The organism is Streptomyces sp. NBC_01635, assembly GCF_045209715.1.
Taxonomy (GTDB): domain Bacteria; phylum Actinomycetota; class Actinomycetes; order Streptomycetales; family Streptomycetaceae; genus Streptomyces; species Streptomyces hirsutus.
The window spans coordinates 3,304,233-3,359,306 of sequence record NZ_CP109277.1; the positions used below are offsets into that span (position 1 = coordinate 3,304,233).

The following is a 55,074-nucleotide window of genomic DNA, read 5'->3' on the forward strand; positions in this document are numbered from 1 at the left end:
GCCTCCAGCAGCTCACCGGCAGACACGGTCACGTCCAGGGTGACGTCGATACCGTCCTCGTACGGCTTGGCCAGCCGCACGGCGCGGACGGCCAGCACCTCGAAGGAGGGCGGCCGGCCGAACACGGCCAGTGCGGTGCCCGACGCCTGGAGGCGCACCGCGGCCCCACGGTCGTAGTGGAGCAGCCGGGAGAGGAAGGCCGCGAGGTCCGCGGCCTCCCTCTCGTCGGCGAGGTGGAGCACCGTCATGCCGCGACGGCCTCGTCCTCGTCGGCGTCGGCGGCGGCTTCACTCCTGCTGTCGCCGTCGTCCGTGTACTCCTGGAGGAACTCCCGCTCCTCCTGGGTGATCCGGCGCGGACGCTGTGCCTCGAAGTCGAACGGCACGATCACCGTGGAGGCCCGGACGTAGACCTGGTCGCCGTCCTTCACCTCGTAGGCGAGGGTGAAGGACGCGGCACGGATCTGTGTGACCCACAGCTCGATGTCCACGGGCGCGTGCCGGTGGACGAGCTGCCGCTTGTAGTCGATCTCATGGCGGGCCACCACGGACCCCTGCTGGAAGTCCTTGTCCGGGCGGAACAGGAAGTCGATACGGGCCTCCTCCAGGTACCGGAGGAAGACCACGTTGTTGACGTGGCCGTACGCGTCCATGTCCGCCCAGCGCAGCGGGCAGCGGTAGATGTGCCGCAAGAGATCAGCCCCGGGTCAGCTTCTTGTAGGTGGCGCGGTGCGGCCGCGTGGCGTCCGCACCGAGCCGCTCGATCTTGTTCTTCTCGTACGAATCGAAGTTGCCCTCGAACCAGAACCACTTGGACTCGCCCTCGTAGGCGAGGATGTGCGTGGCGACGCGGTCCAGGAACCACCGGTCGTGGGAGATGACCACGGCGCACCCGGGGAACTCCAGCAGCGCGTTCTCCAGGCTGCTGAGGGTCTCGACGTCGAGGTCGTTGGTCGGTTCGTCGAGGAGCAGCAGGTTGCCGCCCTGCTTGAGGGTGAGCGCGAGGTTCAGCCGGTTGCGCTCACCGCCGGAGAGGACACCGGCAGGCTTCTGCTGGTCCGGGCCCTTGAACCCGAAGGCGGAGACGTACGCCCGCGAGGGCATCTCGACCTGGCCCACGTTGATGTAGTCGAGCTCGTCCGACACGACCGCCCACAGCGTCTTCTTGGGGTCGATGTTGGCGCGGTTCTGGTCCACGTAGGAGATCTTGACGGTGTCGCCGACCTTGATCGACCCGGAGTCGGGCTCCTCGAGGCCCTGGATCATCTTGAACAGCGTGGTCTTGCCCGCGCCGTTCGGACCGATGATCCCGACGATGCCGTTGCGCGGCAGCGTGAAGCTGAGGTCGTCGATCAGCAGCTTCTCGTCGAAGCCCTTGCTGAGGTTGTTCACCTCGACGACGATGCTGCCCAGCCGCGGACCCGGGGGGATCTGGATCTCCTCGAAGTCCAGCTTCCGCATCTTGTCGGCCTCGGCGGCCATCTCCTCGTACCGGGCGAGACGGGCCTTGGACTTGGCCTGGCGTCCCTTGGCGTTGGAGCGGACCCACTCGAGCTCGTCCCTGAGGCGCTTCTGCCGCTTGACGTCCTTGGCGCCCTCGACCTTGAGGCGGGTGGCCTTGGTCTCGAGGTACTTGGAGTAGTTGCCCTCGTAGCCGTGCAGCCGGCCGCGGTCGACCTCGCAGATCCACCCGGCGACGTTGTCCAGGAAGTACCGGTCGTGGGTGACGGCGACGACGGTGCCCTCGTACTTGGCGAGGTGCTGCTCGAGCCAGTTCACCGACTCGGCGTCGAGGTGGTTGGTGGGCTCGTCGAGGAGCAGCAGGTCGGGCGCCTCAAGCAGCAGCTTGCAGAGCGCGACGCGGCGCTTCTCACCACCGGAGAGGTTGGCGACGGGCCAGTCGCCGGGCGGGCAGCCCAGGGCGTCCATGGCCTGCTCGAGCTGGGCGTCGAGGTCCCAGGCGTTGGAGTGGTCGAGCTGCTCCTGCAGCTTGCCCATCTCGTCCATGAGCTCGTCGGTGTACTCGGTCGCCATCTGTTCGGCGATCTCGTTGAACCGGTCGAGCTTGCCCTTGATCTCGGCGACACCCTCCTGGACGTTCTCCAGGACGGTTTTCTCCTCGTTCAGCGGGGGCTCCTGGAGCAGGATGCCCACCGTGTAACCGGGGGTGAGGAAGGCGTCGCCGTTGGACGGCTGTTCCAGCCCCGCCATGATCTTCAGAACGGTCGACTTACCGGCACCGTTCGGGCCGACGACACCGATCTTCGCCCCCGGAAGGAAGCTCAGGGTGACATCGTCGAGGATCACCTTGTCGCCGTGCGCTTTGCGCGCCTTGCGCATGGTGTAAATGAACTCAGCCAAGAGAAACCGTCCGGCAGCTTGAAACTGGCAGTGGGCAGATACACCCCATCTTGCCCGACCGCCACCCCCAGGGGGAAACCCATCCGATCGGGGGGCGCTGACCTGGGGTTTCATTGCTGGTGGCCGTGGCTCGACTGTCACTGTCGGTCGCCGTTGGTCGGCCTCGGGCAGCCTCGCACGGCCCACAGACGGCCCAGGGCAGAGAGTGTCACTCCCCCGCCACACCGGGCTATCGTGCCGCCGCGACAAGCACAGCGGAGCGCCCCACAACCGTTCATTGGCCTCTGACCAAGCGGCTGCGCGCTGGCTCTTCCAGTTGCCGTTGGGGTGTGCTCAGCGCTTTCTGGAGGAGTGGGTGGGGCCCGTTCTTCCAGGAGGAGCGCACCATGGCGCAACCGGTAAGCCGGCCAACGATCAGCGCTGAGCAGTTCCGCCGAGTGTGTGACGAGATTAGGAGCACGGCGGCGCCCGAGATGGACGCTCAGTCCATCCGGGACTGTGCTCTGCGCATCGTGCAGACCCTGGGCCTGGCGCTATCCACGGATGATCTAAGCGGGCTCCTCGCCGGACTCATGATCCCTAGTGCGGCCCCACCACCTGAGAGCCCTCGGTACACCCGAGAGCCCATCCTGGACATGCCTGACGAACGGCCAGGAGAAGATGAAGGTCCGGTTAGGTAGGCCGGGCCTTCACGACCACGAAGCACGACCCACGCGACGATGCCACTGTCCTGTGGCTGGACTGGCCCGGGCCGTGAGCACCTCGGCCGGCACTTCGGCGAACGTCGGCCGACGATCTCGAAAACCGTCGTGGCAGCGATGTCACCGTGGGTTCAAATCCCACCGCCTCCGCTCTGAGAGCAGTGTGAACGGCCCCTGACCTGGGAAGTTGGTCGGGGGTCGTTCGCATGCCCGGACTCCGTGGCTGCCCGGTGTTCCCCGTGGTTTCCTGCTCGATCGGGCACGGAAGGGGCACGGAGGGGGCACGCGCGGACGACGGCATGGGGGCATGGGCAACGGGCGCCGGAGTCGGCCGATTACCGGGTTACCGGCTATCGACTGATCGGGATCTCGTAGACGATCTCGCAGAGGGCGGCGGGCACCACGATGTCCGCGGTCTCCACGGGCTGCCCCTGGTCGCTGTAGTAGGTCCGCCGGATGTGCGTGACGAGTGAGCCCTTCTGGATGCCCAGAAGTGAAGCCTCCTCGGCGGTCGCGTGCCGGGGCTCGGGCTGCTCCACGGCGTGGCTGACGGTGATGCCGATCTCGGCCATGCGGTTCACGACGCCTGTCCCGGCGTGCGGCCCGCCTTCGGGGAGGACGACGAGGGTGCCGGCGGTGAGGTCGTACGGTTCCCAGCTCGTCGACAGCTGCACCGGCCTGCCGTCGGCCAGGAACTCGTACGCGGTGCGGACGCACAGCTCCCCCTCGGCGATGCCGAGACGCGCCGTGATCTCCGCCGGTGCCGGGACCTTGGCGTCGGTCCGGCTCTCCCAATCTCCTTGCCTGCCCACGGCCTTCATGTCCGCGCGGAACGGGGAGCCGTCGGGCTGCTCGCGCGCTGAGGAACGGACCACTCGGACGCGCTTCCGGGGCTCGGCGACGTAGGTGCCGGAACCGGCGCGACCTTCCAGCACGCCTTGGGAGATCAGCAGCTCCTGTGCGCGGCGGACCACGTTGTCACCCACGCCGCACTCCTGGGCGATCTGGGCGCGGGAGGGGAGCCGGTCCCCTGGCGTCCACTCGTGCTCCGCGATCCGCCGCCGTAGTTCGTCGGCGATGCGGAGATAGGGCGGCTGCTCAGACATATGGAAAATCTAGTCCACTAGCTCTAATCTAGTTAACTAACTTCACTCAAAGTGATCGCCGGTGACCGGAGGATGCCCTGTGCCTGCTTCAGAGGTGAGCGCGGAGGCCATCGCCGCCCGGTTATCGGCCGTCGGGCTCGCCACCCGTGTGGAGGAGCGCGACGACTGCACGGCCATCGAGGCGGAGGTGCCGGAACCCCTCTCCGCCGCGTCATGGCGGGAGGTCCTGGAAGCGGTGGCGCAGGCCGACCGCTTCGGCCTCCTCGCCACCAGCTCGAACGACCGCACTCTCTGGGCGGTCGTACGCAAAACGGTCCCCGCGACGGGCGATGTCGGGGGACCGGACCATCAGCGATAGGAGCTGAACAGCGTGTTCAATCGTATCCGCCGTACCGCCTCGCGCATCAGCGCGCGGCACCCCCACAAGGGCCGACACCGCCGCCCCGCACAGCCCGCCCGGCCATTGGCCGCATCGCCCGTGATCGTCCATGGCGCACCGCTGCTCCTGAGCCACGGCCGACACCACACCGGCGTGCTCATCGGCGAGGAGACCGCACTCGTCCGCCCGTACGTGCTGGCCAGTGAGGCACGTGCACGGCACCGCTCGACCGCCGTACCCTGCCCGCCCTTCGCCGGTCCCTGGTTCGTCCCGGCCGGTGACCACTGATGCCGCCTCGCCAACAGCCCCACACCACACGGGCGGAAGCCGACTCCTACCGGTCGAGCTCCTGCCGGATCGGCACGCACCACGCCTGCGCGGAGTCCTCCCCAGCCACCGCACCGGTCGACGTACCGGTGATCTACGAGTCCTGCGACTGCTCGTGCCACACGATCGCCAACCGTGAAGTACCGACGGAGGCGGCGCGGTGAGGGGAGGAACACCCAGCGGCGCGGTGCTCTCCCCCGTCGAGATCACCACGGCCAGCGTGCAGCGCGGCGACGTCATCCAGGTTGGAGGCCGGCAGTGCCGGGTGACCGACATCTTCCAACTGCCCGGTGGAGCCAAACGACTTGTGTTCGACTCGGGCGAGTTGCTGACCATGCACACGAGGACCCGGCTCATCGCCCTGCGGCTCCTGAGAGTGCGAGGCGGTGATCCCTCCCATGCCCTCGCGTCGCGACGCCATCGCCGATGACCTCCGAGACCGGATCGCCACAGGCCGGCTCAAGCCCGGCGAACGCCTCCCTTCCGAGTCCCACCTCGCCGCGCAATACAGGGTCAGCACACCAACGCTCCGAAACGCTCTCGCCGTACTCCAAGGGGAAGGCCTCGTCGAAAAGGCCCACGGCAAGGGGAACTTCGTTCGTCGCCCCCTCCGCAGAATCACATACGTCGGAGGAGGACAAACCCCCGACGGACAGACCGCCGCTGACACCGCTCTCAGCGTCACCGTCCACACCACCCGGATCCGGGCCCGCGGACATCTGGCGACCCTGCTGAAGGTGCCGGCCAGTAGCCCGCTGACCGAGTTCCTCTGCCTCAGCCACGAGGGCGAGAGACCACACAGCCTGGCCCGCATCTACGTCCCCTGCGACCTGGCGCCGGCCGCCGCGCTCCGCGAGCCGCTCCTGTACGAGGGGGTGACGACGTGGCTGACACAGCTACACCCGCCGCCGGCTGAAGTGCGGGAGAGGGTCAGCGTCCGACTCCCGACACCGGAGGAGGCATCCACCCTTCGGATCAGCTCTGCCCTGGCGGTCCTCACCATCACACGCCAGACGGCCGACACCGCCGGACGCGTGGTCGAGGCCGCGCTCCTGGTGCTGCCGGGGGACCGCGCCGACGCGATGTTCACCACTCACCACATGATCGACGAGAAGGAGACGGAAGAGTGACGACGTCACACGAGCTGCGGCTCCTCCCATGGACGGGGCCCGACGGCAAGCCCTGCTTCCTCAGCACCGATGACAGCGACAGCTACCTGTCCCGCCTGGCCGACAACCTCGAATCGGTACAACTCGGCATGGCGACCACGCTGCTGGACCAGGCGCTGGACATGCTCGCCGACACCGATACGGAGCCGGACGACCTGCGCCTCCTGGCGAAGGACCTGACCGGAGCCCTGAGAGACACCCTCCGCGTAGCAACCAGCCGCGGCCACCGCCTGACAACGCATGAATAGCCGGTCCACTGATCACCGGTCCCGCTGACCAGCGAGACCGAAGAAGCCCACGGCTCTGACCACTTCGGACGCCGTGGGCTTCTGTTGTTGTCGGTCGGCGTCGGCTGACCTTGAATGGCCCAGAGACGGCCCCGGAACTACAAGCCGGGGCATCGCTTGAGGGACGCTGACCACCTCGATGCGAACTACGGGCACGAAGTTCGCTGAGGTCTCCCGAGCTGGTCACGGGGGCGGGATCGGTTCAGGACGGTCGGCTGCGGTTGCCACAGTTGCTGTACTTCTCTGCTGTACCGCAGCCGGCGCCCCTGAACGAGAGGTCAGCTCGGGTGTGAGCGAGTCAACGCCCGCTGGAGGTCCAGCTTCGGCTTCATGGCCTCCGCCAACATCTGCTGGAGGTCCAGCTTCGACCCGATTGAGCCAACGAGGATCCGCTGATCGTCTGCCGCCGGCGCAGTCATCTGCGCCAATACAACGCTGTACGGGACGCTTTCGGAGCGGGTGAGCTTCCGAGCCTTCTTCTGAGCTGTGCTCTGCTTCTTGGGCACGGCACTTTCCTTCCCACGGGCCCCATGCATCCGTCAGACTTTTTGCCGTGTCCGAACAGGATCGAAGAGCACGGGCCCCGAGAGGCCTTGGCCGTCGTAGCCATCCGCGGCATGGGCGCGTGGCAGCGGCTCGGGCGGTGCGTGTCCAGCCCTGCAACGATGAACGCATGACGCACCATTAGTTGTCAAGCCCCACAGAGACTCTGAACTTCCTCAACTCTGCTTCACTGATCGGCACCTGCGCCGGTACCCGAAGCACCGTCTCTGAGCAGGGGAAGAGCCGTCATCGACTGTCGTCATCTGTCGTCGTCGGCCGTCCTCGGACGGCCCAGAGACGGCCCAGCGCGGTCTGTGGCCTGAGCCCGTTGATTGTCACGGTGCCCCTGGTGTCAACGGTCCATAGCTAGCTAACTGACCGTATGTCACCCAAGCGCCCTCGGTCACACCTAAAAGCGGACATGTCCATCGTGAAAATGCAGGAAGCATTTACCTTACAGGGGTGGACCGTCGAGGTGCTCGGTAAGGATTACGGCGAAGACCTGTTAGTTCGTATCTTCGAGGATGGAGAGGCAACTCCTTACACATTTTACGTGCAAGCGAAATCCGTAGAAACGTTGTCTCGGTTCGTCAAGAAGAAGGGTGGGCACCTCAGATACCCAGTAAATTTTGATCACCTTCAGCATTGGCGTGAATTCTGGGATCCTGTTTTTCTTATCGTCTGGGACAGGGAAACAGGCGCTGTCGCTTGGGACATGGTCCAGGAGCCTTCTCTACCCATAGATACCTCGGGAAAGAAGGCAAAGATCCTGATTCCGCGAGCGAACACGTTCGACCTTCGAGGGCTGGAGCGGATACGCGCAAAAACCCTCGCTCGTCATAGGCGCTTCAGTAGGGAGCGGGAGGGCTCAGAGGTCCTGCTCGGCGTGCTCTCTAGCTCGATGAACGTCGAGGTGAGCTACAACCCACAGTCGGGAATCTTGGTTCTGGAGCACGAAGACGGCAGCATTGAGGTTTCCCTCTTCGGGCGTCTCGGGAGGGTAGCTGAATTGATTCGTGAGAGCCGCAAGACAACGCTTGAAAACGCCTTGGAGGTAGCCCTTCAAACGCTTAGCGATATCATCGACTCTATCGAGAGTGGGAAGCCGCACGAGGTAGAGATGCCGGATGGAACGACGCTCACATGTCGTACGGTGGATGAATTGAACCAGTACCTTGACAGTTTGGGAGAGATTGAGGAGTCAGGCGAGCCTTGCGCATAACCTAGGTCGGCGGAGTCTCAATGGCCCAGTCAAGCAAGTGGGCGCCGTCCATCAGTAGGTCAGCGCCCGTACCGGGGGCCGGCTTTGAGATCTGGCCTCATCCTTATCAGGTCGATCACGTCGGATGGGCGTACTGCGTCAAGCGCCCTCTGGTTTGGATAGCTGGTCCGCTGAGGTTCAGTCCTGACCGCCGCCGTTCGCCCCTGTTGGTGTCAGCTACTGGTGTCGGGCGCCAGTAGCCGAAGGTCACCGGCCAGTGCGGCAGGAGTCCACGGCCCCTCATGGCGGGTTGCGGTCGCGGTGCCGAGGGATCGCGGTGATCCTGTCAGGGAAGCGTGGCTGGCGTCGCATGGGCGTTGTGCGTCGGTGAGCGCGCTGTACAGGAAGGTGACGGCTATGGCAGCGATGCCGAACGAGACACGAAGAGGGCACGGGGGGCCGGACAGCAGCGAAAGGCTCAGCGGCGCGTCCCTGTTCGCCGGGGCCGTGATGATGCTCAGCGGGCCCCTCAGCATTCTCATGGGGGCGTCCGGCATCGCAGGGGACAACTTGTTCGCCGCTTCCCAGTACGCCTATCGGTTCGACCTAACCGCTTGGGGCTGGATTCACATCGTGGTCGGACTGGCACTCGTCATTGCCGGCATGGGGGTCGTGACAAACAAGAGCTGGGGTCGCGGGGCTGGTGCAGTGGCGGCAGGGATCAGCCTGATCACCCAGTTCATGTTCGTTCCGTACTACCCGCTGTGGGCCATCCCCATGATGGCACTTGACCTTCTGATCATCTTTGCGCTGACGAGGTTCCACGTCGGAACCAACGGCGGTTGGTGACACACCTCAGCCCACCACTCTCCCCAGCTCCCATCCCGTCCGCCGTCGACCCACACACCGTGGAGCGGGCGTGGTTCCTGGCGTCCAGGTGGAGCGCGCCACTGTACGAACGACTGTGAGGATGATCGTGGCACCGCTCGGCGGCCTGACCCACCGAACGATTGACGCTTGGGGCTGTCCTTTCCAGGAATCGTCGGCCGGCTGGGCGGTGCCGCTCTGCACGCGGCCGGTCGGGCGCCTGTGACCTCATAGGAGCCCGGCCAAAGGTCCCATCACAGTCTTGTCCTGGCGTCCGACCGGCCGCGTGCGATCCCTCGCGCCTCGCACGGAAGGACAGCAGTACCCGGCATGGCAGATCAGATCGTGGTGGTCGGCGGCGTGGACACCCACACCGACTTCCACCAGGCGGCGGTGATTGACACCATCGGCCGGCACCTGGCCACCGCTCCGTTCCCCACCACCCCCGACGGCTACCGCCGCCTGCTGGAGTGGATGCGCTCGCACGGTGACGTGCTCACCGTCGGGGTCGAGGGGACCGGCGCCTACGGTTCCGAACTGGCCCGGTTCCTCCGATCGGCTGCGGCACTCCTTCGGGATGTACGGCGTCACCTCCCGTGAGCTGCGCTCCGGCGTCGTCGAGGTGCGGATGACCGGCTACGACGTGCTCCAGCGGGTGCAGATGCCGACGCAGGTCGACGACACCCGGCCGATGCGGGTTCCGGTTGCCCTGCGCGAGGACGGCTCCGTGCACTTTCGCGACTACCGGGCCGTGCCCCACGCCCTGACGCTCGGGGCGACGGAGTCCGGCAAGTCGGTCTATCAGCGCAACCTGGTGGCCGGGCTCGCCCCGCTGGATGTCGCGTTGGTGGGCATCGACTGCAAGCAGGGGGTGGAGCTGTTCCCGCTGGCCCGCCGGTTCTCCGCGCTGGCCGACACCCCGGATACCTCCGCCGAGGTCCTCGATGCCCTGGTGGCGCACATGGAGGACGTCTACCGGCTCATCCGCGCCCACCAGTCCATCAGCCTGAGCGTGCCGGATGCCGAGATCGCCGCCGACATTTGGGACCTGCCCGCCGACCTGCGGCCCGTCCCGATCGTCGTCCTGGTCGACGAGGTCGCCGAACTCGCGCTGTTCGCCAGCAAGGAGCAGGAGAAGCGGCGGGACCGGATCATCACCGCCCTGGTCCGGCTGGCCCAGCTCGGCCGCGCCGCCGGGATCTATCTGGAGATCTGCGGGCAGCGCTTCGGCTCCGAACTCGGCAAGGGCATCACCATGCTCCGCGCCCAGCTCACCGGCCGGACCGCGCACCGCGTCAACGACGAGACCAGCGCCAACATGGCCTTCGGCGACATCTCCCCGGATGCCGTGCTGGCCGCGATCACGATTCCCGCCGAAGCGCGCGGGGTCGCCATCGCCGGGGACTCCACCGGCGGCTGGCACCGCATCCGCGCCCCGCGCACCTCGCTGCGGCAGGCCGTGAACCTCTGCAACAAGCACGCCGACCGCACCCCGGACCTGCCCGGCCTGGAAGCCTTCCGCCCTGCCCCGGGCCCCGTGAAGCCGGTCACCGCCCCGGCTGTCGAGTCCGCCCCGGCCGCCGCCTGAGCCGGAAGGAGAAGCCTCATGCCCCGCTCCGCCCTGCGTGTGGATGCCGTCCTCGTTCAGGCCGTCATTGCCGGTGCCCTGTCCTTCGCCCACCTGCACGACCTGGCCGCCGCCGCCGGACAGGACGGCTGGAAGGCCTGGGCCTACCCGGTCTCCGTCGACCTGCTGCTGGTCGCCGCCTGGCGTCGGCTGCGCACCGACGGGCCGTCCCGGCTGGCCTGGTGCTGGTTCCTGATCGCCCTGGTCGCCTCGCTCGGCGCCAACGTGGCCACCGCCGGACTCCTCAACCTCGGCGACGTCCCGGCCTGGCTGCGCATCCTCGTCGCCGCCTGGCCCGCGCTGGCCTTCATGGGCGGCACCCTGCTTGCCCACTCACCCGCCGGGCACACCCCGGATCGGCCGGCACCCTCCGCCCCCGATTCGGACTCGGTGCCCGAGGTGGAGCGCGAACCGGTCGCCGCCGCTGAGCCGGACCCGGCGCCCGAACCCGTGACCGTCCCGGCGCCCGAGGAGCCTCCGGCCCTGCCCACGGCCGAACCGGCTCCGACCCCGCCTCCGGCGGTGCCGGTCCCGGCCGCGCTGGTCGACCACGCCCGCAAGGTCGCCGACGACCACCACACCCGCACCGGCACCCGCATCGACACCGACGCCCTCCGCGCCCGCCTCGGCGTCCCCGCCCCCATGGCCGACGCCATCGCCGCCCAACTCCCCTGATCCGAAAGGAGACGACTCTCCATGCCCGCCCGCGACTTCTTTCACTCCGTGATGCGGATCGGCCCGGTGCAGATCGGCACCCACCGCGACCGCCACGGCACCACCAAGCACGCCGCCGTCTGCAGCTCCGACGGCTGCGGCTGGTCCGCCGACTACTCCAGCCGGTCCGCCGCCCAGCTCGCCGCCCGCACCCACCGCTGCCACGTCCGCTAGGAGGCCACCGTCATGGACGTCCCGCTCTGGTTCGCCCTGCTCTGCGTCGGAGTCCTCGGCGTCAAGCTCATCCGCCCGCCGCTGTGGCTGGTCCTGGTGCTGCTGCTCGGCGGCTACCTCCTCGCCGACAGCCTCCTGTCCCCGGTCATCGACACCGCCGTCAAGTAACCCCGCGAAAGGAGAAACACCGTGTTCCGGCCCAAGCTCCCGACCATGCCCCAGCCCACCGGCCTGGTCACCCCTCCCGCCGTCGTCGAGCCGACCACTATCACCCCGACCGCCCCGACCCCGCCGACGGTTCCGGTCGCCCCGGCCGCGGCCCGGCCCGCGGTCCAGCTCACCCCCGGTACCGCGCTCGCCCTCGTCGGCGGCGGCACCGCCGTGGTCCTGGTCGTCGGCGCCGTCCTGGTCTCCATGCTCCTGGCGGTCGCCCTCACCGGCGCCTCGCTCGCCGTCTGCGCCCTGGTGATCCGCTCCCTGATCACCACCGACAACCGGCGCCGCTGACGGCCCCCGGGGCGGCTCTCTCGCCAAAGAACCGCCGCCCCGGGCGCCTACCCACCTTCCAGACCCAAACGACCCGAAAGGCAAGGCCCATCATGGCCCAGCACACCCCGACCGCGCGGATCTGCCGCGACTGCAACGGCTTCGCCACCGTCGCCATCACCACCGGCACCCGCCACACCGACGGCACCCGCGCCACCCTCCGCGTCACCTGCCCGACCTGCCAGGGCACCGGCCACACCACCCCCGCCACCGGCCTCGTCCGGGCCGGGAGGTGACCGCGGTGCAGACCATCACCACCTCGGCGCACCTGGAGCCGGACACCACCAGCCGCGTCAGCGTGTTCGACACCACGTCCGGCGGTGAAGGCTTCGTCAGCCTCCGCATCGGCGGCGACTCCATCGAAATCGCGCTCCTCGCCCGCCCCGGCACCGCCGACGCCCTGCGCGCCCTGGCCCGTGCCGCCACCGAAGCCGCCTCCGCGCTCGACCGGCTCACCGGACCCACCTCGGACGGTGCCGCGTGACCGACACCGCCACCCCGCCGGGCCTGGACCCGGTCACCCTCGGCGATCTGCTGCGGGTGGCCGGGGCCCCCGGCTTCGACCGCTGGCAAGACCAGATCCGCCGCACCGGCGGCTGCGCCGACCCCATCCACCTGACCGGCTGGACCCTGACCAAGGACAAGACCACCGGCCAGAACCTGCACCACTACACCACCGAGCACGAGCCGGGCGGACGGCTCCGCGTCGCCTGCGGCAACCGCCGCGCCTCCCGCTGCCCGGCCTGCGCCTGGACCTACGCGGGCGACACCTACCACCTCATCCGCGCCGGCCTGGCCGGGGACGACCGCCGCGACATCCCCGCCACCGTCCGCGACCACCCGCGGGTGTTCGCCACCCTCACCGCGCCCTCGTTCGGCCGCGTGCACAACCGGCCCGACCACGGCATCTGCCGCTGCGGGGCTCGCCACGCCCCGGACGCCCCGGAGCTGGGTACCGCCCTCGACCCGGCCACGTACGACTATGCGGGCGCCGTGCTGTTCAACAACTACGCCGGGCAGCTGTGGCAGCGCTTCACCAATCGGCTCCGCCGCGAGGTCGCCGCCCGGGCCGGCCTCACCCAACGCGAGCTGAAGGAGTCGGCCCGGCTGTCGTACGGCAAGGTCGCCGAGTTCCAGAAACGCGGCGCCGTGCATTTCCATGCCGTGATCCGCCTCGACGGACCCGACGGGCCGGACACCACGCCCCCGTCCTGGGCCACGGTCGGCCTGCTCGCCGACGCGATCCGGGCCGCCGCCGCGCATTCGTACACCTCGGTCTCCGTCCCGGCCGCCGACGACCAGCCCGCCCGCACCTTTCGGTGGGGCACCCAGCTCGACGTCCGGCCGGTCAAGGCGTTCGGCGACGGCTCCGACCTCACCGAGCAGGCGGTCGCCTCCTACGTGGCCAAGTACGCCACCAAGGCCGCCGAGAACACCGGCACCCTGGACCGGCGCATCGGTGAGCTGTCCGAACTCGACCGCCACGGCGTGCCCGACCACACCCGCCGCCTGATCACCGCCTGCCGCGATCTCGACCCGCTCTATCCCGACCGGCGGCTGTGGGCCTGGGCGCACATGCTCGGCTTCCGCGGCCACTTCTCCTCCAAGTCCCGCCGCTACTCCACCACCCTGGGCGCCCTCCGCCAGACCCGCGCCGACTACCGCACCGCCCAGGAACACGCTGCCCTCGGCCTGGGCGATGCCGAGCCGGACAGCGTCCTGGTCCTGGCCGACTGGCAGTACGCCGGACACGGCCACACCCCCGGTGAATCCGTCCTCGCCGCCACCATCGCCCGCGATCTCCAGCTCAACCGCGAAACCGCCCGCGAAGCCCTACGCGACCAACTCGCCGACGAAAGGGAGTGCTGACCATGGCCTCAGAGCTGCCGAACCGGTTCCTGACCCCTGAGGACCTGGTCGAGATGTTCGAGCTGCCCAGTGTCGAGACGGTCTACCAGTGGCGCCGCAAGCGCACCGGTCCCCGCGGCTTCCGCGTCGGCCGGCACCTCCGCTTCGACCCGAACGACGTGCGGGCCTGGGTCGACTCCCAGATCGGGGAGGCTGCCTGATGGCCGGGCATGTCCAAGACCGCTGGTACCGGACCGAGGTCGGCCCGGACGGCAAGACCCGCAAGGTCAAGACCGACCGGCACGGCCTCGGCATGCGTTACCGCGCCCGCTACATCGGCCCGGACGGCACGGAGAAGTCGAAGAGCTTCCCCGACAAGCAAAAGCGCTTGGCCGACACCTGGTTGACCAACATCGAAGCGGACATGGCACGCGGGCAGTACATCGACCCAAGAGCAGCACGGGTCACCTTCCGCGAGTACACAGATCGCTGGCTCGCCGCCCTCACCACCGATCTCACCAGCCGGGCCGCCGTGGAAGGCAGGCTGCGCCTTCACGCTCTGCCGTACCTCGGCACGCGCCCCATCGGCTCGTTCCAGCCCGAGCACATCCGCGACTGGAACCGCCAGCTCGAAGAGCCGTGGCGTCCGCCCAGTACCGGCGACTCATCTTCGACGCGGTCTCCTCCGTGCTCAACGCGGCCGTGGATGACCGTCTCCTGGCCTCGAACCCCTGCCGGGCTCGATCGGTCAAGGCACCTCGCCCTGCGCCGTCACGCGTGCATCCGTGGACCGCTGAGCAGGTCTTCGGCGTGCGCGCTGGGCTCCCCGAGCGATATCGGGCCATGGTCGACCTGGGCGCCGGATGCGGACTGCGACAGGGCGAGGTCTTCGGCCTGGCCGTCGACAACATCGGTGACCTCGGCTGGCTCTACGTCCGCCAGCAAGTCAAGAAGGTGCGCGGAACACTGGTCTTCGCTCCGCCCAAGCGCGGCAAGCTCCGTGACGTCCCCCTCGACCCTGAGGTATCGGCGGCACTCCGCGAGCACATGGCGGCCTTCCCGCCCGTCGACGTGACGTTGCCCTGGCTGACCCCGACCGGCCCCAAGGTCACTCACCGACTCCTCTTCACGAGCAGCATCGGCTCGGCCATCTGGAGTCAGGGCTTCAACGACCAGGCGTGGAAGCCCGCCCTCGCATCCGCCGGCATCATCCCGGCCCCCGAGAAGGGCAACCGCTACGCCGCCGCCCGCGAACACGGCATGCACGCCCTGAGGCACTTCTACGCCTCGGTCCTCCTGGACGCCGGGGAGAGCATCAAGGCCCTGAGCCTCTACCTCGGCCACAGCGACCCGGGCTTCACCCTCCGCGTCTACACGCACCTCATGCCGTCCAGCGAGACCCGGACCCGGAAAGCCATCTCCGCGATGTACCGGGCCGCCGGTCACGCTCACGACGGCCCAGAGACGGCCCAAGCCGCCTGACACGGCCCCTCATCGGCAGGAAAACCGCTGGTGAGGGGCCTTTTCATGCCCTCTCGCGGCAAGTAACACCCCATCTTGCCGCACCGCCACCCTTTGGAGGAAACGCGTTCCGTCCGAGGCCTTTGAACTGGGGCTTCGTCGGTCGTGACCGGGGCTTCGCCGGTCGATGTCGTGGCTCGTCCGTCACTGTCGGTCGCCACCGGTCGGCGTCGGGGGGCCTCGGTCGGCCCGGAGACGGCCCGACCGGGCAGGCAGGCAGGCCGAGCGACCTTCCTTGTCAGTGCACGCGGCTAAGGTGCGCCCATCATCAGGTGCAACGCCTTGGGGAGGGGTTTTGGGAGCCAGGACGGGGCTGCTGGTGTACGCCGACGGCGACGTGCCGGAGTTGCTGCGGCGAGTGGGGGCTGCGGACCTTGATCGGACGGTCGCCATGATGCGGCGGCTCCACCCGGGCCGGGAGATCGAGCGGTGCGGGGGCTCGAACCTCTGGGACGGCGTGTACCCGCCGGAGGGGACGGTGTGCGCAGCGAGCCGGCCGGGCGTGGAGGTCATCGGTGATCAGGAAGTGATGCTCGACGCTCCTTCCCAGCTCCCGGAGCACCTCGTGGCGGCGAGTACCGGCCGACGGCTGGTCCTGCACGCCATGCACAGTGTCGTCGACTGGCTGGCGTTCGCCGTCTGGGAGGACGGACGCCTCGTCCGCTCCCTGAGCCTGTCGCCGGACAGCGGGATCATCGAGAACATCGGCGAACCGCTCCCTTTCGAACTGCCCTACTGGGCCGGGGACCGCCCGGCGGACATCCTCCCCTGGCCCGGCGAGGAGGAAGAGCCGTACGCCCTGCCCTTCCACCCCCTGGACCTGGGCGAGGACGCGCTGCGGACGCTCTGCGGATTCATCCAGGAGGGCCTCCCCCGGCCCGACGACGTCGACGCGGACGCCATCGAGCTGTACGGATTCCACGTGCGGGACCCGCACGGGCCGGCTCCCGCAGAGCAGGAAGCGGAGCTGCGCAGAGCCGTGGAAGCCATGGCCCCGCCGCGCTTCTCCACACTGAGCCCCGACGGCTCACTGATCGAGCGCGACGGCCCCTGACGCACGGCCTCTTCGTCCCGAAGCGGCTCGGCGGGCGCTCGGCCTCGGGGCGGTGTGCCTCTCACCCGCTGCGATGATCCGCAGGTGTGCGCGTTGGTGCACGGCTGTACGCCGGCACCGTCACTCAGTCGCACACTCGGCAGCGCTCAGCGCCCCTCCCCGCCCGACGTCCGCGGCACCTCACCGGTTGCAAGCGGCAACGACGCCCAGGACCACGAGAGCCAGGAAGAACGCGGCAAAGCAGCCGCCCACCGCACTCTCGACTTCCCCGACGGTCCCTTCGGGCTTCGGACGTGACTTCTCGTAGTCCTGCATTCCCCGCGCTACGGCACGCCTGATCTCGTCTTCGTTCACTTGCACCACTCCCGTAGCCCAGAGGCTCGCCCCGAATCGGTCGACCGAAGCCGTGGAGCCCGACCGCCCCAGCTGCAGACATTCGGCTTTGTACCTGTCAGGTGAGGCTTTCCAGGCCGAGCTTGGCCAGTCGCGAGCGAACAGCGCTGGGCTTGCGGCCGAACTGCTTCCCGAGGGCGTCGAAGTCACGCTCTCCTTGCTGATAGAGCGCAAGGAGACGAGCGTCGTCCTCCGGTGACCAGGAATGGCCCATCTGCGGATAGCGCGCACGCAACTCTTCCGGCGACTCCCGCCTCCTGCCGGGATCGCCCTGAGGGCAGACGGACTCGACGATGTCCAGCGGGAACTCTCCGACGTGGACGCCTGCGAGCCAGAGGTTCAGGTGGCCGTCGTCGAACGTGATCCGGTCGGCCTGGACAGTGACCGCTCGTCGAAGGACGTCGCTGTCGTTCGGGTCTTGGTGGTAGTCGGTGAAGGTGAGACGGAACGCTGTGCGCACGGTGGATTCCCCCATGGGGTCATCCTGATGCGACCGTCGCGTATGCGGAAGATCGTTTCTCGCCCTTGCCCGCTGCACGCTCCCACGCCGTGCGTGGGGCCTGGATGAAGCAGGGAAGTCTTGTCCCGCCGAATTCAACTGCTTGCCGTCGTGGCTTCGTACGAGGGGACCGTGGCCGTCCAAGGCGTCCAGAACGCCTGATCGCGCAGACCTCGGACATGCGCTCGCCGACCTCGTCGGGCGTGAGTCAGGAGACGGCTGTCGACTCGTTCGCTGTGTGTTCGGTGCCGCCGGAGGGCTCGCAGCGGAAGACCAGGGCCACGACGCCTCGGGGCGTGCTCTTGTGGACGCCGGTGAGTTCGCCGACCTCGACGTGGGCGCCCGTCTCCTCGCCGCGGAACCTGAACCGGCGCTTCTCCCCGATCCGCGAGCGGCTGGGCCCGGAGGTCCGGTTCCACGACCTCCGGCACACCTGCGTGACGCTGCTGCCCAATCTCGGCATCCCGCCGCGTATCGTCCGCGACATCGTGGGGCACAGCGCGCCGGATGTGACGATGGCCATCTGCGCGCCACGCCGGCAGGACGGAGAAGCGGACCGCCCCGGACCGGCTGGGGAGCCTGCCGGCCGCCGAGTGACGTCGCCGTCGGCCTTGCCGTCGGAGACACGAAACGCCCTGGAGGGGAGGGCCCCTCTGGGGCGTTCTGGCTGGTGGCGCCCCCGGCAGGACTCGAACCTGCGGCCAAGCGCTTAGAAGGCGCCTGCTCTATCCACTGAGCTACGGGGGCCGGGTGTGGTGGCCTCTGTCATGGTGCCCGGGTGTCCCCGGTCCCTGACGTTGCCGGGGACAAGGATAGGGCTCCCGCGTCCTTGCCCTGGTCGCCTCGCCTCCGCGGCTCGATGTGGAGGTTCGGTGAAGCGGTCCCGATAATCGCAGGCGGGTACGAATCCTGCACCGATTTTGACCCCTCGCGCATCGGGTGTTGTGCACTCGTTATGCCTGGGCTGTGCACGCGCCCCAGTCGTCCCTTCCATCCGCTTGTGTTCGATCGGCGCGCAGACATGGTCATATGCTTCAGAATTCCCATGAAATTGGGCATTCTTCACATGTGGTGACCTTGGACGTACGGCCTCAGCTGCTCGACGCACTCTCCGCCCTGCGGGACCGTGTCGCCGCCGCACGCTTCCCGCTGCCTGTGGCGGGGGCTTCACGCGCGCGTGCCAACCGCGACGAACTGCTCGCACAGCTCGACGACTACCTGGTGCCCCGCCTGAGAGAGCCCCAGGCACCGCTGCTCGCCGTCGTAGGGGGGTCCACCGGGGCCGGCAAGTCCACCCTGGTGAACTCACTCGTGGGGCGGCGCGTCAGCGAGGCGGGCGTGCTGCGGCCGACGACCCGGACCCCGGTGCTCGTCTGCCACCCCGAGGACCACCACTGGTTCAGCGGGATGCGCGTACTGCCCGACCTCACGCGCGTGTGGGGCCCTCGGCGGGAGCTCGACGACCTGCTGCTCCCGGGAGAGAACCCGGCGCGCGTCCTGCGCATCGAGACCGCCGACAGCGTCCCGCCCGGCCTCGCCCTGCTCGACGCCCCCGACATCGACTCCCTAGTCGCCGACAACCGCGTCCTCGCCGCCGAACTCATCTGCGCCGCGGACATCTGGATCATGGTCACCACCGCCGCCCGCTACGCCGACGCCGTGCCCTGGCACATGCTGCGCGCCGCCAAGGAGTACGACGTCAGCCTGGTGACCGTTCTGGACCGGGTGCCCCACCAGGTCGTGTCCGAGGTGTCCCGGCAGTACGGCGCCCTCCTCACCAAGGCCGGACTCGGTCACGTACCGCGCTTCACCGTGCCCGAGTTGCCCGAGTCGGCCTGGGGCGGCGGGCTCCTGCCGGCCTCCGCCGTGGCGTCGCTGCGGACCTGGCTCGTCCACCAGACGCAGGACCCCGCCGCCCGCGCGCACGTCATGGCGCGCACCGCCCACGGCATCCTCGACTCCCTCAACTCCCGCATGCCGGAACTCGCCGGCGCCGCCGCCGCGCAGCACGCCGCCGCGCTGCGGCTCACCTCCGCCGTCGAGGGGGCGTACGACAAGGAGCACGCGCGCCTGCGCGGCCGGCTGCAGGCCGGAACCGTACTCGCCGGCGACGCGCTCAAGCGGTGGCGCGCCTTCCCGCTCGACTGCACGCCCAGTGAGCTCCTCGACACTCTGGTGGAGGGCCTGGGCGCCCTGCTGCTGTGCGCCGTCACCGCCGCCGACGAGCGGGTCGACACCGCCTGGCGGCGCGAACCGGCCTCGAAGTCACCGGATTTCGCCGACCGTGACGGGGCGACGGAGAGCGTCGAACACCGGATCGGGCTGGCCGTACGGCGGTGGCGGCGCGAGCTGGAGGAGTACGCCGAGGAAGAGGTCCGCGAGCTCGACCGCGGTGCCGCCCTCGATCCCGAGACGGTCGCCGCCCTGGTCGCCACGGCGCTGCTGAGCGGGCGCCGGGCGCGGACCGCGGGGGAGAAGCTCGCCCAACGGATCGGCGCGCACGGGGCGGTGCGGCTGCGCGACCGGAGCGGGCGGCTGCTCATCGACTACGTGAACCGGGTCATGCACGCCGAACGCGAACGCCGGCTCGCGCCGCTCGACGCGCTCGAGGTGCACCCGGAGCCCCAGGCCGAACTCATCGCCGCGTTGTCCGTACTGCAGAAGGAGAGGTGACCGGTGACCGCCGTCACTGACCAGGATCAGGACCAGCACCAGGACCACACCGAACGCTCTGAGCGATCAGAGGATGCAGAGGCGTCCGGGGCGGCCGAGCGGCCTGAGGGGTCCGATCTCCCCGAGGACGCGCGCGGGGTGGCCGGGCAGGAGCAGGAAGGGCGCGAGCAGGGCCCGTACGGGGACGACAAGTACAGGGACCACGTGTACAGGGACGACGACGCCTACGAGGAGGACGAGGGGGACGAGGAGGACGACGGCGGGGCGCCCGACGACAGGGCGGCCGCGCAGGCCTCCTGGGCCGACGGGCTGATCGCGCGCCGGGGGGACGACACCGCGGGGACGGGGAAAGGAACCGGGAGACGGGCCGGGGCAGGGGTCGGGACACGGACGGAGCCCGGGACAGGGGCCGGGTTCGATTTCGGGTTCGGAGCCGAGTCGTACGCCGCGCTGGAGGCCCGCGCGTCCACGCCGCAGACAATGGCCTCCGTGACCTCCCTGGCGTACGACGCGCCCCTGACGTCCCGGCTGGAGGCGCTGCGCGAACTGGTGGGACTGTCCAGGGCCCGGCTCGACAGCCGGACGCTGGCCGGGGCGAGCCGGGTCCTCGACGAGGCCGCCGCGCGGCGCGGGCTCTCCGGGCAGCACACCGTCGTCGCCATCGCGGGTGCGACCGGCAGCGGCAAGTCGCAGCTGTTCAACGTCCTCGCCGGAGCCACTATTTCGGAGACCGGCGTACGACGGCCGACCACCGCCGCGCCCATCGCGTGCAGTTGGAGCGACGGCGCCGCGGGTCTCATCGAACGGCTCGGCATCCCGCCCCGGTTGCGCCGGCGCCCGTTGCAGGCGACGGCGGACGCGGACGAGCAGCTGCGCGGACTCGTCCTCGTCGACCTGCCGGACCACGACTCGGCGGCCGTGCAGCACCGCGAACAGGTCGACCGGGTGCTGGGCCTGGTCGACGCCGTCATCTGGGTCGTCGACCCGGAGAAGTACGCCGACGCGATGCTGCACGAGCGCTATCTGCGGCCCATGGCAGCGCACGCGGAGGTCATGTTCGTCGTCCTCAACCAGATCGACCGGCTGCCCGGGGAGGCCGCCGAACAGGTCCTGGACGATCTGCGCCGTCTGCTCGACGAGGACGGCATCGCCCTGGGCGAGTACGGAGAACCCGGTACGACGGTCCTCGCGCTGTCCGCGCTCACCGGCGACGGGGTCGGTGAACTGCGCGAAGCACTCGGCCAGTTCGTGGTCGAGCGGGGAGCGGCAGGCCGCCGTGTCGCGGCGGACGTGGACATCACCGCGGCCCGGCTGTGGCCCGTCTACGCCAACCGCCGGTGGGCCGGGCTCAGCGAGGAGGCGCGGGAGGAGTTCACGGACCGGCTCGCGGACGCGGTGGGCGCCACCGCGGCGGGCGATGCCGCCGAACGCGCGTGGCTGCGCAACGCCAACCGCGCGTGCGGCACCCCGTGGCTGCGGCTGTGGCGCTGGTACGAGGACCGGGGCGGGCCGCTCACCGGGAGACTTCCGCAGCAGACGCAGCCCGACGAGGAGATCACGGCCAGGCAGCGGGTGGAGCAGGCGGTGCGCACGGTGTCCGACCAGGCCTCGGACGGGCTGCCCGAGCCATGGGCGCAGGCGGTGCGCGAGGCGGCCGTACGGGGCTCCCATGGACTGTCGGAGGCGCTGGACGACCTCGCCGCGCGCGCCGCACTGCCACCGGGGCGGCCGCCGCGGCCCGGCTGGTGGCCGGCGGCCGTACTCGCCCAGGCGTCCATGACGATCATCCAGTTCATCGGCGGGCTGTGGCTGATGGGCCAGATCATCGGGTTCATGTCACCGAACCTGGGGGTGCCGGTGCTGCTGATGGTGATCGGCATCGTCGGCGGCCCGATCGTCGAGTGGAGCTGCCGGATGGCGGCCCGCGGACCGGCCCGGCGGCACGGGCTGGAGGCGGCGAGGCGGCTGCGGGAGGCGGCCGCGGGGTGCGGCCGCGCCCGGGTCCTGGACCCGGTGGCCTCGGAACTGCTGCGGTACCGGGAGGTACGGGAGGAGTACGGACGGGTGGCGGGGGTGGGCGTAGGGATGGGTTGAGGCGTACGAGCGGCCCCTCCTGCGCGACGACTCCCTGTACGACGACCCCTGCGCAGCCTCTATGCGCGGCCGCTCGTACGGGTGGCGGAGTTGTCCACAGACCGGCGGTGGTCCACAGGCGTCAGCGGGCCCGGTCCGACGGCGGCAGTCTGACTCGCAGCCGTACGGGACGGGCCCGTACGCGTATCCGCCCGGCCGCCGGCGCCGGTGTCCAGGCGGGGGAGGCAGGCACGATGAACGAGACGATGATCTGTGCGGTGGGCAACGTGGCGACGCAGCCGGTGTTCCGGGAGACGGCGTCCGGACCGGTGGCGAGGTTCCGGCTGGCGGTCACGTCGCGGTACTGGAACCGGGACAAGGCCATGTGGGCGGACGGACACACCAACTTCTTCACGGTGTGGGCCAATCGCCAGCTCGCCACCAACGCCACGGCCTCGCTGTCGGTGGGCGAACCCGTGATCGTGCAGGGGCGGTTGAAGGTGCGCACGGAGACACGCGAGGGGCAGCAGGGCCGTACCTCGGCGGACCTCGACGCGGTGGCGATCGGCCACGACCTGGCCCGGGGCACGTCAGCCTTCCGCCGTGCGGGCCGCCCGGACCCCCGACAGGCCTCCCCGGACCGGCCGGAACCCGCGTGGGAAAACAGGCCGGGTGAGGGAGCCAAGGAGCCTGAAGCGGTCGAACCCGCTGAAGCGGTTGAAGCCGCCGAAGCCGCCGAAGTGGCGGATGTGGCCGAAGCGGTCGCCGCAACCACCGCAGCCGAGCCCGCCGCCACCGCACAACAATCACCGGAACCAGCCATGGTGACGTGATGTCGCCGGTCCGGCCCTCGGCAGCGGAGCCGACCGAAGTGCGGCTTATCGGCGAATCCATGGCGAACGATCCCGAGGTGATTTATCGACAAGCCCTGCTCGTACCCACTCCGGCGATAACGATTCCACGTCGGATCAGGCCTCCGACCTGATCACCGTCGGGCGCGGTTCGCGGCGTACTTAGGATTCCGGGCATGGCTCCCGGGGTTCTCGGGGCCGGTGATTCTGCTGGTGGGACCCGTCCCCCACGTCAACGGGTCCTGCTCGGAAGGGAAATCGGTGTTTGCTGCGTCCTCTGGATTCTCTGCGTCGTCCGCACGTGGGCTCGGGCCGGTGAGACGTCTCGCCGCCGGAACGTTGGTGTCCGGATTCATCGCCGCCGGTGTACTGACCGGCGCCGGGACGGCGGTGGCCGACGACGGGACGACGCGCGGTGAGGGCGGAGCGGCCGCGACCGTGGAGGGCCTGAAGACGTACGGCGAGGCCGTGATCCGCGACGCCGCCGGGGACCATCAGGTGTCGGCGGGACTGTTCGAGATGTCCGTCGAGGGCGGCGGCATGCTGCAGAGCTACTGCGTCGACATCCACACCCCCACGCAGACGGACGCCGAGTACCACGAGACCGACTGGAGCGGGACCTCGCTGGGCGCCAACAAGGACGCCGGCCGGATCCACTGGATCCTGCGGAACTCCTACCCCCAGGTGAACAACCTCGCGGCGCTCGCCGACCGGGCGGGCGTCCGGGGCGAGCTGACCGAGCAGGACGCGGCGGCCGGCACGCAGGTGGCGATCTGGCGCTACTCCGACGACGTGGACGTGGACGCCGTCGACCCCCAGGCGGAGCAGCTCGCCGACTACCTGGAGAAGAACGCGCGCAACCAGGCGGAGCCGCAGGCGTCGCTCGCCCTGGACCCGCCGGTCGTCTCCGGACGGCCCGGCGAGCTGCTCGGCCCGGTGACGGTACGTACGGACGCGCGCAGTGTGACGATGTCGCCGCAGGCGGACGCCGCCACCAGCGGGGTGCGGATCCTGGACGCGGACGGCCTGCCGGTCATCAGCGCGGTGGACGGCACCGAGGTGTTCTTCGAGATACCCGAGGACGCGCCCGAGGGAACGGTCCAGGTGACCGCGCAGGCCTCGACCACGGTGCCGGTCGGCCGGGCGTTCGCCGCCGAGAGCCGCAGCCAGACGCAGATCCTGGCCGGCTCCAGCACCTCGACGGTCTCCGCGACGGCGAGCGCGACGTGGGCGGAGCAGGGCGCGATTCCGGCGATGACCGCCCGGAAGAACTGCGCCGAAGGCGGCGTCGACGTCATCACCACCAATCAGGACGACGAGCCCTTCACCTTCGAAGTGGCGGAGCGCGAGTACACCGTGGAGCCGGGCGGGACCCGCACGGTGACGGTTCCGGTGGCCGAGGATCGGACGTACGACTTCACGGTCCAGGGCGCGGACGGCTTCGAGAAGCGGTTCACCGGCATGCTCGACTGCAGGACCAAGGCCGCCGAAACCGGCGTCGACATCCGCACCCTGAGCGGCCCCACCCCCGCCCCCGTGGCGGACGGGTCCACCACCGATGTCAACCTCGCCGACACCGGCGCCCCCAGCGTCGCCCCCTGGATCGTCGGCACCGCCATCACCCTGGTCGTCCTCGGCGGAACGGCTCTGGTCATCACCCGGCAGCGCGAGGCGGGGCACGGCAACTGACGCACTCGATCGACGCACTCGATCGACGTGCCGAAGGACCACGGGTGTCACGGAGTGGAAGCCGTGGTCGTGACCATGGGCCTGCTGAACCGCGGTCTCGCCGGAGCTCAACGAGCCTTCTTCAACACCCCGTGCCACGACGTCGAACGCCGCTTCCACAACCGCGCCATGGACCTGCTCGAAGAGGCCGCCGACACCGATCTCTGACAGCGCCGACGGCCGGCGGAGCCTCTTGACTCAGCCGTCAAGACTCCACCGGCCTTGCCAAAAGCAGCAATCGCGTCCGGGGACAACCGCACGCGCATCGGTGTCCTCGATTCGCGGTGTCGTGCGGGTGGTGGGCACAGCGCAGCGGCCTTTGCCCTGCCAGGCGGCCGAGGCCGCGCCCTCGGCCCGCCCGGCTCAGCGCAAACGTCGCGAGCCGCCGTGTGGTGTGCCGACGTCTTCCGGAATGCCCTGGGCCTCGCGCAGCAACACCCGACAAGGCTCCCAGCCCAGCCATCCGCCCAGGCCGGTGCCTGAATCAGCCCCAAGGGATCACAGCTTCCCCAGCCGAGGGCGCGCTACCCGATGGGTACTTGGTCGACCCCTCAACCGCTCAATCCCCTCTCGCCCGCGCGCACCCCGGCCTGGAACCGTGAGCCCGCGTCGAGGGCGTCGAGCAGGTGGGCGACGCGGCGACGGTAGGTTCGCAAGGACATGCCGAGCTCCCGCGCGGCTGTCTCGTCGGTGGCACCCGATGCCAGAGCGTGCAGGACCGTTCGGCTCTCGGCATCGAGCCGGGGGTGCTTGCCGCGCAGGAACGCTTGGAGGTCGGTGGCGCTCTCCCAGGCGGCTTCGAACAGCGCGTACACGCTGCCGACCAGGGTGGGTGCGGTGGTCAGGGTGTATGCGCGGCCGCCGGGGGTGTTCAAGCCGGCGAGGATCGCGAACCGGCGGTCGATGATGATCGTCTCGTGGGGGAGGGCGGTGGCGGTGATCCGCACGCGGGCGCCCTTGTCGACGAGCATGCCGAGGTGCTCGCGGCTGTGCTGGTCGGCGAGCGAAGCCGGGCTGAACAGCTTGCGGATCTGTTGGGTGTCCCTGTTTAGGAGCCCGTCGCCGACGGCCTGCCGGGCTCCGGGACGGGACCAGGTGTCGAGGTCGCGGGCGGCGCAGACGAACTCCTCGTGGACAGAGGAGAAGACCTGCTCGGTACGGGCGAGGAGTTCCAGGTCACCGCGGATCGTCACGACGTCGGCCACTCCCCCATTCTGCCCGACGGCAGCAAGCTGCCACGGGTTCGCAGCCCGAACGCCCCTTGGTCCAGGCTGTGTTCATGAGCAACGACTTCCGCCTTGGTGGCGACCTGCTGATCAACCGGATCGGCTTCGGGGCCATGCGCCTGCCCACGAACAGCTTCCACGGACCGGCGCGCGATCCCCGAACCGGTCGCGCCGTCCTGCGCCATGCCGTGGAGCTGGGCATCAACCACATCGACACCGCCGCCTTCTACACCAGCGGCGACGGCACCGTCCGTGCCAACGCCCTGATCCGGGAAGCCCTTCACCCTTACCCGGCCGACCTGGTCATCGCCACCAAGGTCGGCCCGGCCCGTACTCCCGACGGCGGCTTGGCCGCAACCTCCGATCCCGCTGCCCTGCGGCCGATGGTCGAGGAGAACCTCGAAACCCTCGGTGTGGATCGCCTCGATCTGGTCTATCTGCGCATCGGGGGCATCGGGTCGCCGCCGCACGGGGAATCCGTGGCCGAACGCTTCGAGGCGCTGGCCGCGCTGCGCGAGGAGGGCCTGATCCGCCATCTCGGCCTGAGCAACGTCGACGCCGGCCATCTCGCCGAGGCCCGCGCGATCGCGCCCGTCGCGGCCGTCCAGAACCACTTCCACGCCGCCAAGCGCGATGACACGGAGGTCCTGGCCCTCTGCGAGGAGGCCGGCATCGCCTACGTGCCGTTCTTCCCGCTGGGCGGCGGCCTGAGCGACCTCACGGGTGACCGCATGGCCAAGGTCGCGGACCGGCACGGCGCCACGATCCCTCGGATCGCCCTGGCCTGGCTGCTTGCCTCTTCCCCGGTCACTCTGGCCATCCCCGGCACCGGCTCCCTCGCCCACCTGGAGGAGAACACTGCCGCCAGGTCGACAGCCCTCACCCCGGAGGATCTGTCCGACCTCACCTGACGTGAGGACCGCTCCGCACCGCCTCGGCTCCGCAGAATGCCGCCGCGCTCTTCCTGAACCGCGATGCCGTCACCGACCGTCTCGGTTCTCGTCTCATTCCACCGCGTGCACCGCCGTTCGGACGAGAACCGGGGCCCAGCCCCCTCAGCGACCAGCCGCCCATGAACCCGGGGGAACGCCCTCCACCGAGCCCACCACCCCACTGGCTCTGTGCGTGAGAACGGGTTCTGGTCCAACTTCCGCCGTGCTGCTGAGCTTCTGGCGCCCGTTCGCAGCCGACGAAGAGCACGGCTACTGCTTCAGCTCACTCCTCGTGGCCCGGCCCGGCTCCTACGGCACCCCTGCCCAGGCCGCGGAGCGACTCCGGTGGAGCTCGTGACAGACCAGTGATCGGGCCGCCGGGCGCGCCTTACCGTTCACCTCGCGGACGTCATGACATCGCGCACCCCTCGCATTTCATGACTATGTGTGAGATCACCCTTACGCGCCGTTACTTTGCTGCGCGCCGAGGGGAAACCCACATCACAGTGGTCCCACGCAAAAGCCCACCGATTGCCGCGCAGGCTTCCCGGCAGGAGCGGCGCTCGGTGAGCGGGCACCCAGGAGGTACTGCTATGAGTATGACCTCGGCAAACTCACCTTCCATCCCCCGACTGCGAGACCGGGCTGCCGTCCTCGTCGTCATCGTGGTCGTCTACGTCCCCGTCGCGCAGATCCAAGACGTTCTGACCAACCTGATCGCGCTGTCAGCAGTCCTGGTCTGCGGCTCCGCGGTGAGCGCAGTATCAGCCCGACGGCCGCGGACGACCGCGTGACCGCCGACTAGACCCGACGAGGCCTTTCCCCCGGCCTCCCTTCCCCGGGAAGCCGGGAGAGAGCCGCCCGTGCGACGAAGATCACCCAAAACGGCCGGCTCTCCCGCAGGAGCGACGTGTCGAGCACGAGGCTCCGCAGACGCATGCTTCACCTTCTCCGGGGGCAGGCACCCCGGGCCGGGCGCCGACCGCAGGAGGGCTAGCTTGATCGCCCCGGACCACGGACGAGCAGGGGGGAACCGCATGCGGCTGCGGTGTGCGGTGCTGGACGACTTCCAGGGGGCGGCCGCCGAGGCCGCCGACTGGGGACCGGTCACGGAGGACGTCGAAGTGGTCTCGTTCGACGGTCACTTCACCGACGAGGACGCTCTGGCCGACGCGCTCGCCGACGCCGACATCGTGGTGACGCTGCGGGAACGGGTGACCTTCCCCGGGTCGTTGATCGCCCGGCTGCCCCGGCTGAGACTGATCGTCGCCTCCGGCATGCGCAACTCGGTCATCGACCACGCCGCCGCCGAGGCCCACGGCGTCACCGTGTGCGGTACGGCCAGCTCCTCCACCCCGCCGGTCGAGCTGACCTGGGCCCTGCTCCTCGGCCTGGCGCGCGGCATCGTCGAGGAGAGCAACGGCCTGCGCACCGGCGGCCCCTGGCAGCGCACCGTGGGCGCCGACCTGCACGGACGGCGTCTCGGGCTGCTCGGCCTGGGGAAGATCGGGAGCCGGGTGGCCCAGGTCGGTCTCGCCTTCGGCATGCGGGTCGGGGCCTGGAGCCACCACCTCACCCAGGAGCGTGCCGACGAGGTGGGCGTGGAACTCGCGCCGTCCGTGGAGGACCTGTTGCGCGAGAGCGACTTCGTCTCCGTGCACCTCGCGCTCGGCGAGCGCAACCGCGGCCTGCTCGGCGCCGCCGAACTCGCCCTGCTCAAGCCCACCGCCTACCTGGTCAACACCTCCCGCGCGGCGATCGTCGACCAGGACGCCCTGCTCGCCGCCCTGCACGACGGCCGGATCGCCGGTGCCGGCGTCGATGTCTTCGACGTCGAACCGCTGCCCGCCGGCCACCCGATGCGCACCGCCCCCCGCCTGCTCGCCACCCCGCACCTCGGCTACGTCTCCCGTGCCAACTACGCCACGTACTACGGCCAGGCGGTCGAGAACATCCGCGCCTTCCTCGACGGCGCACCGGTCCGGCGCCTGCCCTGAAAACGGCCGGAAACCCGGGGCAGAGGACCGGGCCGGAAGGCCGGCCGGAAGAAAACCCCTCCGCCCAGGGTGATCCGTGGCTGATCACCGTGACCCGTCGAGCGTCTTCGCGTTGAACGGGGAGCACGGCCGCGCCCCCTGCGTCCGTGCTCATCGAATAAGAAGGAGAACGTGATGTCGCGCATCGCGAAGGTTGCCTGCGTCGCACTCGGCACGGGTGCCGTGGCCCTGAGCGGGGCCGGTACGGCTCTGGCGGACGCGGGTGCCCAGGGCACCGCCGCCCACTCCCCGGGATTCCTGTCGGGCAACTTCGTGCAGGCCCCGGTGCACGTGCCGGTCCACGTGTGCGGGAACACCGTCGACGTCGTCGGTGCGCTGAACCCGACGTTCGGCAACACCTGCGCGTGAACGAGGACGGTCAGCACCACAAGAACCACAAGAACGCGTACGGGAACTGACCCCGTACGCGTCATCAGCAGAACGTCCAGAGCCCCGGCACCTCGAGCGCCGGGGCTCTTGCCGCTCTTGACACCGTCCCTGAGACCCCGGCCCTCAGGCTCGACGGTGGATCCGTCGGCGGTTGCCGCTCGGCGGACCGTACAAGCCTTACCGCCGGGATCGCCCACAAATGAGTGATTACCGACAAAAGACTTGATTGCTGGTAATCATGGACTGGTTCGTCGCCATTTCCCCTGTCCCGGAGCCGTCCATGCGCACTGCCCTCACCACCCCCCAGGGTTCACTGACCACACAACGCCACAGGTCCGCTTCTCCACCGCCGGAGCAGGTGGAGGAGCGGACCCTGGCGTTCGAGGGCTTCGCTTACGGGTGCCGGATCGTCCATCAGAGCGCTCCGCGCACGGCACCGTTGCTGCTGCTCGGGGGCTCGTCCCAGAACCGGTACTCCTGGCAGGGGCACGAGAAGTGGCTGGCGCCGTTGTGCACGGTGATCACCGTGGATCTCCCCGGATACGGCAGTGCGGACTTCCTGCCCTCCCGTTACGGGATCGATTTCCTCGCCGCCGCGGTCCAGCACATGCTGGTGGAGACCGGGATGCCGCCGGTGAATCTCTTCGGAGGCTGCTTCGGTGAGGTCGTCGGCCTCCGCTTCGCGCAGCTGCATCCCGAGTCCGTCCGTCGCATCGTCTTCTGCGGCGCCGCGATGCGTCTTCCCGAGATCTACACCGAGGCGGTACCGCGTCTGGCGCAGGCGCTGGAACGGGGAGAGATCGAAGCGGCGGCCGACGGTCTGGTGGGGCTGTTCATGTCGAACCCGGGTGCCGGTCAGGTCCGCAGGCACGCGGCCGTCGCGCGCCTCCTGCATCACCAGTTCATGAACCAGACGCCGGACGAGCTCAAGAAGGCGGTCGAACACAACACGAGGCTGGTGACGCACGGCTGTTACGAGCCCCTGCCCGTCCCCGCCGTGCCCGCCCTGGTGTTCACGGGCGAGTACGACACCCTGTGCACCCCGCAGATGGGCCGTGAGCTCGCCGCGACGATTCCGGCGGCGCGGTTCACGACGGTCAAGGAAGCGGACCATCTGGTCACCGTCGAGCGCAGACAGGAGGCATCGGACCTGATCGGCCGCTTCTGCACCGACCGCCCCATCGACGACCTGCCGTACTGCGCCCCCGTGGAGTCACCGGGCGCCGGCCTCGCCTGCGCGACGGCATACCGGTGACGGACATACGACGAGTGGCCGGGACCCGGTACCGGGTCCCGGCCACTCTCCGCTGTACGGGTGGTCCGACGCGGGGATGCCGACGTGCGGGAAGCCGTGCACAACGGCCCTCGGCCGACAAAGACGTCAGGACTTTTTACCCGGCAGGGCAACGCTGTTGGTGCAGGAGACCTCGGCATTCCCGCCGGAGCAGCTCTGCTTCGACTTGTTGACGAAGTGGATCTTTCCGTACTGGTCGGTCGTGATCTCCTGCTCACTCACCTGCACGCAGCGAACGGTGCCGTCCTCGCCCTTGACGCAGTTGTCCGGGCCTTCGGCACCGAAGGCCTGGACGGCACCGACGCCGATCAGCGCGAGCCCACCGAGGACCCCCGCCGCCGCTGCGATCTTGTTCGACTTCACCATCTACCTTTTTCCTTGACGGTCAACTCGCCGCGACTGGGCGGCGGAGCCGGTCCGGCCCTCCGGGCCGGCCGATGTGCCGGGCGGGCCCGGGGCTCGAACGCGTGGTTCGAGCCCCGGGACCCACCTGGATCACCTGAGGGTGATCAGCCGCCGATGGCGAAGCTGGAGGCGCAGGACACCGAGTTGGTCTCCTCGTTCTCGGCGTGGGCGAGGCCCAGGATGCCGACCGCGAGGTTGATGTCGTCGATGTTGATGAGGCCCTGCTTCGAGTTGTCCTGGAAGCAGTTCGTGGTCTGCGAGTTGTTGAGCTCGACCTCCGGCTTGTCACCGGCGTGGCTGACGCCGGCGCCGAGGAAGCCGACACTGCCGAGCATGGCCATGACGACGGCGGCCTTCTGGTACTTGCGCATTACTGCTCCATTCTCGTACTGACACGGTCCGTATTGGGCCGGTCACTTACAGTCGCTAATATAGGCGACATTTACGGCAGTTGATAGATGAAACGCCGTGTCGCACCTGATGGGAGATGGGGCGCCACCGCACTCGAGCGGCGGAGCCGGTCCGGACACCCGGACCGGCCGACATGCCGGGCGGCCCCGGGGCTCGAACACCTGAGTTCGAGCCCCGAGACCCACCCGGATCACCTGGCAGTGATCACTTGCCGCCGAGGACGAGGCTGGAGGCGCAGGACACCGCGTTGGTCTCCTTGTTCTCCGCCTTGCCGATGCCCAGCAGGGCGCCGACGCCGGCGTTGACGTCGTCGATGTTGACGAGGCCCTTGGCGGAGTTGTCCTGGACGCAGGTGGTGTCCTGCTTGTTCTTGAGCTCGAACGACGGGTCGTCACCGGCGTGGCTGACGCCGGCGCCGAGGAAGCCGACACTGCCGAGCATGGCCATGACGACGGCGGCCTTCTGGTACTTGCGCATTACTTCTCCGATTTCCCGAGTGGACACAACCCGTGTTGGGCCGGTCACTTACGGTGGTTAACGTAAACGACGTTTCGGACTTTGGGTAGCCAAAACGCCCATGCGCGTAATTTTCTCGTGAAGATGCAGGTCACCGACCCGACACGCGCGCATCAGGTGGCCGAACGTGCGTCAGGCGGCCGGGAGCGGAGGCCGCTCGTCCGGTGCGGCTGCTTCCCCAGGGGTGGTCCCGGAAGGAACACCGTGACCGGCGCGAGAGGCTCGCGTTGAGCGAAGCGTGCGGCCGCGCGTCATGCGGCTGCGCTCACCGGGCGAGTCCGGGCGAGTCCGGAGAACGTGATGCCTCGCATCGCGAAGATCGGCGCTGCGGCTCTCGGCACGGGGCCGTGGTGCTCAGCGGGGCCGGTAGGGCCGCGGCGGACGCCGGCGCCCACGCTGCGGCGTCCCACGCGCCGGGGGTCGCGTCCGGCCACGTGGTCCAGGTCCCGCTTCACGCGCCGATCAACGCGTGCGGCAGCACCGTCAACGTGCTCGGTTTCCTCAACCCCGCCGTGGGCAACCGCTGCGTGAACGACAGCCACGACAAGCACCACCAGGGCTACGGCAACCGACGTTCGCCGTGGTGACCCGAGAGCCCCGCCGCCCCGAGCGCCGGGGCTCTCCCCATGAAGCCCGAGACCGCGTCCCTTCACGCGTACCGGTAGATCCGGCCGATGTCCTCCAGTTCGTCCGGTGTCACGTCCCACGGCGGCAGCTTCTCGTGCCGTGCCACGATCCGGCGGTGCTGCTCGTCGCCCCGGCCCGGCGGTTTCGCGGGGAGGTAGCGGGCCCCGCCGTGCCGGCGCTGCCAGCGGTACCACTGCAGATCGACGAAGGCATGGTGCAGCCAGAAGGCGGGGTCGTTGACGGATGCGGCACCGAGCATGGCCCCGCCGACCCAGCGGTGCACCCGGTTGTGGTTGCGCCAGGAGGCACTGCCCCGGCCGGTGCTCCAGCCCTCCAGCCTGTTGCGGAAACCCCGCGTGACCGTCGAGTCCCAGGGCGCCACGTCGTAGACGGGGTCCTTCAGCGCCTGCTCCAGGTCGCTCGTGGTGGGCAGCTCGATCGGGTCGCGGCGGCGGCCGAGGTCCCGGGTGAGGAACCCCCCGTCGGTCACGCCCACCGCGATGGTCCAGTTGCCCTGCCCGTACGCGAACGGCCCCGTCATCACCTGCTGGTCGGACCGGCGCCCGTTGCCGCCGAGCAGGTCCGCCGTCCACGGTGCGACGGTGGCCGTACGGTCACGGGTCCAGTCCCAGTACGGAAGGGTCACCGCCGAGTCCACCCGGCGCAGGGCGGTCTCCAGGTCGAGCAGGAACCGGCGGTGCCAGGGCAGGAAGGAGGGCGCCATGTGCGCGGTGCGCAGTCCGCGCTCGCCGTCGGAGGAGTAGTACGCGAGGTGCGTCCGCACGAACTCGTCGTACTCGCCGCGCCGTTTGACCTCCAGCAGCGCCCTGACGAACCGTCGCTTCTCGGTCGCCGTGAGCGTGCCGGCGTCCTTACGCACGTACGCCATGCCGACCCTCCCCGTGTGCGTGTCCCGCACTCCCCGGCACCGACGCCGCCTCACGCAGCCGTTCGCCGGGGCCGAGCGCGTCGACGGCCGCGTGGGCGGCCTCGAGCGGCGTCCGGTAGGAGCAGTAGTGGTCGACCGTGCTCAGCCAGCCGCCGTCGGCGCGGCGCATCAGATGCAGGGGGCGGCCGTCCACCGTGACGTGCCACCGGCCGTCCTCGGCCGCGGTGCGCCCCGGCGCCCACACTCCTCGGATGCGGCGGCCGCGGTAGGTCCGCTCGAAGGCGGAGGCGGAGGCGGTGTCGCCCGAGGGGTCCGTTTCCGCGGGCCCGGGGCGCGGAGACCGGAAGGCGGCGAGCAGCGGGGTCAGGACGCCGGCGAGGGCGCCGGCCCGCAGACCTCGTGCCACGTCCCGCCGTGTTCTGCCCGCCGGTCCGGGCGGCGCCGGGCGCGGCGCCGCGTCCTCGGCACCCACGGGTGCCGAGCCGATGGGAACGACCATGATCCACTCCTTGTCCGAACGGTTGTCGTTGTTCCAACCGTCGGACCTGCCGCGTGGTCACCTCCGCGTGGCAAAGGGGGGAACACACGAAGTCGGCCCCCGGTCCGGACCGGGGGCCGACTTCGTACGGCGCGTCTCAGGCGTGCAGCCCCAGATCGCCGTGCATCGGCTTGGCCTGGTTCACCACGTCCGCCGCCTCCTCCGCGGTGCCGAGCACCGACGTCCGGGACCCGGCCGCGCCCGACTCGTCCTGCGGCGACATGAGCTCGAAGGGGACCGCGGTGCGTGTGTTCAGTCCGGTGTCGAGGCCGGTGGACGCCAGGTCGATCTCCTGCGCGTACGCGGGCGCGGCCATGCCGGCGGCGATCAGGGACCCGGCAATGACGGCGGCAGCCTTCAGGGACTTCATCATGTTCCTTTCTTCGGCAACGCGGGTCGCCGGAGGGGGCTTTGTGTCGCCGTGCTCAACGATCCTCGGCCGGTGCGGAAACCGGGGGACCACGGATTGACGAGTCGTCATATGAGATCAAACGGGTGAGGGCGTCACCGGCGCCGGCGGAACGGTGACCGCGGGCGTCGAGGTTTCCGGTCCGCACGAGCGGCGCGGCAAGCCTTCGACGTCTTCTTTTCACCTGTACGGCCCCGATCCGCCCGATGAGGTGGCGGGGTGGGACCACCTGGGTGTCGCCCGCGGAGGGCCGGTTTCACGATTCCAACACACTTGTCGGCGTTGATTGAGTTTCGGCAAATTTGTCCGGCTGGTGGCTAGAGTTGCGCCGACGCACCCCCAGAAGCGGACGCATCGCACTCGCCGTGCTGCCTGCTCCATCCCGGCGGTTCTGCTCGTTGTCGCCGTCCTCGGGCGAGGCTCCGACATCGGCGGCGCTGCCGGCCGCGGACGTCGTCTTCACCCATCCGGTCCCCGCCATCCGTTCCGAAAGGCTCCGACGGTCATGCGCCAATCCCTGGGTCAGTTGCTTCGCCCTGCCGCGGTGGGTGTCCTCGCTCTTGTCGCGATGTGGGCACCCTGCGGCTCCCCCGCCGCCGCTCCGGCCGCGCCGCCCGCGCCGGAAGCGAGCAGTCTCGCGTTCGGCCAGCGGTACTACGCGCTTCAGCACGGCGGCATCGTGCGCGCGGCCAACTCCTCCGCCACCTGCCGCACGAACCACACGCCTTCGTGCGCGGACGTGCAGGCGGGCGCGCAGGCGGTGAACGGCGACTTCGACATGTTCTACATCGACGTCGACCGCGACTCGAACACCTACAACTCCTCCCGCGCGGAGGTCCGCCTGCCCTCCGGCTCGCGGGTGACGTACGCGCGCCTGTACTGGGGCGGCAACCTGCGCGTGGGCGAACAGAAGCCCGCGCAGGACAACGGGCGGGTCCTGATCGCCGAACCCGGCGGGGACTACAAGGAGCTCCTCGCGGACACCGTCGTGGGACACGACGTGGCGGACGGCGCGGACGCCTTCCAGGCCTCGGCGGACGTGACCGGGCTGGTGCGGGACAGCGGGCCGGGTCTCTACACCGTGGCCGATGTCAACGTGGCCGCCGGCCGGTCGGCGGCCGGCGCGTGGGGCGGCTGGACCCTGGTGGTGGCGTACGAGAACCCGACGGAGCCGCTGCGGCACCTCTCGCTCTGGGACGGCTTCGCGCCGCTGGGGGGCCGCACGGGACCCGAGGTCGGGCTCAGCGGTCTGGACCTCGCGGAGGGCGCGGAGGGCCAGGTGGGACTGGTGGCGTACAACGGCGACCGCGGCACCACGGGCGACTCGCTCACCGTCACCACCGGCACACCCGCTTCCACCACGACGCTCGCCGACTCCGCCAACCCCGCCGGCGACGTCCTGAACTCCACCATCAGCGGGCCCGCCGGGGCTGTTCCGTCGCGAGTGCCGGCGTATGCCAACACGCTCGGCTACGACTCCGACGTGTTCGCCCTCGGCCACGGTCTGCTGCACGCCGGCGACCGGGTGGGCTTCCGGCTCTCGTCCCAGCGGGACGCGGCCTGGGCCGGGGTGCTCTTCACTGCCCTCGACGTCCGGCGATGAACACGCCGTCACCTCTCCCGAGCGCCGGTCCGAGCGCCGTGGCGAGCGAGGAATCCGGACAGACGGGCCCGCCCCCCTCCGACCGCCGGCCGCGGGTCCTGCACCTCACCCAGCCGGTGGACGGCGGGGTCGCGCGCGTGGTGACGGACCTGGTCCGTACGCAGCTGGCGGACGGCCTGGACGTCACCGCGGTCTGCCCCGACAGCACGCTCGCCCTCCATCTGCGGGCGCTCGGCGCGCAGGTACGGAACTGGCGGTCCACGCGGTCGCCCGGCCCGTCGCTCGTGCGGGAGGTACGGCACCTCGCGCGGGTGATCGACGAGGTGCGCCCCGACCTGGTGCACGCGCACAGCGCGAAGGCCGGGCTCGCCGGGCGGCTCGCGGTGCGCGGGCGGATTCCGACCGTCTTCCAGCCGCACGCCTGGTCGTTCGAGGCGGTGGGCGGGGTCACCGCGGCGCTCGCGCTCGGGTGGGAGCGATGGGGGGCGCGCTGGGCCACACGGGTGGTGTGCGTGAGCGAGGCGGAACGGGCCACCGGTGTGCACGCCGGGATCACCGGACGGTGGACCGTCGTCCCCAACGGCATCGATCCCGAGCGCTTCTGCCCGGCCGGCACCGACACCGTGCGGGCCGGGCTCGCCCCGCTCGCCGCCCTCCACCCCGCGACGCCGCTCGTGGTCTGCGTGGGGCGGCTCTGCCGGCAGAAGGGACAGGACGTCCTGTTGCGTGCGTGGGACGCCGTCGTGCAGCGGGTGCCCGCCGCGCGCCTCGTCCTGGTGGGCGACGGGCCGGACGACGACCGGCTGCGCGCGCAGGCCCCGAAGTCCGTGCTGTTCGCGGGAGCCGTCGCCGACACCTCGCCCTGGTACCAGGCCGCCGATCTCGTCGTGCTGCCGTCCCGCTGGGAGGGCATGGCCCTCGCCCCGCTGGAGGCGATGGCCTGCGGGCGCCCCGTGGTGGTCACCGACGTCGACGGCGCTCGCGAGAGCCTGCCGCCGTCCTTCGCCCCCCGTTGTCTGGTACCGCCGGAGAACCCGGGGGCTCTGGCCGGGGCCCTGGCCGGGCTGCTGCTCGACCCGCCGCTGCGTGAGTCGCTCGGCGACCTGGGCCGTCGGCACGTGCTGTCCGTCCACGACGTACGGCACACCGCCGAGCAGGTCGCCGACGTCTACCGCGACCTGCTCGGCACCTGGCCCTCCAGGGAGAGGGCACGTCCGTACCGCGCCGTCGAGCGTGACGAGGCCCGCGACACCGAGCCGGAGCAGCCGCTCGACGCGGACTGCTGTACCGAAGCGGCGCACCGGACCGCGCAGCACGTCGAGCCCACCAAGTACAGGGAGACCATCCGCTCGTGACCGCCGAACACACCGTCACCTCCCCCGGCGTACCGCCGCGGGACCACGGCTCCTCGCCCGTCTCCGTCATGCCGCCGCGCGACACCGCCGGCGGCCTGCGGCTGCCCGGCCCGCGTCCTTCGGCGCGGTCGGCTTCGCCCGTACCGCTGCTCCTCGCGGACGCTGCCGCGGCCCTGCTGGGCACGCTGGCGCTGTCCGGCACCCAGCGACACTCCCTGCTCGCCGTCCTGTTGATCGCCGCATCGCTGCTGCTGCGCCCCCGGGCCGGTCAGCCGCCCGGGCCGGGGCTGCTGGACGAACTGCCCGCGGTGTGCGGCCGTGTCGCGGTGGCCTGGCTGGCGTCCGCGGCGCTCTGGGCGGCGTACCGGCCGGAGCACGCGTTGTCCGCCGGCGCCGTGCTGACGGGCCTCGTCCTGCAGTCGGTGGCCGGCGGTGCGCTGCGCGCGGCCGTGCACACGCGGCGGCGCGCCGCACTGCGGCGCCATCCGCACGCGGCGCTCGTCGTCGGCCCGGCGGCGACCGCGCAGCGCGTGGCCGCCGCCCTGCTGCGTCACCCGGGGTGCGGTGTGCGGCCGGTGGGGATCGTCGCCGAACAGCCGGACGGCATCGAGGGCCTGCCGGTGCTGCGCACCGGTGAGGAGGTCGAACGGGCGGTCATCCAGAACGGGGTGCGGGCCGTGCTGGCCGTCCACCCCTCGGTACGCGCCGGACAGGGCCCGCTGCTGCGCGCACTGGCCGATGCGGGCTGCGCGGTCCGGGAGGTCGACGCCGATTCCCCGCCGTACCCGGCGAAGGAACGGCTGGCCGGTTTCCCGTGCCGTCGCCTGGACCTTTCACCGGCGCGCCGCGACAGTGCGGGCAAGCGCGTGCTCGACATCCTCGTGTCGGGGACGCTGCTGCTGCTGGCCGGTCCGCTGCTGCTGGTGTGCGCACTGACGCTGCGGATCAGCGACGGGCCGGGCGTGGTGTTCCGGCAGGAGCGCATCGGCAGGGGCGGAAAGCCGTTCACGCTGCTGAAGTTCCGTACGCACCGGCCGGTCGACGAGCACGAGTCGGCGACCCGGTGGAGCGTGGCCAACGAGAACGAGATGCGCCGGTTCTGCCGCATGCTGCGGCGCACCTCGCTCGACGAACTGCTCCAGCTGTGGAACGTGCTCCGCGGTGACATGAGCCTGGTCGGGCCGCGTCCCGAACGCCCTTACTTCGTCTCCCAGTTCAGCCTGACCTACCCGGGTTACGCGGCCCGCCACCGGATGCGGGCCGGCATCACCGGCCTCGCCCAGGTCCGCGGCCTGCGCGGCGACACCTCGATCGAGGACCGCTGCCGGTTCGACAACGCCTACATCGACGACTGGTCGTTGTGGCAGGACATCTGCATCCTGCTGCGCACCGCGGTCACGCTGGTCCGTCCGACGGGGAGCTGACCGACGTGAGCCTCGCTCCCGCACCACTCCCGTTCCTGCTCCCGCGCCGGGCCGCCGGGCTGGTGCCGGTGCTGCCCCTGGTGGCGTTGCCCGCCCTGCTGGCCCTGCCGCTGACGTACGACGGAGCGGGGCCCGCGGACGTGGTCTCCGGGCTGGTGGTGGTGTACTGCGTGATCCGCCTGCTGCGCGAACGGCGGCGTCCGCTGTCGCCCACCGCGGCCGTGGTGCTGGGCCTGCCGGTCGTGGGGCTCGCGCTCGCCGCGATGGGGGCGTCCTCGCCGGAGGCCGGCTTCACCGGTCTGGGCCGCTATCTGCAGGTCTTCGTGCTCGTCCCGGCGGCCGTACTGATCCTGGTCCGGGACCGCACCGACTTCCGGGTGCTGGCCTGGTCGTTCGTGGGACTCGCACTGTGGCAGGGGGCCGTCGGCGTGCACCAGTACGTCACCGGGACCGGCGCCTCCTACCAGGGCGAGGGCGTCCGGGCGGTCGGCACCTTCGGCGCCCACGACGTGATGGGCATGGCGACGGCGGTCTCCCTCGGCCTGGTGTGCGCGGTCGGGATCGCGCTGGGCCGGGCAGCCGTGTGGCAGCGGGTGACGGCCGCCGGATGCGCCGTGGCCCTGCTGCTGCCGCTCGCCCTCTCCTTCAGCCGGGGCGCCTGGATCGCGACCGCCCTGACGTGCGCCGTGCAGTTGGTCCTGGCCGGGCCGCGGCGCGCGCTGAAGGTGGCCCTGGCCGTGGCCGCCGCGGGCGTGGTCCTGACCGGCGGGTTCGGCATCGGCACGGCCCAGTTGCAGGAGCGGATCGACAGCATCGCGCAGGTCGGCGACGCTCCCGACCAGTCCGTCGTGGACCGGTACACCCTGTGGGCGTCCGCCGCCGGCATGTGGCGCGAGCAGCCGCTGACGGGCGTGGGCCTGAAGGGCTTCCCCGAGTACCGCGACGGGCACGCCACCCTGGCCCTGTCCTCGGGCAGCGAGATCGCGGGCGCGGGGACGGAGTACCGGAAGCAGGCGCTGCTCTCGCCGCACAACATGTATTTGCTGGTGCTGAGCGAGCAGGGCCTGATCGGACTGCTCACCCTCGTCGGCGGCTGGCTGGCGCTGCTGGTGGGCGGGGCGCGGAGGCTGCTGCGCGTCCGCTTCCGCGGACCGGCACGCGGCGGCGGACCGGAAGCAGGCCGGGGACCGGGGCTCGACTGCGGGCTCGTCGCCTGCGGGCTGCTGCTCTGGCTGCTGACCGACTTCGTGTACGGCGACATCGGCGGCCCCACGACGATGCTGATCGCCCTGAGCCTGGGGCTCGCGGCGTGGTGGGCGCTGGCCGGCGGCGAGCGGGAGGACGCCGTGCCCCGGTGCACGGTGGCGGAGCAGGTCGAGGGGGCCGCGGCGCGATGACGGTGGTGCCTTCGCAGAGTCCCGCCCCCGACACCGACGGGGACACCGACGGGTCGGCGGCCGTGCCCGCGGCGCGTGCCGTCACACCCGCCGGGCACGACACCGGCCCGGTCCCAGTTCCGGGCTCGGTCCCAGTCTCGGGCTCGGGCTCAGTCCCGGGCTCGCTCCCGGACTCGGGCTCAGGCACGGGCTCAGGCACGGGCTCAGGCTCGGCCTCGGGCACGGGCTCAGGCACGGGCTCAGGCACGGGCTCAGGCTCGGCCTCGGACTCGGCTTCCCGGAAGTTCCTCGCCCGTGCCGCGCTCGTCACGGCGTCGCTGTCCATCGCCGGCTCCCTGCTCGGCCTGGTGCGCGACCAGTCGCTGGCGCGGCTGTTCGGCGCCGGCAGCGACACGGACGCCTTCCTGGTCGCGTGGACCGTGCCGGAGATCGCCGCCACGCTGCTGATCGAGGACGGGCTGGCGATCGCGCTGATCCCGGCGTTCAGCATGGCGCTGGCCCGGCGTGCCCGGGGCGAACCGGGCGACCCGGTCCGTGCCCTGGTCGCCGCCACGCTGCCCCGGTTGTGCCTCGCCTTCGCCGCGACGGCCGCCCTGGTCGCCGCCGCGGCGCCTTTCCTGGTCCAGATCCTCGCACCGGGCCTGCCCGACCCCGGGCTGGCCGTCGACTGCACCCGGCTCACGGCGATCAGCCTGCTGGCCTTCGGGATCGCCGGTTACTGCAGCGCCGCCCTGCGGGCCCACCGCAGCTTCGCCGCGCCCGGGGCGATCTACGTCGCGTACAACACCGGCATCATCGCCGCGATGTTCCTGCTCGGCCGCACGTGGGGCGTGCGCGCCGCGGCGGCCGGGGTGGCGGTGGGCGGCTGCCTGATGGTGCTGGTGCAACTGCCGTCGCTGTGGCGGCAGCTGGCGTCCCGCACACCGGCCGTCGAGGGGGCGGCGGGCGACGCGCAGGAGCGGCCGGTCCGGCTCGCCCTGATCGCCGCCGTGCTCCTCTTCGCGCTGTGCCGCCAGTCGCAGGTCCTCGTCGAACGCTTCCTCGCCTCCTCCCTGCCCTCCGGGGCCATCTCGCACCTGAACTACGCGCAGAAGGTCGCCCAGATCCCGATGACACTGTCGCTGATGGTGTGCACCGTCACCTTCCCCGTGGTGGCGCGGGCGCTGGCGGACGGGGACACCGAACGCGCGCGCGACCGCGTGGAGCGGGATCTGGTGCTGTCCTCCTGTGTGGTGCTGACGGGCATGGGCGCGGTGATCGCCTGCGCCCCGCAGATGATCGAACTGCTCTTCCAGCGCGGCGCGTTCACCGCGAGCGACACCGCGGCGACCTCGGACGTCATGCGCGTGTACGCCCTCGGGCTGCTGGGGCAGACCCTGGTGGGGACGCTGGTCCGCTCGTACTTCTCGGCGGGCCGGCCCAGCTGGCACCCCCTCGCGGTGATGGCCGCGGGCATCACCGCCACGTCGGTGATCGGCGCCGTCGCCGTGCGCCCCTGGGGGGTGGCGGGGATCGCCGCCGCCAACGCGTTCGGCATCACCGTCACGGCCGCCCTGCTGCTGACCGGTCTGCGAGCGTCCCGGCGCGGCAGCCCCCACGGTGTCCGCCTGCGGGTCCGGCCGGTACTGACCGAACTGAGCAGGCCGGTGCTCGCCGCGGTCGTCGCCACCGCCGCCGGGGCGTTCGCCTCGAGCCGGTTCGCGTCCCCCGTGGTGGGTCTCGCGGCCGGCGTCCTGAGCGTGGCCGGCGTCTTCGCCGCGCTCTCCCTGGCCCTGGGCGTCCAGGGCTCCGCATCCGCAGTGCGCTCCGTGCGCACCGTCACACGAAGGCTCACCCATGGCCGCTCCCATTGATTCCGTCGGCTCCGTCGATTCCGCCGGTTCCTTCGACACCGGCAGACTCCCCGCCGCGCCACCGGGCCCTGTCCCGTGGGTGGCGATGTACCACTCGGTGGGTGACTGCTCGGACGATCCGTACCGCATCACGGTCACGCCCGAGCGGCTCGAGGCGCAGCTGGCCTGGCTGCGCCGGCGGGGGCTGCGGGGCGTGTCCGTGGCCGACCTGCTCGCCGCCCGCGTCCGGGGCGACGGACGGCGCCTGGTCGGGCTGACGTTCGACGACGGGTACGCCGACTTCGTCACCGAGGCCCTGCCGCTGCTGCGCCGCTGGGACTGCGGCGCCACGCTCTTCGTCCTGCCCGGACGGCTCGGCGGCGACAACGCCTGGGACCCGCTCGGCCCGCGCAAGCCGCTGCTGACCGCGGCCGGCATCCGGTACGCGGCGGCCGAGGGCGTGGAGATCGGCTCGCACGGGCTGACCCACGTCGATCTCACCCGGGCGGACGATCCCGCCCTCAAGACCGAGGTGGCCGAAAGCCGCGAGCGGCTCGCGGAGTTGACCGGCACCCGGGTCGACGGCTTCTGCTACCCGTACGGCACGGTCGACGTCCGCGCCGTACGGGCCGTGCGGGAGGCGGGCTACACCTACGCCTGTGCCATCGACCCCGGCCCGCTGACCGGCCCGCACGCCCTGCCGCGCGTGCACATCGGCCAGAACGACACGGCGTGGCGCCTGGGGCTCAAGTACCGGCTGCACCGGCTGCGCCGGCGCCCGGTGGAGGGCCGGTGAGATGAGGGCTCTGCACATCATCACCGGCCTCGGCGTCGGCGGGGCCGAGCAGCAGTTGCGTCTGCTGCTGCGTCATCTGCCCGTCGACTGCGACGTCGTGACGCTCACCAACCCCGGCACGGTCGCCGAGGGCCTCACCGCCGACGGGGTCCGCGTCGTGCATCTCGGCATGGGCGGCAACCGTGACGTGACCGCGCTCCCGCGGCTGGTCCGGCTGATCCGCTCGGGCGGCTACGACCTGGTGCACACGCATCTGTACCGGGCCTGCGTCTACGGCCGGCTCGCCGCGCGCGTCGCCGGGGTCCGCGCGGTCGTCGCCACCGAACACTCCCTGGGCGACTCGCAGATGGAGGGACGCCGGCTGACGGCGGGGGTGCGCGCGCTGTACGTCTCCAGCGAGCGGCTCGGTTCGGCGACGGTCGCCGTGTCCCCGGCGGTGGCCGACCGTCTGAAGCGCTGGGGCGTGCCCGCTCCCCGTATCGAGGTCGTCCCGAACGGCATCGACCTGGAACGCTTCCGTTTCGAGGCGGAGCGGCGTGCGCGCACCCGCCGCCGTCTCGGTCTGCCGGAGGACGCTTTCGTCGTGGGCGGTGTCGGCCGGCTCGTCCCCGGGAAGCGGTTCGACGTCCTGGTCCGGGCGCTCGCCCGGCTCCCGGACGACTACTGGCTGCTGCTGGTGGGCGGCGGCCCCGAGGAGCACGCCCTGCGCCGTACGGCCCGTGAGGCCGAGGTGGCCGACCGGGTCCTGTTCACCGGCGAGTGTCCCTACGCCGCGGACGGCTCGCCGGGCCCCGACCTGCCGTCGCTCACCTCGGCGATGGACGTGCTGGCGTCCCCGTCCCTGGAGGAGGCCTTCGGCCTGGCGGTCGTGGAGGCGCTGGCGTCGGGCCTGCCCGTGGTCTACGCCTCCTGTCCGGCGATCGAGGACCTGCCGCCGTCGGCCGCGGCCGGCGCCCGGCGCGTGCGGGGCGGCCCCGAGGCGTACGCGCGGGCGATCGCCGGGGCCCGGGCGGCGGGCCCCCTGCCACGGACCGCTCCCGAGGCCGCGCACCGCTACGGCATCACCCGCAGCACCGACCGCCTCATGCACGTGTACGCGACAGCCGTCTCCCGTTCTTCGTCGTCCCCCTCCTCCTCTCTGGGAGCAAGCTCCTCATGACCGACACTCCGACCCGCCGTCTCCGTCTGTTCCTGGCCCGTGCCAGGGGGTTGCCGGCCTGGTCCGTGATCGCGGCCGGCACCCTCGCCGGCTGCCTGTTCGGCGGCGCGTACGGCCTGCTCACCTCCACGACGTACACGGCCACCAGCTACGTCGTCGCCGTACCGACCGTGAACTCCACCCCGGAATCCGCCCGCGGTTTCGCGCAGGCGTACGGGCGGGTGGCCACGCAGCTCGCGGTGCTCGGGGACGCGCAGGTGTGGGCGGGCGTGCCGGTGCGGACCCTGCAGGACAACGTGCGCACGGCGACCTCGCCGGACGCGCCGATGGTCGCCATCTCGGCCACCTCCTCGCGCCCCGACCTCGCCGTCGACATGGCCAACGCGGTCTCCCGCGCGCTGTCGCAGCACGCGGAGAAGGCCAAAAGCAGCACCCAGGTCCGGCTCGTGCAGTTCTCGCGTGCGGTGAAGCCGAGCAGGCCGACGTCCGCCTCGCCGGTACTGACCGCTCTGGTGGGGGCGAGCGCGGGCGGGCTGCTGGGCGGTCTGGCGCTGCTGGCCCGCCCGCGGCGGACCGACGGGGACGACTCCCCCGCCCCCGCCGCCTCGGTGCCCGGCCCCGCCACCGCCGCCGCGGTGCGCGGACAGCGGTGACGACGGTGAGTCCGGCCGGGCCGGCGACGGCTGCGGCGGGTACGCGATCACCGGCCGAAGGGGAGGCAGAGCTTCCCGCCGAGCCAGAACTCCACCCTGCTGCCCAGTTCCACCGGCAGGCAGCCCACCGGGGGCGGCGGCACGGTGGGGACGGGTGGCACAGGCGTGAGCACCGGGGGCACCGGGGTCACCGGGGTCACCGAGGGCTCCGGGGGTACCACGACGTCGCGGCCGAAGAGGACGGACCGGTAGTGGCGGGACGAGGCCGGGTTCTGGTCGCACCGCCACACACCGTGCGGGCAGTAGTCGGTCAGCGTGTTGTACAGCGGCTTGTGCTCGTCCATCCAGGCGAGCATGCGCCTCATGTACTCGAGATTGTCGCCGTTGTGGAAAAGCCCCCATTCGGGATAGGAGAGGGGTTTGCCGTGGGCTTTCGCGAAATCCACGTGCGCCTGAAGTCCGTAGGGTTCCTCGACCTGTTCGTCGAAGGACATTCCGGCCGGCTGGTCGTAGGAGTCCATGCCGATGACGTCGACCGTGTCGTCGCCCGGGTAGCACTGCGTCCAGGGCACAGCGTCCCGGCCGCGGCTCGGCGTGAAGTCGAACCGGAACTTCTGGCCCGGCACCGCGCGCATGGTGGTGACGATCCTGTTCCAGTACGTCTTCCAGGCCTGGGGGTCCGGTCCGCACCGGTGGGTGTAGGTGACGCCGTTCATCTCCCAGCCGAGCACGAGGATCGTGTCCGGCACCTTCAGCCGGACCAGCCGTTCGGCCAGCGCGCGGAAGTGGTGATCGAACTCCCCGGCCGCGCCCCGCCGCAGCAGCTCCCTGACCTCGCGGTCCGGGACGCCCGCCTCGTTGCGCTCCTGCAGGGGCACGTTGAGGACGAACATCCGGTCGTCCTTCTCGTTGCGCCAGCGTGCCCACGACTCGAGGAAGCGGACGTCGCCCTCGATGTCGCTCCAGTGGTTGCCGGGCAGGTAGGTGTGGCCGACACGGAGTTCGGCGCCGCCCAGCCAGCGACTGAACTGCTCCATCCGGGCCACGCCCCGCTCGTCGGAGCCGAGGAAGGCGCCGAAGGGCGGGCCCTGTGCGCCCGGCACCGGGACGACCGGGGGCCTGACGGCCGGGACCGGGACCGAGGGGGCGGCGACCGACGGCATCAGGACCGGCGGCACGGGGGCGGGCCGCTGTACGAGGTCCGGGAAGGCGACCGCGGACGCCGTCAGGTCCGGCGCCAAAACGCGAGGGTCGCCGGCTCCGCCCAACCCCGCCGCAGTACCGGACATCAGGGCTGCCGACACGGCCATCGCCACCGCGCCCACGACCAGCCCGCGGATCCGGACACGTTCGTGCTGTGGGGCCATTCCTGCTCCTGTCTTCGCTCTCTTTTCCGGCCTTCCGAACTTCCGAACTTCTGGGCTTCTGTGCTTCCGACCTCCCGCCTCTGGACTCGTTATTGACGAACAGTCATCCGAAAGTCAGTCACAGGAATTCCCACGGCGCCACTGCCACTGCGGCTTTCGAGTGCCATGCTCGCCCGTGCGGGTGAGCGAATTCAAAAAGAAAGAGACAATACGTGCCGCTGCTCGACACTCGTGTCCCCGCCGTGATTCTGCGGGTCGACCGGAATCCCTTCCATCACGGAACACTGGGGGCCGTGCGTTCGCTGGGCCGGGCGGGAGTGGAGGTGCATGTCGTCGCCGACGAGTCCCGAAGCCCCGTGCGCAGCTCCCGCTATGTGCGTCGGCTGCACACCCCGCCGCCGCCCGGAGCGTCCGCGGACGACGTCCTCGCCGTGCTGCGCCGTGTCGCCGACCGGATCGCGCGTCCTGCCGTGCTGGTCCCGATGGACGACGCGAGCGCGATCGCCGCGGGGCGCCTGCGGGACGCTCTCACCCCTTCCTACCTGTTGCCGACGATGCCGGACATGCTGCCCGAACGCGTCGCCGACAAGGCGGAACTGGCCACCGTGTGCGCGTCGGCGGACATTCCGCACCCGGAGACACTCGTCCCCGACAGCCCGGAGCGGGCGGCCGCCGACACGACGCGGCTCGGGCTGCCGGTGGTGGCGAAGTGGAGCAGGCCCTGGCTGCTGCCGGCCGGCAGCGGGTTGCGCAGCACGCTGCTGGTGCGTTCCGCGCAGCAGGCCCGGGAGTTGTACCTGCGCAGCGAGGAGGCGGGCAGCCCGCTCCTGCTGCAGGCGTATCTGCCGCCGGGCCCGGCCCGGGACTGGTTCTTCCACGGCTACGCCGACCACTCGGGCGCCGTGCGCGCCGGCGGACCGGGTGTCAAACGGCTGGCCTGGCCACGGGGTGCGGGGCTGACCGCGGTGGGCAACTGGGTGCCCAATCCGCAGGTGCGGGCCCTGGCCGAGCGGCTCACCGGTGAACTGGGCTACCGCGGCGTCTTCGACCTCGACTTCCGCCGCTGCCACGCGACGGGCCGTTACCACCTGCTCGACTTCAACCCGCGCCCCGGCGCCCAGTTCCGGCTCTTCGAGGACGGGGCCGGACTGGACGTCGTGCGTGCCCTGCACCTGGACCTGACGGGCCGTCCGCTGCCGGACGGGGACCCGGTGGCCGGGCGGGCTTTCGTGGTGGAGAACTACGCGCCGTTCGCCGTGCTGCGTACGGCGCCGGGCGGACGCGAACTGGCCTGGTACGCCCCGGACGACCGGGCTCCCGGACGGGCGATGTGGTCCCTGTGGGCCCGTCATGTGTCCGGCCGGCTGAGGGAGCGGCTGGGCGGCGGCGCGGTGGTACCGCCGCCCCCCGTGATCCCCCGGGCGGCCTCCCCCTCCCTGACCGACAACGAGAAAGCGAGCAGCTGATGATGTACGACCTCCTGGTGGTCGGCGCCGGCCCGTACGGTCTGTCGATCGCGTCCCACGCGGCGGCCGCCGGGCTGCGCCTGCGCGTGTTCGGCCGACCCATGGCGTCCTGGCGGGACCACATGCCCGGCGGCATGTTCCTGAAGTCGGAGCCCTGGGCGTCCAACCTCTCGGATCCGGGCGGACGCCGGACCCTGGCCGCGTACTGCGAGGAAAAGGGGCTGACCGCACGTCACGCCCAGCCGATCCCGGTGGAGGAGTTCGCGTCGTACGGCCTGTGGTTCGCGCGCCACACCGTGCCGGACGTGGACGAGCGCATGGTGACCCGGGTGGCGTCGGCTCCCCACGGCTTCACGGTGGTGACCGCGGACGGGGAGACGCTGCAGGCGCGGACGGTGGCGCTGGCGGTCGGGGTGATGCCGTTCATCGAGGTCCCGTCGGCCCTGCGCGGACTGCACCCGTCCCTGGTGACGCACAGCAGCCACCACAGTGGCCTCGACCAGTTCAGCGGCAAGGACGTCACGGTGATCGGCGGCGGCCAGGCGGCGCTGGAGACCGCGGCGCTGCTCGCCGAACAGGGCACGCGCGTACGGGTGCTGGCGCGGGCGGAGCGACTGGTGTGGAACGAGGTGCCGCCGCCCTGGGAGCGCCCCTGGTGGCAGTCGGCCCGCTCCCCCCACAGCGGTCTGGGCCCCGGCTGGCGGAACTGGTTCTACTCGGAGCGTCCCGGCCTCTTCCGGCGGCTGCCGCTGCAGACCCGGACCCGTATCGCGGGGACGGCCCTGGGTCCGGCGGGGGCGTGGTGGGTGCGGGATCGGGTGGAGCGCGCGGTGGATCTGATGCCGGGCCACCGGATCACCGCGGCCTGTGCGGTGCCGGGCGGTGTGCGGCTGGACACGGTGAACCGCGAGGGCAGCACGGGCGCCCTGGAGACCGAGCACGTCATCGCGGCCACGGGGTTCCGGGCGCAGCGCGACCGGCTCGGCATGCTCTCCGCCGAACTGCGCGGGGCGCTGGCGGTCCTGCCCGACGGCTCCCCGGCGACCGGGCGCGGCTTCGAGTCGTCCCACCCCGGCCTGTTCCTCGCGGGCCTGGTGACCGCCTCCGGTTTCGGTCCGGCCATGCGCTTCGTGCACGGCGCGATGTTCACGGCGCCCACCCTCGTCCGGGGGGTGCGCCGACGGCTCGGGGCGACTCCGCTGCGCGGGGCGACGGTCCCCGTCCCCTCGGGCGGCAGCCGGACCGAGTCCCCGGCGCCGGTGAGCGGCTGACACGGCCTCCCGCGGGACCCTGCCGGGCCGCTGCCGGCGAACCGGCCGTCAGCGGCCCGGCCCGTCCCCTGCGCTGCCCGCCCCGGCCCGTACAGCACAGCGCCCCCGGACCGGTCCGGGCCCCCTCCAAGGGTGGCCCGCCCCGGTCCGGGGGCGTGCGCGGTCGGCAGGGTCGCGGGGGCCGGACGGACGGGGTCCGGCGCCTCGGGTGCCTGGGAACCGCTATCGGCGGGCGGCTGCCCGCCCGCGGCGGTACAGCAGCGCCCCGCCCACGAGCAGGGCCGCACCCGCGCCCGAGGCCATCAGCACGTTCTCACTGCCGGTCTCGGCCAGGTGGGGCGACTCCTCGCCGGTGGCCGGAGGCGGCGTGTACGTCACCGGCGTGCGAGGCGGGGTGTGCGTACGGACGGGCGGAGACGACGGGGTCTCCTCCTCGAGCTCGTAGCCGGGCTGCTGCGGCTCGTCCGGCGTGTAGACGTTGCCGCAGTCGTTGTCGTAGGCGGAATTGAGCACTCCGAGCACACCGATGGAGTTGCCGCACGCGTTCACCGGCGCGTGGACCGGGACCTGGATGAGGTTCCCGGACAGCACGCCGGGAGAGCCTTCAGCGACTCCCTCCGTGTACGCGCCCCCGCCGCCGGAGCGGCTCTGCGAGGTGCTGGAGGTGCTCTGCTCGGACCCGTCGTCGTGGTGCGAGCCGTTGACGCAGGTGTTGCCGGAGGCCTCGTTGAGCGCCCCGACCACGTCGACGGTGTTGCCGCACGCGTTCACCGGCACGTGGACCGGTGCCTGGACGTTGTTCCCGGACAGCACGCCGGGGGAGTTCGTGGCGGCTCCCCCCGCGTACGCGCCCCCGCCGCCGGAGCGGCTCTGCGAGGCGCTGGAGGTGCTCTGCTCGGACCCGTCGTCGTGGTGCGAGCCGTTGACGCAGGTGTTGCCGGACGCCTGGTTGAGTGCGGAGGCCGCGCCGATGGCGTTGCCGCACACGTTCACCGGCACCTCGATCGGCGCCTGGACGTTGTTCCCGGACAGCACGCCGGGAGAGCCTTCGGCGACTCCCTCCGCGTACGTGTCGGCGAGGGCGGGGGCGCCGTACAGGGAGAGGATGCCCGTGGCGGCGGCCGCCGCGAACGCTCCCCTGCTCAGAGTCTGTCGCAATGTCGTGGTCTTCCTGCTTGAAGAGGTGGAAAGCCGGCCCGGGCACGGAGATCGACGTCCGAAGTCGGCCATGGCGGAGCCGAGAGGCCGGTGCGTCGGACGCCGCAGCGTGCTACGCGTCGAGAAGAACACCCGGAGGTCCGACGGCGGCAGACCCGGCGCCGGCAGCGGCTCCCGTGTTCGCCCTCGACTCACAGGCGGAAGGCCTGCGGGACAAACCCGTGTACCGCGGACGGAGCAGCACAGCGCGTTCCTTTCTCGTGGCGTCGCGTGCCCTACTCCTTCAGTAACCCGACATACGGGAAACGGTTGCGCAGGTTCACCCGGTTGGCCCCCTCCGCGGGCCGCCCGCCCCCGTCAGGAGTACAGCTTCTCGATCTCCTGTGCGTACGCCGCCCGTGCCGCCCGGCGTTTGACCTTCAGGGACGGGGTGAGCAGTCCGTTCTCCTCGGTGGACTCGCCCTCGACGAGGGTGAAGGCGCGGATCGACTCGGCGCGGGAGACGGCCTCGTTGGCGTAGTCGACGGCCTTCTGGACGTCGGCGCGCATCCGGGGTCGGCGATCACCGACGAGCGGGCTCCTCGGGACGAGCGGGCCCCTCAGGACAGGCGGTCGGCGGTGCGGATCGCTTCGGCCAGGTCGTGGAGGTCCCTGTCCTCGGTGCGGTCCGCCAGGCCGGCCGCGTGGTCGGCGAGTTCGCCGAGGCCGGGGGCGCCGGGCAGAGCGCGGTGGCGGCGGCCGTCCGGGCGCAGGGCGTCGGCGAAGTAGGCGGCGGTCGCGGTGACGGCGAGGCCCCGGCCACCGGTCCAGACGGAATCGCCGAGGTCGTCGGCCTCCAGGGCGCCGCTCTCCTCGCGCGGGGCGCGGGACTCGGGGTCGAGCCAGCGGACGGTGGCCGTGGCGAGGTGGCCGTCGGGGGCGCCGGACCGGGTGCGCACCGCGTACAGGGCGGTGACGGTGTGGCCGGGGCCGACCTCGCCGCCGTCGACGTCGTCGTCGCGGAAGTCCTCGTCGGCGACCCGGCGGTTCTCGTAGCCGACGAGGCGGAACTCGGCGACCGTGGCGGGGTCGAAGGCGACCTGGGCCTTCGCGTCCCTGGCCATCAGTTCGATGTTGCGGGGCAGTTGCTCGCAGAAGACCTCGCGGCCCTCCTCCTCGTCGGACACGTACACCGTGTGGCCGTCGCCCTTGTCGGCGAGGCGTTCCATGAGGGCGTCCCCGTAGTCGCTGCCGACGCCGACGCCGAAGAGGGTGATGCCGTGCTCGCGGCGGGACTCCCCGATGCGTTCGAGGATCGTGTCGGCGTCGGTGTCGCCGGTGTTGGCGAGCGCGTCGGAGACCAGGACGACCCGGTTGGTGGCGCCCTCGCGCAGTCCTTCGACGGCGGTCTCGTAGCCGGTCTCGACGCCCGCGCCGAGGTTGGTGGACTGCGCGGGCTCCAGGGCGTCGACGGCGTCGTGGATCTCGTCCCGGTTGCCGTCGAGGCGGGTCATCGGCAGGACGGTCTCGGCCTCGTCGCTGAAGGTGACGATCGCCACGGAGTCCTCGTCGCGCAGCCGGTCCGTCATGGTGGCGAGGGATTCCCGGGCGAGGTCGAGGCGGCCGGGTTCGTCCATGGAGCCGGAGACGTCGATGACGAAGGTGAGGGCGGCGGGCGGACGGTCCTCGTCCGGCCCGGCGGACCGGGTGGCGAGGCCCACGCGGACCAGGGACCAGTCGTCCTCGTCGGTGCGGGCGCCGTCGACGGTGACCGTGAAGCCGTTGCCGTCCGGGCGTTCGTAGTCCTGCCGGAAGCTGTTGACGAACTCCTCGGGCCGGACCGTCGACGGGTCGGGCAGCCGGCCCTCGGAGAGGGTGCGGCGGGCGTAGCCGTAGGAGGCGGTGTCGACGTCGAGGGCGAAGGTGGAGAGGTGATCGGGGTCGGGCGCGACGTCGCGCCGGTCGTCCTGCTCCCCCTCGCGCTGCCGGTCGGTGCCGCGGGTGCCGTCGGGCACGGGGAGCGGGGCCGCATCGCTGTTCCCGCCGCCTCCGGTCCCTCCCCCGGGCCCGCCCCCGCCCTCGTACGAGGAGTCGGACGCCTTGCCGGCGTGGCCGCCTCCGTTGCACGCGGTGAGCAGCAGTCCGCTCGCCGCCGTGAGCGCGACCAGGGCGGCGCGGAGACGGCGTGTCCCCCGGCGCGTCCGGGCGCCCTTCCTTCGTGTCGTCCTCGTCCCGCGTGCCGTCCTCGTCCCGTTCGATGTCCGGTCCGTCGTCCGCTTCATCGTCCGTTCCCCCTGCTGCCGTTGGCGTCGACTTCTCGACTGTGACGCCGGAGCGGGGCGGAACGTGCGGTACGGGGCGTTGCGGATGGGTCTCGAAGCGGGCACGGGACGGGCCCGCCGAGACCGGTAGGTGACCCTCCGTCGACCTGAGCCGGACCTGGGGCCTCTCGTTACGACACCACGTCCTTGCGGGCGAAGCCGCGGAAGGCCAGCGCGAACAGCACGAGGGCGTACGTCACCGAGACCGCGGTGCCCTGGATCATGCCGGACCACTGCGGGATCGGCTGGACGGCGTCGGCCCAGGCGAACTGCCAGTGCGCGGGCAGGAAGTGACGCCAGTCGCCGAGGGCGGTCACCGCGTCCAGGACGTTGCCGACGATGGTCAGGCCGACCGCGCCGCCGACCGCGCCCAGCGGGGCGTCGGTGCGTGTCGACAGCCAGAACGCGAGTCCGGCGGTGACCAGCTGGGACACGAAGATGTAGCCCACGACCACCACGAGCCGCTGGGCCGCCGTCGCGGGGTCGAGCGAGCCGCCGGTGGGGATCTGCAGCGGGCCCCAGCCGTAGGCGGCGGTGCCGACGAGGAGCGCGACCACCGGCAGCAGCACCATCGCGGCGAGGCTGAGCCCCAGGCCGACGACGAGCTTGGACCACAGCAGCCGCATCCTCGGCACCGGGGCGGCCAGGAGGTAGCGCAGCGAGGACCAGCCGGCCTCCGAGGCGACCGTGTCCCCGCAGAACAGGGCGACGGGGATGACGAGGAGGAAGCCGGCGGAGACGAACAGGTTCACGGCGGCGAAGTTGGCGCCGGACGCGGTGGCCGTGTCCATCAGGGTCACCCGGCCCTCGCGGCCCTCCGGCTCGCCTCCGATGGCGAAGGCGACGACCAGCACGAAGGGCAGGGCGGCGAGGATCGCGCCCATGACGAGGGTGCGGCGGCGCTTCAGCTGCCGGACCAGTTCGACCCGCAGCGGCAGCGTGCGGCCCGCGCGGTAGCCGTCGGCCACCTCCACCGGCCGCCCCGGCCCCGCCGGCTGTCCGGGGCCGGTGGCCCCGGCGGGCTCGGTCCGTTCGTCGAGCGCGCTCATGCGGGACCTCCGATCATCGTGAGGAAGGCGTCTTCGAGGCGGCGGTGCGGGCCGACCGACGCCACCGGCACTTCCAGCCGCACCAGTTCGGCGACCAGGCGCGGGGCGGTGCCGTCGGCGTCGAGGCGGACCAGCAGCCCGTCGTCGGTGGGGACCGCCGAGGCGACGCCCGGCAGGGCGGCGACCTTGCCGGCGAGCGGCTCGTCCACGGGGGACTCGGTGCCGACGAGCAGGGTGTCGCCGGAGCCGACGATCTCGTGCACCGGCCCGGCCTGGACCAGTTGTCCGCGGTCCATGACGACGAGGTGGGTGCAGGACTGCTCGACCTCGGAGAGCAGATGGCTGGAGACGATCACCGTGCGTCCGGCGGCCGCGTACCGGATCATCACCTCGCGCATCTCGCGGATCTGGGGCGGGTCCAGGCCGTTGGTCGGTTCATCCAGGATGAGCAGGTCCGGCAGGCCGAGCATGGCCTGGGCGATGGCGAGGCGCTGGCGCATGCCCTGGGAGTAGGTGCGCACCGCGCGGGCGAGGGCGTCGCCGAGGCCCGCGATCTCCAGGGCCTCCTCCATGCGGGAGTCCTCCGGCGGGCGGCCGGTGGCCTGCCAGTACAGTTCCAGGTTCTCCCGGCCGGACAGGTGCGGGAGGAAGCCCGCGCCCTCGACGAAGGCGCCGACCCGGGACAGCACCGGCGCGCCGGGGCGGATGGCGTGACCGAAGACGCGGATCTCGCCGCCGTCGGGCTTGATCAGGCCCATCAGCATGCGCAGGGTGGTGGTCTTGCCCGCGCCGTTCGGCCCGAGCAGGCCGAGGACCTGGCCCTTCTCGACGCGGAACGACAGGTCCCGTACGGCGTACCGGTCGGCGGACCGGGTGTAGCGCTTGCTGAGGCCGGTGATCTGCAGCGGTACGCCGGCGAGTTCGGGGTCGGGGGGCGTGGCCGTCGTGCGGCGGCGGCCGGTGAGCACCAGGGCGAGGGCGAGCACCGCTCCGGCGGCCGGCAGCCACCACACCCAGGAGGGCAGCGGTGCCGCGGCGGTGGCCACCGCGGGCGCGGTGGGCACGGTGAGGTCGCTCTTCAGGGAGACCGTGTACGTCGCCGGGGCGGCCGGGGAGGCGTAGCCGAGGTCGGTGGAGGCGAGGACGAGCCGCAGGCGGTGGCCCTGCCGGACCTCGTGGTCGACGGCCGGGAACGTGACGGTGACGTCCTTGCCCGCCCTGGCGTCCTCGACCCGGATCGGCGCGACCAACTGGGAGGGCAGTACCTGCTGTCGTCCGTCCGGGCCGACGTCGTACACCTTGCCGAAGAGGACGGCGTCGTCACCGGTCGACTTCACGTGGACGGTGGCGGTCGGCGAGCCGGTGATCCGCAGGTCGCCGGTGACCGGGGCGGACTCGAAGCGGGCGTGCTGGCCGGGGAAGTCCAGGGAGACGCCGACGCCGAGGGACGACAGCTGGGAGAGGCCGCCGGCACCGCCGAGGCCGGGCAGCGCGGAGACGGCGGGCGGACTGGCGCCGGCCGGGTTGGCGAAGCTCTGCTCGCGTCCGGTGAGCGGGAAGGCCTTCCCGCCGCCGGTCAGGCCCGGGTAGCGGTCCGCGGACGCGCCGCTCAGCACGGCCCGCCCGTCGGTGGAGTCGACGCCTCCGGTGCGGGTGACGCGGAAGGCGGGGCCGGTGTCGGCGCCCTTGTCGTCCTTCAGGTACCGGTCGAACCAGGCCCGGGTGCGGGCATGGAGGCGGTCCGACTCCGGGTCGCCGCCGTCGTGTCCGCCGGCGATCCAGTCGACGTCGACCGGGGCGCCGTTCGCGCGGATCGCCTTCGCCGCCGCGTCGGCGTGGCCGAGCGGGAACAGCGAGTCGGACTGGCCCTGCATCAGCAGGGTCGGTACGTCGATGCGGTCGGCGACGGCGGACGGGGACCGCTCCTTCA

Annotated in this window: 58 protein-coding genes, 1 tRNA gene and 5 pseudogenes (2 of these 64 running past the window's edge); 42 read left to right on the forward strand and 22 right to left on the reverse strand. The window is 71.2% G+C overall.

Going from position 1 to position 55,074, the window contains the following annotated elements; genetic code table 11:
* The 4 genes from OHB56_RS15455 to OHB56_RS15470 form a co-directional block, all read right to left on the reverse strand.
* On the reverse strand, positions 1-248 hold the start of the coding sequence (locus OHB56_RS15455; protein WP_326752802.1) for a hypothetical protein. Its footprint begins 454 nt before the window's first position; only the first 248 of its 702 coding nucleotides appear in the window; its start codon is at positions 246-248; its stop codon lies off the left edge, out of view.
* Entirely contained in the window at positions 245-691 is a 447-nt protein-coding gene (locus tag OHB56_RS15460) for a thioesterase family protein (protein WP_326752803.1), read from the reverse strand. The genes OHB56_RS15455 and OHB56_RS15460 overlap by 4 nt, the downstream gene beginning before the upstream one ends.
* A gap of 4 nt (positions 692-695) precedes the next feature.
* Entirely contained in the window at positions 696-2,360 is a 1,665-nt protein-coding gene (gene ettA, locus OHB56_RS15465) for an energy-dependent translational throttle protein EttA (protein WP_406353865.1), read from the reverse strand.
* Positions 2,361-3,411: 1,051 nt separating this feature from the next.
* Positions 3,412-4,167 (reverse strand): GntR family transcriptional regulator, encoded by a 756-nt coding sequence (locus OHB56_RS15470; RefSeq protein ID WP_406353867.1) that lies wholly within the window; start codon positions 4,165-4,167, stop codon positions 3,412-3,414.
* A gap of 79 nt (positions 4,168-4,246) precedes the next feature.
* On the opposite strand from OHB56_RS15470, the gene OHB56_RS15475 reads away from it, so the two are divergent.
* Genes OHB56_RS15475 through OHB56_RS15500 form a run of 6 tightly spaced genes read left to right on the forward strand, consistent with a single transcriptional unit; the run spans position 4,247 to position 6,290 of the window.
* On the forward strand, positions 4,247-4,525 hold the full coding sequence (locus OHB56_RS15475) for a hypothetical protein (protein ID WP_406353869.1): 279 nt from the start codon (positions 4,247-4,249) through the stop codon (positions 4,523-4,525).
* 12 nt (positions 4,526-4,537) lie between these two features.
* Positions 4,538-4,834, forward strand: coding sequence for a hypothetical protein (locus OHB56_RS15480; protein ID WP_406353871.1), 297 nt, complete (start codon positions 4,538-4,540; stop codon positions 4,832-4,834).
* Positions 4,834-5,037, forward strand: coding sequence for a hypothetical protein (locus OHB56_RS15485; protein WP_406353873.1), 204 nt, complete (start codon positions 4,834-4,836; stop codon positions 5,035-5,037). Before OHB56_RS15480 ends, OHB56_RS15485 begins: the two co-directional genes overlap by 1 nt.
* A complete protein-coding gene (locus OHB56_RS15490) occupies positions 5,034-5,303 on the forward strand; it encodes a hypothetical protein (protein WP_406353875.1) in 270 nt (89 codons plus the stop codon). Before OHB56_RS15485 ends, OHB56_RS15490 begins: the two co-directional genes overlap by 4 nt.
* On the forward strand, positions 5,272-6,003 hold the full coding sequence (locus OHB56_RS15495) for a GntR family transcriptional regulator (RefSeq protein WP_406353877.1): 732 nt from the start codon (positions 5,272-5,274) through the stop codon (positions 6,001-6,003). The genes OHB56_RS15490 and OHB56_RS15495 overlap by 32 nt, the downstream gene beginning before the upstream one ends.
* On the forward strand, positions 6,000-6,290 hold the full coding sequence (locus OHB56_RS15500) for a hypothetical protein (RefSeq protein ID WP_406353879.1): 291 nt from the start codon (positions 6,000-6,002) through the stop codon (positions 6,288-6,290). The genes OHB56_RS15495 and OHB56_RS15500 overlap by 4 nt, the downstream gene beginning before the upstream one ends.
* Before the next feature lie 317 nt (positions 6,291-6,607).
* On the opposite strand, the gene OHB56_RS15505 is transcribed toward OHB56_RS15500, so the two are convergent.
* Positions 6,608-6,835 carry a hypothetical protein gene (locus OHB56_RS15505; RefSeq protein ID WP_406353881.1) on the reverse strand — a complete coding sequence of 76 codons (228 nt, stop codon included), beginning with the start codon at positions 6,833-6,835 and terminating at the stop codon, positions 6,608-6,610.
* Between the two features lie 458 nt (positions 6,836-7,293).
* Between OHB56_RS15505 and OHB56_RS15510 the strand changes: the two genes are divergently transcribed.
* The 14 genes and pseudogenes from OHB56_RS15510 to OHB56_RS15575 all read left to right on the forward strand — a co-directional run bounded on the left by OHB56_RS15510 (position 7,294) and on the right by OHB56_RS15575 (position 16,424).
* Positions 7,294-8,094 (forward strand): DUF4365 domain-containing protein, encoded by an 801-nt coding sequence (locus tag OHB56_RS15510; RefSeq protein WP_406353883.1) that lies wholly within the window; start codon positions 7,294-7,296, stop codon positions 8,092-8,094.
* A 396-nt stretch (positions 8,095-8,490) separates the two neighbouring features.
* Complete coding sequence (locus tag OHB56_RS15515; protein WP_240497545.1) at positions 8,491-8,922, forward strand: hypothetical protein; 432 nt, start codon at positions 8,491-8,493, stop codon at positions 8,920-8,922.
* Between the two features lie 348 nt (positions 8,923-9,270).
* Complete coding sequence (locus OHB56_RS15520) at positions 9,271-9,540, forward strand: transposase (protein WP_406353885.1); 270 nt, start codon at positions 9,271-9,273, stop codon at positions 9,538-9,540.
* Positions 9,488-10,528: pseudogene (locus OHB56_RS15525) on the forward strand (FtsK/SpoIIIE domain-containing protein); the annotation flags it as partial. The gene OHB56_RS15520 and the pseudogene OHB56_RS15525, both read left to right, overlap by 53 nt.
* A gap of 18 nt (positions 10,529-10,546) precedes the next feature.
* The gene (locus tag OHB56_RS15530; RefSeq protein ID WP_406353887.1) at positions 10,547-11,242 is read left to right on the forward strand and encodes a DUF2637 domain-containing protein; all 696 of its coding nucleotides are present in this window, start codon (positions 10,547-10,549) and stop codon (positions 11,240-11,242) included.
* Positions 11,243-11,263: 21 nt separating this feature from the next.
* Positions 11,264-11,455, forward strand: a complete 192-nt coding sequence (locus OHB56_RS15535; protein WP_406353888.1) for a mobile element transfer protein — start codon at positions 11,264-11,266, stop codon at positions 11,453-11,455.
* Between the two features lie 12 nt (positions 11,456-11,467).
* Entirely contained in the window at positions 11,468-11,623 is a 156-nt protein-coding gene (locus tag OHB56_RS15540; RefSeq protein WP_384211650.1) for a hypothetical protein, read from the forward strand.
* 21 nt (positions 11,624-11,644) lie between these two features.
* Positions 11,645-11,962 carry a SpdD-like protein gene (locus tag OHB56_RS15545; protein ID WP_406353890.1) on the forward strand — a complete coding sequence of 106 codons (318 nt, stop codon included), beginning with the start codon at positions 11,645-11,647 and terminating at the stop codon, positions 11,960-11,962.
* A gap of 92 nt (positions 11,963-12,054) precedes the next feature.
* Positions 12,055-12,237, forward strand: coding sequence for a hypothetical protein (locus OHB56_RS15550; protein ID WP_406353892.1), 183 nt, complete (start codon positions 12,055-12,057; stop codon positions 12,235-12,237).
* A gap of 5 nt (positions 12,238-12,242) precedes the next feature.
* A complete protein-coding gene (locus OHB56_RS15555; RefSeq protein ID WP_406353894.1) occupies positions 12,243-12,485 on the forward strand; it encodes a hypothetical protein in 243 nt (80 codons plus the stop codon).
* Positions 12,482-13,870, forward strand: a complete 1,389-nt coding sequence (gene repSA, locus OHB56_RS15560) for a replication initiator protein RepSA (protein ID WP_406353896.1) — start codon at positions 12,482-12,484, stop codon at positions 13,868-13,870. Before OHB56_RS15555 ends, repSA begins: the two co-directional genes overlap by 4 nt.
* Positions 13,871-13,872: 2 nt before the next feature.
* A complete protein-coding gene (locus OHB56_RS15565; RefSeq protein ID WP_280869734.1) occupies positions 13,873-14,070 on the forward strand; it encodes a helix-turn-helix domain-containing protein in 198 nt (65 codons plus the stop codon).
* Positions 14,070-15,331 (forward strand): annotated as a pseudogene (locus OHB56_RS15570) (tyrosine-type recombinase/integrase). Before OHB56_RS15565 ends, OHB56_RS15570 begins: the two are co-directional and overlap by 1 nt.
* A gap of 334 nt (positions 15,332-15,665) precedes the next feature.
* Entirely contained in the window at positions 15,666-16,424 is a 759-nt protein-coding gene (locus OHB56_RS15575) for a DUF6928 family protein (protein WP_406353898.1), read from the forward strand.
* Between the two features lie 180 nt (positions 16,425-16,604).
* Here the strand turns inward: OHB56_RS15575 and OHB56_RS15580 are convergent, their stop codons facing one another.
* The 3 genes and pseudogenes from OHB56_RS15580 to OHB56_RS15590 form a co-directional block, all read right to left on the reverse strand.
* Entirely contained in the window at positions 16,605-16,778 is a 174-nt protein-coding gene (locus tag OHB56_RS15580) for a hypothetical protein (protein ID WP_406353900.1), read from the reverse strand.
* Positions 16,779-16,875: 97 nt separating this feature from the next.
* Entirely contained in the window at positions 16,876-17,292 is a 417-nt protein-coding gene (locus tag OHB56_RS15585; protein ID WP_406359322.1) for a hypothetical protein, read from the reverse strand.
* Positions 17,293-17,400: 108 nt separating this feature from the next.
* A pseudogene (locus tag OHB56_RS15590) lies at positions 17,401-17,668 on the reverse strand (NUDIX hydrolase); the annotation flags it as partial.
* On the opposite strand from OHB56_RS15590, the gene OHB56_RS15595 reads away from it, so the two are divergent.
* Positions 17,631-18,029, forward strand: coding sequence for a tyrosine-type recombinase/integrase (locus OHB56_RS15595; protein ID WP_406359076.1), 399 nt, complete (start codon positions 17,631-17,633; stop codon positions 18,027-18,029). The pseudogene OHB56_RS15590 and the gene OHB56_RS15595 sit on opposite strands and share 38 nt — an antisense overlap.
* Here the strand turns inward: OHB56_RS15595 and OHB56_RS15600 are convergent.
* A tRNA-Arg gene (locus OHB56_RS15600) sits at positions 17,988-18,063 on the reverse strand. The genes OHB56_RS15595 and OHB56_RS15600 overlap by 42 nt on opposite strands.
* Before the next feature lie 321 nt (positions 18,064-18,384).
* On the opposite strand from OHB56_RS15600, the gene OHB56_RS15605 reads away from it, so the two are divergent.
* From OHB56_RS15605 to OHB56_RS15625, 5 genes are all read left to right on the forward strand, one after another.
* The gene (locus OHB56_RS15605) at positions 18,385-19,989 is read left to right on the forward strand and encodes a dynamin family protein (RefSeq protein WP_326752807.1); all 1,605 of its coding nucleotides are present in this window, start codon (positions 18,385-18,387) and stop codon (positions 19,987-19,989) included.
* A 3-nt stretch (positions 19,990-19,992) separates the two neighbouring features.
* Positions 19,993-22,083, forward strand: coding sequence for a YfjP family GTPase (locus tag OHB56_RS15610; RefSeq protein ID WP_406353902.1), 2,091 nt, complete (start codon positions 19,993-19,995; stop codon positions 22,081-22,083).
* Positions 22,084-22,316: 233 nt separating this feature from the next.
* Positions 22,317-22,895 carry a single-stranded DNA-binding protein gene (locus OHB56_RS15615; protein ID WP_406353904.1) on the forward strand — a complete coding sequence of 193 codons (579 nt, stop codon included), beginning with the start codon at positions 22,317-22,319 and terminating at the stop codon, positions 22,893-22,895.
* A 333-nt stretch (positions 22,896-23,228) separates the two neighbouring features.
* Positions 23,229-24,602, forward strand: coding sequence for a Cys-Gln thioester bond-forming surface protein (locus tag OHB56_RS15620; protein ID WP_406353906.1), 1,374 nt, complete (start codon positions 23,229-23,231; stop codon positions 24,600-24,602).
* Between the two features lie 63 nt (positions 24,603-24,665).
* Positions 24,666-24,809: a hypothetical protein gene (locus OHB56_RS15625; RefSeq protein WP_406353907.1), complete on the forward strand. Its 144-nt coding sequence runs from the start codon at positions 24,666-24,668 to the stop codon at positions 24,807-24,809.
* A 383-nt stretch (positions 24,810-25,192) separates the two neighbouring features.
* Here OHB56_RS15625 and OHB56_RS15630 read toward each other — a convergent pair whose 3' ends face one another.
* Positions 25,193-25,846, reverse strand: coding sequence for a DNA-binding response regulator (locus OHB56_RS15630; protein ID WP_406353909.1), 654 nt, complete (start codon positions 25,844-25,846; stop codon positions 25,193-25,195).
* A 74-nt stretch (positions 25,847-25,920) separates the two neighbouring features.
* On the opposite strand from OHB56_RS15630, the gene OHB56_RS15635 reads away from it, so the two are divergent.
* The 5 genes and pseudogenes from OHB56_RS15635 (at position 25,921) to OHB56_RS15655 (ending at position 30,480) form a co-directional block, all read left to right on the forward strand.
* Positions 25,921-26,778, forward strand: coding sequence for an oxidoreductase (locus OHB56_RS15635; protein WP_406353910.1), 858 nt, complete (start codon positions 25,921-25,923; stop codon positions 26,776-26,778).
* 620 nt (positions 26,779-27,398) lie between these two features.
* A complete protein-coding gene (locus tag OHB56_RS15640) occupies positions 27,399-27,593 on the forward strand; it encodes a hypothetical protein (protein ID WP_406353912.1) in 195 nt (64 codons plus the stop codon).
* Positions 27,594-27,836: 243 nt separating this feature from the next.
* Positions 27,837-28,796, forward strand: a complete 960-nt coding sequence (locus OHB56_RS15645; protein WP_406359078.1) for a D-2-hydroxyacid dehydrogenase family protein — start codon at positions 27,837-27,839, stop codon at positions 28,794-28,796.
* Between the two features lie 174 nt (positions 28,797-28,970).
* Positions 28,971-29,254 (forward strand): annotated as a pseudogene (locus tag OHB56_RS15650) (chaplin).
* A gap of 251 nt (positions 29,255-29,505) precedes the next feature.
* Positions 29,506-30,480: an alpha/beta fold hydrolase gene (locus OHB56_RS15655; protein ID WP_406353913.1), complete on the forward strand. Its 975-nt coding sequence runs from the start codon at positions 29,506-29,508 to the stop codon at positions 30,478-30,480.
* A 126-nt stretch (positions 30,481-30,606) separates the two neighbouring features.
* Here the strand turns inward: OHB56_RS15655 and OHB56_RS15660 are convergent, their stop codons facing one another.
* The 3 genes from OHB56_RS15660 to OHB56_RS15670 all read right to left on the reverse strand — a co-directional run bounded on the left by OHB56_RS15660 (position 30,607) and on the right by OHB56_RS15670 (position 31,812).
* A complete protein-coding gene (locus OHB56_RS15660) occupies positions 30,607-30,885 on the reverse strand; it encodes a hypothetical protein (protein WP_406353914.1) in 279 nt (92 codons plus the stop codon).
* A 143-nt stretch (positions 30,886-31,028) separates the two neighbouring features.
* The gene (locus tag OHB56_RS15665) at positions 31,029-31,295 is read right to left on the reverse strand and encodes a hypothetical protein (protein WP_406353916.1); all 267 of its coding nucleotides are present in this window, start codon (positions 31,293-31,295) and stop codon (positions 31,029-31,031) included.
* Between the two features lie 244 nt (positions 31,296-31,539).
* Positions 31,540-31,812 carry a hypothetical protein gene (locus tag OHB56_RS15670; RefSeq protein ID WP_406353918.1) on the reverse strand — a complete coding sequence of 91 codons (273 nt, stop codon included), beginning with the start codon at positions 31,810-31,812 and terminating at the stop codon, positions 31,540-31,542.
* A 389-nt stretch (positions 31,813-32,201) separates the two neighbouring features.
* Between OHB56_RS15670 and OHB56_RS15675 the strand changes: the two genes are divergently transcribed.
* Positions 32,202-32,438, forward strand: a complete 237-nt coding sequence (locus OHB56_RS15675; RefSeq protein WP_406359079.1) for a chaplin — start codon at positions 32,202-32,204, stop codon at positions 32,436-32,438.
* 62 nt (positions 32,439-32,500) lie between these two features.
* Here OHB56_RS15675 and OHB56_RS15680 read toward each other — a convergent pair whose 3' ends face one another.
* From OHB56_RS15680 to OHB56_RS15690, 3 genes are all read right to left on the reverse strand, one after another.
* On the reverse strand, positions 32,501-33,367 hold the full coding sequence (locus OHB56_RS15680; protein ID WP_406353919.1) for a tyrosinase family protein: 867 nt from the start codon (positions 33,365-33,367) through the stop codon (positions 32,501-32,503).
* Positions 33,351-33,866 carry a tyrosinase family oxidase copper chaperone gene (locus OHB56_RS15685; protein WP_406353921.1) on the reverse strand — a complete coding sequence of 172 codons (516 nt, stop codon included), beginning with the start codon at positions 33,864-33,866 and terminating at the stop codon, positions 33,351-33,353. Before OHB56_RS15685 ends, OHB56_RS15680 begins: the two co-directional genes overlap by 17 nt.
* Positions 33,867-34,002: 136 nt before the next feature.
* On the reverse strand, positions 34,003-34,278 hold the full coding sequence (locus OHB56_RS15690) for a hypothetical protein (protein WP_406353923.1): 276 nt from the start codon (positions 34,276-34,278) through the stop codon (positions 34,003-34,005).
* A gap of 541 nt (positions 34,279-34,819) precedes the next feature.
* Between OHB56_RS15690 and OHB56_RS15695 the strand changes: the two genes are divergently transcribed.
* Genes OHB56_RS15695 through OHB56_RS15730 form a run of 8 tightly spaced genes read left to right on the forward strand, consistent with a single transcriptional unit; the run spans position 34,820 to position 44,533 of the window.
* Positions 34,820-35,917 carry a DUF3344 domain-containing protein gene (locus tag OHB56_RS15695; RefSeq protein WP_406353925.1) on the forward strand — a complete coding sequence of 366 codons (1,098 nt, stop codon included), beginning with the start codon at positions 34,820-34,822 and terminating at the stop codon, positions 35,915-35,917.
* Positions 35,914-37,272, forward strand: a complete 1,359-nt coding sequence (locus tag OHB56_RS15700; protein WP_406353927.1) for a glycosyltransferase — start codon at positions 35,914-35,916, stop codon at positions 37,270-37,272. The genes OHB56_RS15695 and OHB56_RS15700 overlap by 4 nt, the downstream gene beginning before the upstream one ends.
* A complete protein-coding gene (locus OHB56_RS15705) occupies positions 37,269-38,696 on the forward strand; it encodes an exopolysaccharide biosynthesis polyprenyl glycosylphosphotransferase (RefSeq protein WP_406353929.1) in 1,428 nt (475 codons plus the stop codon). The genes OHB56_RS15700 and OHB56_RS15705 overlap by 4 nt, the downstream gene beginning before the upstream one ends.
* 5 nt (positions 38,697-38,701) lie before the next feature.
* The gene (locus OHB56_RS15710; RefSeq protein ID WP_406353931.1) at positions 38,702-40,093 is read left to right on the forward strand and encodes an O-antigen ligase family protein; all 1,392 of its coding nucleotides are present in this window, start codon (positions 38,702-38,704) and stop codon (positions 40,091-40,093) included.
* On the forward strand, positions 40,090-41,946 hold the full coding sequence (gene murJ, locus OHB56_RS15715; RefSeq protein WP_406353933.1) for a murein biosynthesis integral membrane protein MurJ: 1,857 nt from the start codon (positions 40,090-40,092) through the stop codon (positions 41,944-41,946). Before OHB56_RS15710 ends, murJ begins: the two co-directional genes overlap by 4 nt.
* The gene (locus tag OHB56_RS15720) at positions 41,930-42,721 is read left to right on the forward strand and encodes a polysaccharide deacetylase family protein (protein ID WP_406353935.1); all 792 of its coding nucleotides are present in this window, start codon (positions 41,930-41,932) and stop codon (positions 42,719-42,721) included. Before murJ ends, OHB56_RS15720 begins: the two co-directional genes overlap by 17 nt.
* Position 42,722: 1 nt before the next feature.
* Positions 42,723-43,880 carry a glycosyltransferase gene (locus tag OHB56_RS15725; protein ID WP_406353937.1) on the forward strand — a complete coding sequence of 386 codons (1,158 nt, stop codon included), beginning with the start codon at positions 42,723-42,725 and terminating at the stop codon, positions 43,878-43,880.
* Complete coding sequence (locus tag OHB56_RS15730) at positions 43,877-44,533, forward strand: lipopolysaccharide biosynthesis protein (RefSeq protein WP_406353939.1); 657 nt, start codon at positions 43,877-43,879, stop codon at positions 44,531-44,533. The genes OHB56_RS15725 and OHB56_RS15730 overlap by 4 nt, the downstream gene beginning before the upstream one ends.
* A gap of 47 nt (positions 44,534-44,580) precedes the next feature.
* Here OHB56_RS15730 and OHB56_RS15735 read toward each other — a convergent pair whose 3' ends face one another.
* Entirely contained in the window at positions 44,581-45,900 is a 1,320-nt protein-coding gene (locus OHB56_RS15735; RefSeq protein ID WP_406353941.1) for a glycoside hydrolase family 26 protein, read from the reverse strand.
* A 212-nt stretch (positions 45,901-46,112) separates the two neighbouring features.
* Between OHB56_RS15735 and OHB56_RS15740 the strand changes: the two genes are divergently transcribed.
* Positions 46,113-47,366, forward strand: coding sequence for an ATP-grasp domain-containing protein (locus OHB56_RS15740; protein WP_326752832.1), 1,254 nt, complete (start codon positions 46,113-46,115; stop codon positions 47,364-47,366).
* A 2-nt stretch (positions 47,367-47,368) separates the two neighbouring features.
* Entirely contained in the window at positions 47,369-48,637 is a 1,269-nt protein-coding gene (locus OHB56_RS15745) for an FAD-dependent oxidoreductase (RefSeq protein ID WP_406359081.1), read from the forward strand.
* Positions 48,638-48,859: 222 nt separating this feature from the next.
* On the opposite strand, the gene OHB56_RS15750 is transcribed toward OHB56_RS15745, so the two are convergent.
* From OHB56_RS15750 to OHB56_RS15770, 5 genes and pseudogenes are all read right to left on the reverse strand, one after another.
* A complete protein-coding gene (locus OHB56_RS15750; RefSeq protein ID WP_406353943.1) occupies positions 48,860-49,795 on the reverse strand; it encodes a chaplin in 936 nt (311 codons plus the stop codon).
* A 357-nt stretch (positions 49,796-50,152) separates the two neighbouring features.
* Positions 50,153-50,350 (reverse strand): annotated as a pseudogene (locus OHB56_RS15755) (long-chain fatty acid--CoA ligase); the annotation flags it as partial.
* A 44-nt stretch (positions 50,351-50,394) separates the two neighbouring features.
* Positions 50,395-52,056 carry a von Willebrand factor type A domain-containing protein gene (locus OHB56_RS15760; RefSeq protein ID WP_406353945.1) on the reverse strand — a complete coding sequence of 554 codons (1,662 nt, stop codon included), beginning with the start codon at positions 52,054-52,056 and terminating at the stop codon, positions 50,395-50,397.
* A gap of 170 nt (positions 52,057-52,226) precedes the next feature.
* Positions 52,227-53,144 carry an ABC transporter permease gene (locus OHB56_RS15765; RefSeq protein ID WP_406353947.1) on the reverse strand — a complete coding sequence of 306 codons (918 nt, stop codon included), beginning with the start codon at positions 53,142-53,144 and terminating at the stop codon, positions 52,227-52,229.
* Positions 53,141-55,074: the 3' portion of an alpha/beta fold hydrolase gene (locus OHB56_RS15770; RefSeq protein ID WP_406353949.1), read on the reverse strand. Its footprint extends 742 nt past the window's final position; the window shows 1,934 of its 2,676 coding nt (coding positions 743-2,676); its start codon lies off the right edge, out of view; it ends in the stop codon at positions 53,141-53,143. The genes OHB56_RS15765 and OHB56_RS15770 overlap by 4 nt, the downstream gene beginning before the upstream one ends.

Excerpts from the sequence above, each read along its gene's own strand:
- OHB56_RS15640 (WP_406353912.1), top strand. The coding sequence starts at position 27,399 with ATGACCTCGGCAAACTCACCTTCCATCCCCCGACTGCGAGACCGGGCT.
- OHB56_RS15530 (WP_406353887.1), top strand. The coding sequence starts at position 10,547 with ATGCCCCGCTCCGCCCTGCGTGTGGATGCCGTCCTCGTTCAGGCCGTC.
- OHB56_RS15685 (WP_406353921.1), bottom strand. The coding sequence starts at position 33,866 with ATGGTCGTTCCCATCGGCTCGGCACCCGTGGGTGCCGAGGACGCGGCG.
- OHB56_RS15730 (WP_406353939.1), top strand. The coding sequence starts at position 43,877 with ATGACCGACACTCCGACCCGCCGTCTCCGTCTGTTCCTGGCCCGTGCC.
- OHB56_RS15670 (WP_406353918.1), bottom strand. The coding sequence starts at position 31,812 with ATGCGCAAGTACCAGAAGGCCGCCGTCGTCATGGCCATGCTCGGCAGT.
- OHB56_RS15485 (WP_406353873.1), top strand. The coding sequence starts at position 4,834 with ATGCCGCCTCGCCAACAGCCCCACACCACACGGGCGGAAGCCGACTCC.
- OHB56_RS15655 (WP_406353913.1), top strand. The coding sequence starts at position 29,506 with ATGCGCACTGCCCTCACCACCCCCCAGGGTTCACTGACCACACAACGC.
- OHB56_RS15725 (WP_406353937.1), top strand. The coding sequence starts at position 42,723 with ATGAGGGCTCTGCACATCATCACCGGCCTCGGCGTCGGCGGGGCCGAG.
- OHB56_RS15540 (WP_384211650.1), top strand. The coding sequence starts at position 11,468 with ATGGACGTCCCGCTCTGGTTCGCCCTGCTCTGCGTCGGAGTCCTCGGC.
- OHB56_RS15515 (WP_240497545.1), top strand. The coding sequence starts at position 8,491 with ATGGCAGCGATGCCGAACGAGACACGAAGAGGGCACGGGGGGCCGGAC.
- OHB56_RS15550 (WP_406353892.1), top strand. The coding sequence starts at position 12,055 with ATGGCCCAGCACACCCCGACCGCGCGGATCTGCCGCGACTGCAACGGC.
- OHB56_RS15565 (WP_280869734.1), top strand. The coding sequence starts at position 13,873 with ATGGCCTCAGAGCTGCCGAACCGGTTCCTGACCCCTGAGGACCTGGTC.
- OHB56_RS15645 (WP_406359078.1), top strand. The coding sequence starts at position 27,837 with ATGCGGCTGCGGTGTGCGGTGCTGGACGACTTCCAGGGGGCGGCCGCC.
- OHB56_RS15470 (WP_406353867.1), bottom strand. The coding sequence starts at position 4,167 with ATGTCTGAGCAGCCGCCCTATCTCCGCATCGCCGACGAACTACGGCGG.
- OHB56_RS15760 (WP_406353945.1), bottom strand. The coding sequence starts at position 52,056 with ATGAAGCGGACGACGGACCGGACATCGAACGGGACGAGGACGGCACGC.
- OHB56_RS15585 (WP_406359322.1), bottom strand. The coding sequence starts at position 17,292 with ATGGGGGAATCCACCGTGCGCACAGCGTTCCGTCTCACCTTCACCGAC.
- OHB56_RS15720 (WP_406353935.1), top strand. The coding sequence starts at position 41,930 with ATGGCCGCTCCCATTGATTCCGTCGGCTCCGTCGATTCCGCCGGTTCC.
- OHB56_RS15735 (WP_406353941.1), bottom strand. The coding sequence starts at position 45,900 with ATGGCCCCACAGCACGAACGTGTCCGGATCCGCGGGCTGGTCGTGGGC.
- OHB56_RS15695 (WP_406353925.1), top strand. The coding sequence starts at position 34,820 with ATGCGCCAATCCCTGGGTCAGTTGCTTCGCCCTGCCGCGGTGGGTGTC.
- OHB56_RS15700 (WP_406353927.1), top strand. The coding sequence starts at position 35,914 with ATGAACACGCCGTCACCTCTCCCGAGCGCCGGTCCGAGCGCCGTGGCG.
- OHB56_RS15745 (WP_406359081.1), top strand. The coding sequence starts at position 47,369 with ATGTACGACCTCCTGGTGGTCGGCGCCGGCCCGTACGGTCTGTCGATC.
- OHB56_RS15660 (WP_406353914.1), bottom strand. The coding sequence starts at position 30,885 with ATGGTGAAGTCGAACAAGATCGCAGCGGCGGCGGGGGTCCTCGGTGGG.
- OHB56_RS15535 (WP_406353888.1), top strand. The coding sequence starts at position 11,264 with ATGCCCGCCCGCGACTTCTTTCACTCCGTGATGCGGATCGGCCCGGTG.
- OHB56_RS15765 (WP_406353947.1), bottom strand. The coding sequence starts at position 53,144 with ATGAGCGCGCTCGACGAACGGACCGAGCCCGCCGGGGCCACCGGCCCC.
- OHB56_RS15635 (WP_406353910.1), top strand. The coding sequence starts at position 25,921 with ATGAGCAACGACTTCCGCCTTGGTGGCGACCTGCTGATCAACCGGATC.
- murJ (WP_406353933.1), top strand. The coding sequence starts at position 40,090 with ATGACGGTGGTGCCTTCGCAGAGTCCCGCCCCCGACACCGACGGGGAC.
- OHB56_RS15510 (WP_406353883.1), top strand. The coding sequence starts at position 7,294 with ATGTCCATCGTGAAAATGCAGGAAGCATTTACCTTACAGGGGTGGACC.
- OHB56_RS15690 (WP_406353923.1), bottom strand. The coding sequence starts at position 34,278 with ATGATGAAGTCCCTGAAGGCTGCCGCCGTCATTGCCGGGTCCCTGATC.
- OHB56_RS15680 (WP_406353919.1), bottom strand. The coding sequence starts at position 33,367 with ATGGCGTACGTGCGTAAGGACGCCGGCACGCTCACGGCGACCGAGAAG.
- OHB56_RS15520 (WP_406353885.1), top strand. The coding sequence starts at position 9,271 with ATGGCAGATCAGATCGTGGTGGTCGGCGGCGTGGACACCCACACCGAC.
- OHB56_RS15665 (WP_406353916.1), bottom strand. The coding sequence starts at position 31,295 with ATGCGCAAGTACCAGAAGGCCGCCGTCGTCATGGCCATGCTCGGCAGT.
- OHB56_RS15495 (WP_406353877.1), top strand. The coding sequence starts at position 5,272 with ATGCCCTCGCGTCGCGACGCCATCGCCGATGACCTCCGAGACCGGATC.
- OHB56_RS15615 (WP_406353904.1), top strand. The coding sequence starts at position 22,317 with ATGAACGAGACGATGATCTGTGCGGTGGGCAACGTGGCGACGCAGCCG.